General features: G+C 74.7%; 55 protein-coding genes, 2 tRNA genes and 1 pseudogene. 27 read left to right on the forward strand and 31 right to left on the reverse strand.

Annotated features, from left to right (window positions below):
* Positions 1 to 31 precede the first annotated feature (31 nt).
* Entirely contained in the window at positions 32 to 187 is a 156-nt protein-coding gene (locus ACI79W_RS19260; RefSeq protein WP_456563693.1) for a hypothetical protein, read from the reverse strand.
* 268 nt (positions 188 to 455) lie between these two features.
* On the opposite strand from ACI79W_RS19260, the gene ACI79W_RS19265 reads away from it, so the two are divergent.
* The 3 genes from ACI79W_RS19265 (at position 456) to ACI79W_RS19275 (ending at position 3,688) form a co-directional block, all read left to right on the forward strand.
* Entirely contained in the window at positions 456 to 1,652 is a 1,197-nt protein-coding gene (locus ACI79W_RS19265) for an AI-2E family transporter (RefSeq protein WP_456563694.1), read from the forward strand.
* 90 nt (positions 1,653 to 1,742) lie between these two features.
* A complete protein-coding gene (locus tag ACI79W_RS19270; protein ID WP_456563695.1) occupies positions 1,743 to 2,180 on the forward strand; it encodes a universal stress protein in 438 nt (145 codons plus the stop codon).
* Positions 2,180 to 3,688, forward strand: a complete 1,509-nt coding sequence (locus ACI79W_RS19275; RefSeq protein WP_456563696.1) for an alanine/glycine:cation symporter family protein — start codon at positions 2,180 to 2,182, stop codon at positions 3,686 to 3,688. The genes ACI79W_RS19270 and ACI79W_RS19275 overlap by 1 nt, the downstream gene beginning before the upstream one ends.
* Before the next feature lie 48 nt (positions 3,689 to 3,736).
* On the opposite strand, the gene ACI79W_RS19280 is transcribed toward ACI79W_RS19275, so the two are convergent.
* The 5 genes from ACI79W_RS19280 to ACI79W_RS19300 all read right to left on the reverse strand — a co-directional run bounded on the left by ACI79W_RS19280 (position 3,737) and on the right by ACI79W_RS19300 (position 9,742).
* Positions 3,737 to 4,372, reverse strand: coding sequence for a trimeric intracellular cation channel family protein (locus ACI79W_RS19280; protein ID WP_456563697.1), 636 nt, complete (start codon positions 4,370 to 4,372; stop codon positions 3,737 to 3,739).
* Positions 4,373 to 4,405: 33 nt separating this feature from the next.
* Positions 4,406 to 5,065: a TetR/AcrR family transcriptional regulator gene (locus ACI79W_RS19285; protein ID WP_456563698.1), complete on the reverse strand. Its 660-nt coding sequence runs from the start codon at positions 5,063 to 5,065 to the stop codon at positions 4,406 to 4,408.
* Between the two features lie 74 nt (positions 5,066 to 5,139).
* Complete coding sequence (locus ACI79W_RS19290) at positions 5,140 to 7,287, reverse strand: 3-hydroxyacyl-CoA dehydrogenase NAD-binding domain-containing protein (RefSeq protein WP_456563699.1); 2,148 nt, start codon at positions 7,285 to 7,287, stop codon at positions 5,140 to 5,142.
* Between the two features lie 9 nt (positions 7,288 to 7,296).
* The gene (locus tag ACI79W_RS19295; protein WP_456563700.1) at positions 7,297 to 8,511 is read right to left on the reverse strand and encodes an acetyl-CoA C-acetyltransferase; all 1,215 of its coding nucleotides are present in this window, start codon (positions 8,509 to 8,511) and stop codon (positions 7,297 to 7,299) included.
* 31 nt (positions 8,512 to 8,542) lie between these two features.
* On the reverse strand, positions 8,543 to 9,742 hold the full coding sequence (locus tag ACI79W_RS19300; protein WP_456563701.1) for an acyl-CoA dehydrogenase family protein: 1,200 nt from the start codon (positions 9,740 to 9,742) through the stop codon (positions 8,543 to 8,545).
* A gap of 69 nt (positions 9,743 to 9,811) precedes the next feature.
* On the opposite strand from ACI79W_RS19300, the gene ACI79W_RS19305 reads away from it, so the two are divergent.
* Complete coding sequence (locus ACI79W_RS19305) at positions 9,812 to 11,605, forward strand: AMP-dependent synthetase/ligase (RefSeq protein ID WP_456563702.1); 1,794 nt, start codon at positions 9,812 to 9,814, stop codon at positions 11,603 to 11,605.
* A 171-nt stretch (positions 11,606 to 11,776) separates the two neighbouring features.
* Positions 11,777 to 12,019: a hypothetical protein gene (locus tag ACI79W_RS19310; protein WP_456563703.1), complete on the forward strand. Its 243-nt coding sequence runs from the start codon at positions 11,777 to 11,779 to the stop codon at positions 12,017 to 12,019.
* 99 nt (positions 12,020 to 12,118) lie between these two features.
* Here the strand turns inward: ACI79W_RS19310 and ACI79W_RS19315 are convergent, their stop codons facing one another.
* The 4 genes from ACI79W_RS19315 to ACI79W_RS19330 form a co-directional block, all read right to left on the reverse strand.
* Positions 12,119 to 12,400, reverse strand: a complete 282-nt coding sequence (locus ACI79W_RS19315; RefSeq protein ID WP_456563704.1) for a ubiquitin-like small modifier protein 1 — start codon at positions 12,398 to 12,400, stop codon at positions 12,119 to 12,121.
* A gap of 11 nt (positions 12,401 to 12,411) precedes the next feature.
* Complete coding sequence (locus ACI79W_RS19320) at positions 12,412 to 13,491, reverse strand: exo-alpha-sialidase (RefSeq protein ID WP_456563705.1); 1,080 nt, start codon at positions 13,489 to 13,491, stop codon at positions 12,412 to 12,414.
* A 69-nt stretch (positions 13,492 to 13,560) separates the two neighbouring features.
* On the reverse strand, positions 13,561 to 13,962 hold the full coding sequence (locus ACI79W_RS19325) for a hypothetical protein (RefSeq protein WP_456563706.1): 402 nt from the start codon (positions 13,960 to 13,962) through the stop codon (positions 13,561 to 13,563).
* 62 nt (positions 13,963 to 14,024) lie between these two features.
* Positions 14,025 to 15,215, reverse strand: coding sequence for a L,D-transpeptidase (locus ACI79W_RS19330; RefSeq protein WP_456563707.1), 1,191 nt, complete (start codon positions 15,213 to 15,215; stop codon positions 14,025 to 14,027).
* 207 nt (positions 15,216 to 15,422) lie between these two features.
* Here ACI79W_RS19330 and ACI79W_RS19335 point away from each other — a divergent pair.
* Positions 15,423 to 15,498: transfer RNA gene (locus tag ACI79W_RS19335), tRNA-Lys, on the forward strand.
* Positions 15,499 to 15,649: 151 nt separating this feature from the next.
* The gene (locus ACI79W_RS19340; protein WP_456563708.1) at positions 15,650 to 16,807 is read left to right on the forward strand and encodes an MFS transporter; all 1,158 of its coding nucleotides are present in this window, start codon (positions 15,650 to 15,652) and stop codon (positions 16,805 to 16,807) included.
* Positions 16,808 to 16,864: 57 nt separating this feature from the next.
* Here ACI79W_RS19340 and ACI79W_RS19345 read toward each other — a convergent pair whose 3' ends face one another.
* Both ACI79W_RS19345 and ACI79W_RS19350 read right to left on the reverse strand, forming a co-directional pair.
* The gene (locus ACI79W_RS19345) at positions 16,865 to 17,122 is read right to left on the reverse strand and encodes a hypothetical protein (protein WP_456563709.1); all 258 of its coding nucleotides are present in this window, start codon (positions 17,120 to 17,122) and stop codon (positions 16,865 to 16,867) included.
* The gene (locus ACI79W_RS19350) at positions 17,058 to 18,431 is read right to left on the reverse strand and encodes an ATP-grasp domain-containing protein (RefSeq protein ID WP_456563710.1); all 1,374 of its coding nucleotides are present in this window, start codon (positions 18,429 to 18,431) and stop codon (positions 17,058 to 17,060) included. Before ACI79W_RS19350 ends, ACI79W_RS19345 begins: the two co-directional genes overlap by 65 nt.
* A 134-nt stretch (positions 18,432 to 18,565) precedes the next feature.
* On the opposite strand from ACI79W_RS19350, the gene ACI79W_RS19355 reads away from it, so the two are divergent.
* The 4 genes from ACI79W_RS19355 (at position 18,566) to ACI79W_RS19370 (ending at position 21,926) form a co-directional block, all read left to right on the forward strand.
* A complete protein-coding gene (locus ACI79W_RS19355; RefSeq protein ID WP_456563711.1) occupies positions 18,566 to 19,660 on the forward strand; it encodes an NAD(P)-binding domain-containing protein in 1,095 nt (364 codons plus the stop codon).
* Between the two features lie 110 nt (positions 19,661 to 19,770).
* Positions 19,771 to 20,697: an ABC transporter ATP-binding protein gene (locus ACI79W_RS19360; RefSeq protein ID WP_456563712.1), complete on the forward strand. Its 927-nt coding sequence runs from the start codon at positions 19,771 to 19,773 to the stop codon at positions 20,695 to 20,697.
* On the forward strand, positions 20,694 to 21,536 hold the full coding sequence (locus tag ACI79W_RS19365) for an ABC transporter permease (RefSeq protein ID WP_456563713.1): 843 nt from the start codon (positions 20,694 to 20,696) through the stop codon (positions 21,534 to 21,536). Before ACI79W_RS19360 ends, ACI79W_RS19365 begins: the two co-directional genes overlap by 4 nt.
* Positions 21,537 to 21,587: 51 nt before the next feature.
* Positions 21,588 to 21,926 carry a hypothetical protein gene (locus ACI79W_RS19370; protein ID WP_456563714.1) on the forward strand — a complete coding sequence of 113 codons (339 nt, stop codon included), beginning with the start codon at positions 21,588 to 21,590 and terminating at the stop codon, positions 21,924 to 21,926.
* A 2-nt stretch (positions 21,927 to 21,928) separates the two neighbouring features.
* Here the strand turns inward: ACI79W_RS19370 and ACI79W_RS19375 are convergent, their stop codons facing one another.
* Positions 21,929 to 23,101, reverse strand: a complete 1,173-nt coding sequence (locus tag ACI79W_RS19375) for an MFS transporter (RefSeq protein WP_456563715.1) — start codon at positions 23,099 to 23,101, stop codon at positions 21,929 to 21,931.
* Positions 23,102 to 23,176: 75 nt separating this feature from the next.
* Here ACI79W_RS19375 and ACI79W_RS19380 point away from each other — a divergent pair, with 75 nt between their 5' ends.
* Positions 23,177 to 23,713 carry a DUF488 domain-containing protein gene (locus ACI79W_RS19380; RefSeq protein ID WP_456563716.1) on the forward strand — a complete coding sequence of 179 codons (537 nt, stop codon included), beginning with the start codon at positions 23,177 to 23,179 and terminating at the stop codon, positions 23,711 to 23,713.
* A 95-nt stretch (positions 23,714 to 23,808) separates the two neighbouring features.
* Here ACI79W_RS19380 and pruA read toward each other — a convergent pair whose 3' ends face one another.
* Positions 23,809 to 25,434: an L-glutamate gamma-semialdehyde dehydrogenase gene (gene pruA / locus ACI79W_RS19385; RefSeq protein WP_456563717.1), complete on the reverse strand. Its 1,626-nt coding sequence runs from the start codon at positions 25,432 to 25,434 to the stop codon at positions 23,809 to 23,811.
* A 17-nt stretch (positions 25,435 to 25,451) separates the two neighbouring features.
* Positions 25,452 to 26,378: a proline dehydrogenase family protein gene (locus tag ACI79W_RS19390; RefSeq protein ID WP_456563746.1), complete on the reverse strand. Its 927-nt coding sequence runs from the start codon at positions 26,376 to 26,378 to the stop codon at positions 25,452 to 25,454.
* Positions 26,379 to 26,522: 144 nt separating this feature from the next.
* Here ACI79W_RS19390 and ACI79W_RS19395 point away from each other — a divergent pair, with 144 nt between their 5' ends.
* From ACI79W_RS19395 to ACI79W_RS19410, 4 genes are read left to right on the forward strand one after another with little or no spacing between them, the layout of a single operon-like run.
* Positions 26,523 to 27,653, forward strand: coding sequence for a helix-turn-helix domain-containing protein (locus tag ACI79W_RS19395; RefSeq protein WP_456563718.1), 1,131 nt, complete (start codon positions 26,523 to 26,525; stop codon positions 27,651 to 27,653).
* A 29-nt stretch (positions 27,654 to 27,682) separates the two neighbouring features.
* Positions 27,683 to 28,318, forward strand: coding sequence for a biliverdin-producing heme oxygenase (locus ACI79W_RS19400; protein ID WP_456563719.1), 636 nt, complete (start codon positions 27,683 to 27,685; stop codon positions 28,316 to 28,318).
* Complete coding sequence (locus ACI79W_RS19405) at positions 28,315 to 28,770, forward strand: hypothetical protein (protein ID WP_456563720.1); 456 nt, start codon at positions 28,315 to 28,317, stop codon at positions 28,768 to 28,770. The genes ACI79W_RS19400 and ACI79W_RS19405 overlap by 4 nt, the downstream gene beginning before the upstream one ends.
* Positions 28,695 to 30,029, forward strand: a complete 1,335-nt coding sequence (locus ACI79W_RS19410; RefSeq protein WP_456563721.1) for a PP2C family protein-serine/threonine phosphatase — start codon at positions 28,695 to 28,697, stop codon at positions 30,027 to 30,029. Before ACI79W_RS19405 ends, ACI79W_RS19410 begins: the two co-directional genes overlap by 76 nt.
* 9 nt (positions 30,030 to 30,038) lie before the next feature.
* Here the strand turns inward: ACI79W_RS19410 and ACI79W_RS19415 are convergent, their stop codons facing one another.
* The 4 genes from ACI79W_RS19415 to idi form a co-directional block, all read right to left on the reverse strand.
* Entirely contained in the window at positions 30,039 to 30,314 is a 276-nt protein-coding gene (locus ACI79W_RS19415) for a hypothetical protein (protein ID WP_456563722.1), read from the reverse strand.
* A gap of 21 nt (positions 30,315 to 30,335) precedes the next feature.
* On the reverse strand, positions 30,336 to 31,109 hold the full coding sequence (locus tag ACI79W_RS19420) for an SDR family NAD(P)-dependent oxidoreductase (RefSeq protein WP_456563723.1): 774 nt from the start codon (positions 31,107 to 31,109) through the stop codon (positions 30,336 to 30,338).
* Between the two features lie 76 nt (positions 31,110 to 31,185).
* Positions 31,186 to 31,998, reverse strand: coding sequence for a polysaccharide deacetylase family protein (locus ACI79W_RS19425; RefSeq protein WP_456563724.1), 813 nt, complete (start codon positions 31,996 to 31,998; stop codon positions 31,186 to 31,188).
* 108 nt (positions 31,999 to 32,106) lie between these two features.
* On the reverse strand, positions 32,107 to 32,646 hold the full coding sequence (idi, locus tag ACI79W_RS19430; RefSeq protein WP_456563725.1) for an isopentenyl-diphosphate Delta-isomerase: 540 nt from the start codon (positions 32,644 to 32,646) through the stop codon (positions 32,107 to 32,109).
* Positions 32,647 to 32,722: 76 nt separating this feature from the next.
* On the opposite strand from idi, the gene ACI79W_RS19435 reads away from it, so the two are divergent.
* Genes ACI79W_RS19435 through ACI79W_RS19445 form a run of 3 tightly spaced genes read left to right on the forward strand, consistent with a single transcriptional unit; the run spans position 32,723 to position 36,108 of the window.
* Positions 32,723 to 33,550: an alpha/beta fold hydrolase gene (locus tag ACI79W_RS19435; protein WP_456563726.1), complete on the forward strand. Its 828-nt coding sequence runs from the start codon at positions 32,723 to 32,725 to the stop codon at positions 33,548 to 33,550.
* Between the two features lie 26 nt (positions 33,551 to 33,576).
* Positions 33,577 to 34,941, forward strand: a complete 1,365-nt coding sequence (locus ACI79W_RS19440) for an MFS transporter (RefSeq protein ID WP_456563727.1) — start codon at positions 33,577 to 33,579, stop codon at positions 34,939 to 34,941.
* A 48-nt stretch (positions 34,942 to 34,989) separates the two neighbouring features.
* Positions 34,990 to 36,108 (forward strand): NAD-dependent epimerase/dehydratase family protein, encoded by a 1,119-nt coding sequence (locus tag ACI79W_RS19445; protein ID WP_456563728.1) that lies wholly within the window; start codon positions 34,990 to 34,992, stop codon positions 36,106 to 36,108.
* 429 nt (positions 36,109 to 36,537) lie between these two features.
* On the opposite strand, the gene ACI79W_RS19450 is transcribed toward ACI79W_RS19445, so the two are convergent.
* Both ACI79W_RS19450 and ACI79W_RS19455 read right to left on the reverse strand, forming a co-directional pair.
* A complete protein-coding gene (locus ACI79W_RS19450; RefSeq protein WP_456563729.1) occupies positions 36,538 to 37,206 on the reverse strand; it encodes a PaaI family thioesterase in 669 nt (222 codons plus the stop codon).
* Positions 37,199 to 38,353, reverse strand: a complete 1,155-nt coding sequence (locus ACI79W_RS19455) for an acyl-CoA dehydrogenase family protein (protein ID WP_456563730.1) — start codon at positions 38,351 to 38,353, stop codon at positions 37,199 to 37,201. Before ACI79W_RS19455 ends, ACI79W_RS19450 begins: the two co-directional genes overlap by 8 nt.
* Positions 38,354 to 38,520: 167 nt before the next feature.
* Between ACI79W_RS19455 and ACI79W_RS19460 the strand changes: the two genes are divergently transcribed.
* Entirely contained in the window at positions 38,521 to 39,393 is an 873-nt protein-coding gene (locus ACI79W_RS19460; protein WP_456563731.1) for a DUF559 domain-containing protein, read from the forward strand.
* 83 nt (positions 39,394 to 39,476) lie between these two features.
* On the opposite strand, the gene ACI79W_RS19465 is transcribed toward ACI79W_RS19460, so the two are convergent.
* Positions 39,477 to 40,331, reverse strand: a complete 855-nt coding sequence (locus ACI79W_RS19465) for an aldo/keto reductase (RefSeq protein WP_456563732.1) — start codon at positions 40,329 to 40,331, stop codon at positions 39,477 to 39,479.
* Positions 40,332 to 40,392: 61 nt separating this feature from the next.
* Here ACI79W_RS19465 and ACI79W_RS19470 point away from each other — a divergent pair, with 61 nt between their 5' ends.
* Positions 40,393 to 40,998 (forward strand): histidine phosphatase family protein, encoded by a 606-nt coding sequence (locus ACI79W_RS19470; RefSeq protein ID WP_456563733.1) that lies wholly within the window; start codon positions 40,393 to 40,395, stop codon positions 40,996 to 40,998.
* A gap of 7 nt (positions 40,999 to 41,005) precedes the next feature.
* Here ACI79W_RS19470 and ACI79W_RS19475 read toward each other — a convergent pair whose 3' ends face one another.
* Positions 41,006 to 42,115 (reverse strand): EAL domain-containing protein, encoded by a 1,110-nt coding sequence (locus ACI79W_RS19475; RefSeq protein WP_456563734.1) that lies wholly within the window; start codon positions 42,113 to 42,115, stop codon positions 41,006 to 41,008.
* A 126-nt stretch (positions 42,116 to 42,241) separates the two neighbouring features.
* Here ACI79W_RS19475 and ACI79W_RS19480 point away from each other — a divergent pair, with 126 nt between their 5' ends.
* Positions 42,242 to 42,856 carry a TetR/AcrR family transcriptional regulator gene (locus ACI79W_RS19480; RefSeq protein WP_456563735.1) on the forward strand — a complete coding sequence of 205 codons (615 nt, stop codon included), beginning with the start codon at positions 42,242 to 42,244 and terminating at the stop codon, positions 42,854 to 42,856.
* Between the two features lie 194 nt (positions 42,857 to 43,050).
* On the opposite strand, the pseudogene ACI79W_RS19485 reads toward ACI79W_RS19480, so the two are convergent.
* Together ACI79W_RS19485 and ACI79W_RS19490 are read right to left on the reverse strand one after the other, a co-directional pair.
* Positions 43,051 to 43,281, reverse strand: a pseudogene (locus tag ACI79W_RS19485) (DUF427 domain-containing protein); the annotation flags it as partial.
* A gap of 75 nt (positions 43,282 to 43,356) precedes the next feature.
* A complete protein-coding gene (locus ACI79W_RS19490) occupies positions 43,357 to 43,647 on the reverse strand; it encodes a DUF3618 domain-containing protein (RefSeq protein ID WP_456563736.1) in 291 nt (96 codons plus the stop codon).
* An 89-nt stretch (positions 43,648 to 43,736) separates the two neighbouring features.
* On the opposite strand from ACI79W_RS19490, the gene ACI79W_RS19495 reads away from it, so the two are divergent.
* Positions 43,737 to 43,817, forward strand: a tRNA-Leu gene (locus ACI79W_RS19495).
* A gap of 467 nt (positions 43,818 to 44,284) precedes the next feature.
* Here ACI79W_RS19495 and ACI79W_RS19500 read toward each other — a convergent pair.
* The gene (locus ACI79W_RS19500) at positions 44,285 to 45,025 is read right to left on the reverse strand and encodes a GAF and ANTAR domain-containing protein (protein ID WP_456563737.1); all 741 of its coding nucleotides are present in this window, start codon (positions 45,023 to 45,025) and stop codon (positions 44,285 to 44,287) included.
* A gap of 189 nt (positions 45,026 to 45,214) precedes the next feature.
* On the opposite strand from ACI79W_RS19500, the gene ACI79W_RS19505 reads away from it, so the two are divergent.
* Positions 45,215 to 45,604, forward strand: coding sequence for a hypothetical protein (locus ACI79W_RS19505; protein WP_456563738.1), 390 nt, complete (start codon positions 45,215 to 45,217; stop codon positions 45,602 to 45,604).
* Positions 45,605 to 45,610: 6 nt separating this feature from the next.
* Here ACI79W_RS19505 and ACI79W_RS19510 read toward each other — a convergent pair whose 3' ends face one another.
* Together ACI79W_RS19510 and ACI79W_RS19515 are read right to left on the reverse strand one after the other, a co-directional pair.
* On the reverse strand, positions 45,611 to 46,531 hold the full coding sequence (locus ACI79W_RS19510; protein ID WP_456563739.1) for a DUF6910 family protein: 921 nt from the start codon (positions 46,529 to 46,531) through the stop codon (positions 45,611 to 45,613).
* Between the two features lie 36 nt (positions 46,532 to 46,567).
* Entirely contained in the window at positions 46,568 to 47,047 is a 480-nt protein-coding gene (locus tag ACI79W_RS19515) for a DinB family protein (RefSeq protein WP_456563740.1), read from the reverse strand.
* Positions 47,048 to 47,209: 162 nt separating this feature from the next.
* Between ACI79W_RS19515 and ACI79W_RS19520 the strand changes: the two genes are divergently transcribed.
* The gene (locus ACI79W_RS19520; protein ID WP_456563741.1) at positions 47,210 to 47,437 is read left to right on the forward strand and encodes a hypothetical protein; all 228 of its coding nucleotides are present in this window, start codon (positions 47,210 to 47,212) and stop codon (positions 47,435 to 47,437) included.
* 13 nt (positions 47,438 to 47,450) lie between these two features.
* Here ACI79W_RS19520 and rdgB read toward each other — a convergent pair whose 3' ends face one another.
* Both rdgB and rph read right to left on the reverse strand, forming a co-directional pair.
* Complete coding sequence (gene rdgB, locus ACI79W_RS19525; protein WP_456563742.1) at positions 47,451 to 48,062, reverse strand: RdgB/HAM1 family non-canonical purine NTP pyrophosphatase; 612 nt, start codon at positions 48,060 to 48,062, stop codon at positions 47,451 to 47,453.
* Positions 48,059 to 48,814, reverse strand: coding sequence for a ribonuclease PH (gene rph, locus ACI79W_RS19530; RefSeq protein WP_456563743.1), 756 nt, complete (start codon positions 48,812 to 48,814; stop codon positions 48,059 to 48,061). The genes rdgB and rph overlap by 4 nt, the downstream gene beginning before the upstream one ends.
* A 61-nt stretch (positions 48,815 to 48,875) precedes the next feature.
* Between rph and ACI79W_RS19535 the strand changes: the two genes are divergently transcribed.
* Positions 48,876 to 49,280 (forward strand): YjbQ family protein, encoded by a 405-nt coding sequence (locus tag ACI79W_RS19535; protein ID WP_456563744.1) that lies wholly within the window; start codon positions 48,876 to 48,878, stop codon positions 49,278 to 49,280.
* Between the two features lie 53 nt (positions 49,281 to 49,333).
* Positions 49,334 to 49,822, forward strand: a complete 489-nt coding sequence (gene bcp, locus ACI79W_RS19540) for a thioredoxin-dependent thiol peroxidase (RefSeq protein ID WP_456563745.1) — start codon at positions 49,334 to 49,336, stop codon at positions 49,820 to 49,822.
* 41 nt (positions 49,823 to 49,863) lie between these two features.
* Here the strand turns inward: bcp and ACI79W_RS19545 are convergent.
* Positions 49,864 to 49,972 (reverse strand): integrase core domain-containing protein (locus ACI79W_RS19545; RefSeq protein ID WP_456561255.1); only part of this gene is annotated, 109 nt, incomplete at its 5' end.

The following is a 49,972-nucleotide window of genomic DNA, read 5'->3' on the forward strand; positions in this document are numbered from 1 at the left end:
GGCCGGTCCCGCGGACCGGCCGCCCCGGCGGTCAGACCCTGGTGTTGCGCTTGGTCCAGCCCCAGGCGGCGGTGGCCAGGAACAGCACCACACCGATGATCAGGAGCCAGAACAGCCCCTCCACGACCGCACCGACGACAGCGAGCGCCAGCCACACGACCAGAAGCAGTCCGATCAGCCCGAGCACGGCATCCTCCTCCCACTCGGCGCGGGCCCTCGGCGACCGCGCGCACGTCCGACGTGGTGGTTACCCCCGGACGGCTACCCGGGGGGCACGTCATCATGCGGGCATGCGCGCAGGGCGGGCGGAGGCGCGAGGATGGGCGCGCCACGAGGTGCCCCCTCCGGGACGCACCTGCGCTCGGTCGGACGGAGGTGGCGGCATGACGGGACAGGCACCGTCCCCTCTCGGGGACCCGTCCGCGGCACGACCCCGGCGCACCCCCGGTACCGCGGTGGGTGCGCACCCCGCGACGCCCCCACCACCGGCCGGCCGCACGGGCTTCCTGCAGCGGGAGGCGATGATCGCGGGACGGGCTCTGGTGATCGGGCTCGCCGCGCTCGGGCTGGTCTGGCTGGTGCTCCAGGTCCAGTTCGTCGCCGCTGCCGCCATGCTCGGCATCGCCCAGGTCGCCATGCTGTGGCCCATCGCCAGCTGGCTGCGGCGGCACGGCGTCCCGGCCGTCCTCGCGGCGATCCTCTGCGTCGTGGGCTACCTGGCCTTCTTCGTCAGCGTGCTGACCTTCCTGGTCCTCCAGCTCATCGAGGCCTGGCCCGGCCTGGTCGCCGCCAGCGTCGACGCCGTCAACTCCACCACCGAGTGGGTGCAGGCTCGGACCGAGGACCTGGACAACGCGGGGCTCGACCAGGTGCTCCAGCAGCTCGAGTCCTCGGTGGGGTCGGCGGCCACCGGGCTCGGGGGCGCGGCGGCGCAGGGGCTGAACGCCGTCGGGAACATCACCACCGTCCTGCTCATCGCGCTCTTCTTCACGCTCTTCGCCCTCACCAGCGGTGACCGGCTGTGGCGGCAGTTCGTGCGGGCGCTGCCGGTCGAGTACCGGTCGCCGACCGACGCCGCCTTCCGCGCCGGCCTGCGCACGGCCGGGGCGTGGTTCTACGCCTCGACGGCCACGGGTCTGGTCGACGGCGTCCTCATCGGCTTCGGGCTGTGGCTGCTGGACGTCCCGCTCGCGCTCCCCATCGGTGCGCTGACGTTCCTGCTCGGCTACGTACCCCTGGTGGGAGCGACCATCGCGGGCGCGGTGGCGGTGGCCGTCGCCGGGGTGACCAACGGCTGGAGCACGGCGCTGTGGGCGCTGCTCATCGTCGCCGTGGTGCAGCAGGTCGAGGGGAACGTGCTCGCGCCGCTGCTGCTGTCCCGGGCGATCAGCTTCCACCCCCTGGTCGTGCTGCTGCTCACCACCGGGGCGGCCTCCGCGTTCGGCCTGCTGGGTTTGTTCGTCGCGGTGCCGGTGGCCGGGGTGCTCGCCGCCGCCGTGCAGGGCTGGCGGCGGCAGGTCGGCCGGCAGGCGCCGCGACCACCGGAGGACGGGGAGGCGGCTGCCGACGAGGCACCTGCCCACCCGCCCACCGAGGAGCGCGGCGACGGCCCCGGTCGAGAACACGCTCGGCCCGGGACACCGGCGCCCTGACCCGGCCGGGCGGGCGATCCGCTCGACCTGCCGATCGGCGCGATCACCGCTACCGTTCGCCGGATCATCGTCTCCGCCGGAGGTGGGCGCGTGCCCGAATCCATCCTGGTAGGCCTGGACGGCAGCGAGGCGAGCGGTCGCGCCGCGGACGCGGCCGCCGACGCGGCCCGCCGGCACGCTCTGCAGCTGGTCCTCGCCTGCGTCGTCCCCTGGTCGCCGTACTCCTTCACCACCGCCGAGGAGAACGAACGCCGGCACGTGGAGAAGGAACGGGAGGCGACGTCGGCCCGCGAGCGCGTCCTCGAGCCGGTGATCACCCGGCTCTCCGAGCCCGGCGACCTCGCGATCGAGGGGGTCGTCCGGCACGGGCACCCCGCCGAGACGCTGGTGCGCCTGGCCCGCGAGCACGACGCCGCCTGGATCACCGTCGGCCGCGTGGGGCAGAGCCGGGTGCGCACCCTGCTGTTCGGCTCGACGCCGAGCAGCCTCATCCAGCTCTCCCCCGTCCCCGTCCTGGTGGTGCCGTGATGACCTCGCCGTCCGACCCGCTGCTGGCCGCCACCTTCGACGAGCGGGTCGACGGCTTCTTCGCCCCGGTCTCCGAGGTGATCACCACGATCGTCTTCTTCGCCGTCCCGCTGGACTTCATCGACGAGGGCGTGGAGCTCCCGCTGATCGTCGTCTGGCTGGTCATCGCAGGCCTGTTCTTCACGATCTACCTGCGCGGCTTCCAGTTCCGTGCGTTCAAGCACGCGATCGAGCTCGTCCGCGGCCGCTACGACGACCCGCGGGACGCCGGGGAGGTCACCCACTTCCAGGCCCTGGCGACGGCGGTGTCGGGCACCGTCGGCCTCGGCAACATCGCCGGCGTGGCGGTGGCGATCTCGCTGGGTGGGCCGGGCGCCACGCTCTGGATGATCATCGCGGGCCTGCTCGGCATGTGCACCAAGGGCGTCGAGTGCACGCTCGGGGTGAAGTACCGCAACGTCTACCCCGACGGCCGGGTCTCCGGCGGGCCGATGTACTACCTGACCAAGGGGCTGCGGGAGAAGAGCCCGGGGTTGGGGACGTTCGGCAAGGTGCTCGCCGTCCTGTTCTGCATCTTCACCCTCGGCGGGGCCGTCGGTGGCGGCAACATGTTCCAGGCCAACCAGGCGTTCAACCAGGCGCAGTCGGTCACCGGCGGCGAGGACGGCCCGCTCGGGTTCGGCGCCGCGGGTGCGGTGTTCGGTTTGGTCCTGGCCCTGCTGGTGGGGGCGGTCATCATCGGCGGCATCCGCAGCATCGCCCGGGTCACCGACAAGCTGGTGCCGTTCATGGCGGTCTTCTACGTCATCGCCTGCCTGACGGTGCTGTTCGCCAACCTGTCGCAGATCCCCGAGGCGCTCTGGGCGATCGTCTCCCAGGCCTTCACACCCGAGGCCGGGTACGGCGGCATCGTCGGGGTCCTCATCCAGGGCTTCCGCCGGGCGGCGTTCAGCAACGAGGCGGGCCTGGGCTCGGCGGCCATCGCGCACTCCGCGGTGAAGACGGACGAGCCGGCCACCGAGGGCCACGTCGCCGTCCTCGAGCCGTTCATCGACACCGTCGTCATCTGCACGATGACCGCGCTGGCGATCGTCATCACCGGCACCTACGCCGACGAGGCGAGCGACCCGGGAGTGGAGACGACGTCGGCGGCCTTCGAGACCGTGGTCGACTGGTTCCCGATCGTCCTGGCGGTCGCGGTCATCCTGTTCGCCTACTCGACGATGCTCGCCTGGAGCTACTACGGGCTGAAGGCCGCCACCTACCTGTTCGGCGAGTCGATGCTCGTCGACCGGACGTGGAAGCTGGTCTTCTGCCTCTTCGTGGTCATCGGGGCGTCCTCGACGCTGGACGCGGTGATCGGCTTCTCCGACAGCATGATCTTCCTCATGTCGCTGCCGAACATCATCGGCCTCTACATCCTGGCCCGGGTGGTGAAGCGGGAGATCAACGGCTACCGCGCCCGGATCGACAGCGGCGAGATCGTGCCCGTGGCCGAGCGCACCTGATCCGTCCCCGCAGCAGCTCCGGCGGTCGGTGGGCGACTTCGCCTCTCCTCATTCCCGGTCGCGGCGGGCGCGCACCGGCGGGAACGGCGCGTGGACGTCGAAGTGCACCCCGACCATCCTGATCGTGAAGCACAGCGCGGCGGCGCTGATCGAGGCGGCCGGGCCGCGGGTGCCCAGCAGCTCCGCCACCACCACCGCCGTCGCGCCGACCAGCGCGGGGACGGCGTAGAGACCGCTGGTGAGCACCGAGGGGACCTGCCGGATCAGCACGTCCCGGAGCGTGCCGCCACCGACGCCGGTGATCGCACCGACGATCACCGCCTGCGCGGGGCCGAAGCCCAGATCCAGCGCCTTGAGGGCACCGGTGACGGCGAAGAGGCCCAGGCCGGCCGCATCCAGCACGTTGATCGCCCCGTTGAGCCGCTCCAGGTAGGGACCGGCGAAGAAGGCGATGAGGCCCCCACCCGCGGCCACGGCGAGGTAGCGCCAGTCGAGGAACGTCGCCGGGGGCAGGCTGTCCAGGAAGACGTCCCGGATGGTGCCACCCCCGAGCGCGGTGATCATGCCCAGGGTGACCACGCCGACGATGTCGAGCCGGGTGGTGCGCAGCGCCGTCAGGGCCCCGTTGAGCGCGAAGGCGAAGGTCCCGACGAGGTCGAGCACGAGCAGGGCCGTCGTGGCCACGGATCCGCCCCCTCCGAAGGACTCCGGGAGGCATCAGCTTCCCAGGCGGTCCCCGCGGCCGGTGAAGGCCTCCACGATCGACTGCCAGTGCTCCACGTGCGGGCCGGTGCGGGGGGCGTCGGGCTGCAGCGCGTAGGTGAGCGCCTGACCCCGCATGGAGGTGAGCAGCACCTGGTACACCGCCTCGGCCTGCGGGTGCCGCGCCACCTGCTCGCCGAACACCTCCATCGCCAGGGCACGCAGCTGCACCCCCAGCCGGCGCTCGTGCGGGAGCAGCGCCGCACGGAGCTCGGGGTCGGTGCGGGCGGCGCCCCACAGCTCCATCGCCGCGACGAACAGCTCGCCGTGGAAGCGTTCCCAGATCAGCCGGACGCCGAGCCGCACGCGGGCGACCGCGTCCGCCGGCAGGTCGGCCGCGGCCTGGCGCACGCTGGCGCTGAACTCCTCGTAGAGGTGGTCGACGGCAGCCAGCACCAGGTCGGCCTTGGTCGTGAACTGGTGGGTCAGCGCACCCCGGGAGACACCGGCCCGGCGCTGCACCTCCTGGGTGGTGGTGCGCGCGTAGCCGAGCTCCACCAGCGATCCGACGGTGGCGCGCACGAGCGCCTCGCGGGTGCTGGCGCGCCGCTCCGCCTGCGTCCGGCGCACCGTCGGGGCGGCGGTGCTCCCACCGTCCCCGCTCCCCCGTGGCATGCACTGGATCGTAGGGAGGGGCGCGGGAGCGGGACGCCGGGAACCGGCGGCGCCCCGCTCCCCCGCCGTCGCGGTCAGACCGCCACGGCAGCGCGCAGGCTGCCGGCCGGCACGGCGCGCTCCAGCAGGATCGCCGGCGGGCGGAAACGCTCGCCGTAGCGGTCGGCCAGCTCGTCGGCCCGGGCGACGAACCCCGCCACCCCGCCGGCGTACTGGTCGACGTACTGCAGGACGCCCCCGTAGAGGGGTGGGAAGCCGATCCCCATCATGGAGCCGATGTTCGCGTCCTCGACGGTGCGCAGCACCTGCTCCTCCAGGCAGCGCGCCGTCTCGACGGCCATGGCGAACAGCAGCCGCTCCTGCGCGTCGGTGAAGGGCACCGCGTCGGTGGTCGGGAAGAGCTCGGAGAGACCGGACCAGACCCGCTTCTCCGGCTCCCAGTCGAAGAAGCCCTTGCCGGCCGACCTGCCGGTGCGGCCCCGCTCGACCAGCGCCCGCAGCACCGCGACCCCGGGGTGGTCGTCGGCGGCCCCGGCCTCGGCGGCCTCGTCGCGGATCTTCAGCGGCAGGGTCAGCGTCACCTCGTCGAGCAGGGTCAGCGGGCCGGCCGGGAAGCCTGCCTGCAGCGCGGCGCGCTCCACGCTCATCGGCGCCAGCCCCTCGGCCAGCAGCGCGGCACCCTCCATCACGAGGGTGCCGAACACGCGGCTGGTGAAGAAGCCCCGGCTGTCGGAGACGACGATCGGGGTCTTGCCGATCTGCCGGACGACGTCGTAGGCGCGGGCGAGCGCTTGGTCCGACGTCCGCTCCCCCACGATCAGCTCGACCAGCGGCATCTTGTCCACGGGCGAGAAGAAGTGCATGCCGACGACGTCGGCCTGCCGCTGGACGCTCTCGGCGAGACCCGTGATCGGCAGCGTGCTCGTGTTCGAGGCCAGCAGCGCATCCGGCGCCGCGTTCGCCTCCGCCTCGCTGAGCACCCGGTGCTTGAGCGCGGTGTCCTCCAACACCGCCTCGACGACGACGTCGCAGCCGGCCAGGTCCGCGGCGTCGCCGGTGGGGGTCATGCGGGCGAGGAAGGCGTCGGCCTCGTCCTGGCTCATCCGCCCTCGGGAGACCTGCTTGCCGACCAGCCCCGAGACGTGCGCCCTGCCCCTCTCCGCGGCCGCGACGTCGACGTCCTTGAGCACCACCTCGACTCCGACCCCGGCGAAGGCGTGCGCGATGCCCGCACCCATCATCCCGGCGCCGAGCACGCCGACCTTGCGTGCCGCGTAGTCGTCCTCGACCGCCGGGCGGGAGCCGCCGCCGTTGATCCGGTTCAGGTCGAACCACAGCGCCTGGATCATGTTGGTCGGCACCTGCCCGACGACGAGGTCGACGAAGTACCGGCCCTCGACGGTGAACGCGGTGTCCACGTCCACCTGCAGGCTCTCGACCGCGGCGGACAGGATCGCGTACGGCGCGGGGTAGGGCGCGCCCTTGAGCTGCTTGGTCAGGTTGGCCGGGAAGGCCGGCAGGCTGCTCGCCAGCGACGGCGTCGACGGGGTGCCGCCGGGCACCTCGTACCCCTCGGTGTCCCACGGCTGGGCGGCGTCGGGGTTCGCCAGCACCCAGGCGCGGGCCTTCGCCACCAGGTCGTCGGGGCCCGCCAGCTCGTGCACCAGCCCCAGCGCCAGCGCCTCGTCCGGTCGCACCTGCTGGCCTCGGAGCAGCAGCTCGAGCAGCGCCGTCGTCAGGCCGAGCAGCCGCACCGACCGCACGACCCCGCCGCCGCCGGGCAGCAGCCCGAGGGTGACCTCGGGGAAGCCGAGCTTGACCTTCGGGTCGTCGAGGACGACGCGGTGGTGGGTGGCCAGCGCGATCTCCAGGCCGCCGCCGAGGGCGGCGCCGTTGACGGCGGCGGCGACCGGTAGGCCGAGGGTCTCCAGCCGGCGCAGCTGGCGCTTCACCAGCGTCACCTGGGCGAGGACCTGGTCACGGGTCTCCGGCGTGGCCCGGATCAGGCTGCCGAGATCCCCGCCCGCGAAGAAGGTCTTCTTCGCGCTGGTGAGGACGACGCCGCGGATCGAGCCCTTCTCCCGCTCCAGCCGGTCGATCGTCTCGCCCATCGACCGCACGTAGGCGTCGTTCACGGTGTTCGCCGACGACGAGGGGTCGTCGAGGGTGAGCGTGACGACGCCGTCGGCGTCCTGCTCCCAGCGGATGGTGCTGTCAGGCACGAGAGCTCCTCAGATCCGCTCGACGACGGTGGCGATGCCCATCCCGCCGCCGACGCACAGGGTGGCCAGGCCGTAGCGCAGGTCGCGCCGCTCGAGCTCGTCGACGAGCGAGCCCAGGATCATCGCGCCGGTGGCGCCCAGCGGGTGCCCCATCGAGATCGCCCCGCCGTTGACGTTGACCTGCTCGTGGTGGAAGCCGGTGTCGGCCATGAACCGCAGGACGACGGCGGCGAACGCCTCGTTCATCTCGACCAGGTCGATCTCGCCGACGGTGAGCCCGGCCTTCGCCAGCGCCTTGTGCGTGGCCGGCGCCGGACCGGTCAGCATGATCACCGGGTCGGAGCCGGAGACGGCGGCGCTCACGATGCGGGCGCGCGGGGTGAGCCCGTTGCGGCTGCCCGCCTCCTCGGTGCCGACGACCACCAGCGCGGCGCCGTCGACGATGCCGCTGGAGTTGCCGGCGGTGTGCACGTGCTCGATGCGCTCCACCCAGTGGTACCTGTCCAGCGCGACGGCGTCGAAGCCGCCCATGTCGCCGATGCCCGCGAAGGCCGAGGGCAGGCCGGCCAGCGACTCCACCGTGGTGCCGGGCCGGACCAGCTCGTCGGTGTCGAGGACGACCGTGCCGTTCCTGTCGACCACGGGGACGACGGACCGCTCGAAGTACCCGTTGGACCAGGCCTTGGCCGCGCGGGCGTGCGACTCGGCGGCGTAGGCGTCGACGTCCTCCCGGCTCCAGTCGGCCAGGGTGGCGATCAGGTCGGCCCCGATGCCCTGCGGCACGAACCCCGTGCGCGCGGCGGTCTCGGGGTCCATCGGCCAGGCCCCGCCGTCGGAGCCCATGGGCACGCGGGACATCGACTCCACGCCGCCGGCGAGCACCAGGTCCTCGAAGCCGGAGCGGACCTTCTGCGCGGCCAGGTTGACCGCCTCCAGGCCCGAGGCGCAGAAGCGGTTGATCTGCACGCCGGCCACGGTGTCGGGCAGGCCGGCGGCCAGCGCCGCCGTGCGCGCGATGACCGCGCCCTGCTCCCCCACCGGCGAGACGACACCCAGGACGATGTCGTCGACCAGTGCCGGGTCCAACTGCGGGTTGCGCCTGCGCACCTCGTCGATCAGGCCGGTGGTCAGGCTGATCGGCTTGACCGAGTGCAGCCCACCGGTCGTCCTGCCCTTGCCGCGCGGGGTGCGCACGGCGTCGTAGATGAACGCCTCGGCGGTCATGGGTGGTCCTCTCGCCTGGCTTCGGGTGGGGTCAGACGCCGAGGGATCGACCGACGATCTCCTTCATGATCTCGGTCGTCCCGCCGTAGATGGTCTGGATGCGCGAGTCGAGGAAGGCCTTCGCGACCGGGTACTCGAGCATGTAGCCGTAGCCGCCGTGCAGTTGCAGGCACCGGTCGACGACGCGCTTCTGCAGCTCCGTCGTCCACCACTTGGCCATCGCCGCGTCCTCGGCGGTGAACCGGCCGGCGTTGTGCTCGAGGATCGCCTTCTCCAGGTAGATCTCGGCGATCGACACCTCGGTGTGCATCTCGGCGAGCTCGAACCGGGTGTTCTGGAAGGTCCCGATCGGCTTGCCGAACGCGGTGCGCTCCTTGCAGTACCCGACGGTCAGGTCCAGCACGATGCGGGCCGAGGCGACGGCGCCCGCGGCGATGGAGAGGCGCTCCTGCGGGAGGTTCTCCATGAGGTGGAAGAAGCCGTGGCCCTCGGTGCCGAGCAGGTTGGCCGCGGGCACCCGCACGTCCTCGAAGAAGAGCTCGGCGGTGTCCTGCGCCTTGAGTCCGATCTTGTCGAGGTTGCGCCCGCGCTCGAACCCCGGCATGCCCCGCTCGACGACGAGCAGCGAGAAACCCCGGGCGCCGGCCTCGGGGGCGGTGCGGGCCACGACGATGACCAGGTCGGCGTTGATGCCGTTGGTGATGAAGGTCTTCGAGCCGTTGAGCACCCACCCGTCCCCGTCGCGGCGGGCCGTGGTTCGCAGCCCCTGCAGGTCCGAGCCCGCGCCCGGTTCCGTCATGGCGATCGCGGTGATGATCTCGCCGCTGACCAGCCCGGGCAGCCAGCGCCGCTTCTGCTCGTCGGTGGTGAGCCCGGTCAGGTAGGGGGCGACGACGTCGTTCTGCAGCGTGAACCCGAGGCCGCTGGCCCCGGCCCGGCTGACCTCGGCGGAGAGGATGGCGTTGTAGCGGAAGTCCTTGACCCCGCCGCCGCCGTACTCCTCGGGCACGTCCATGCCCAGCAGGCCCTGCTCGCCGGCCCGGAGCCAGACCGCGCGGTCGACGACGCCTGCCTTCTCCCACTCGTCGTGGTGCGGCGTGACCTCCTTGGCGAGGAAGTCCCGCAGCATCGCGCGGAACGACTCGTGCTCGGCCTCGTAGAGCGCTGACTGCACACCGACCTCCGGGACGTCCTGGATCCCCGGCGGTTCCCGCGCCGGGAACCCGAACATACAGACCGCTCGTTCTGTATCTTCGCGAGCCACGTCACATCGTCGTGTCGTCACCCGAGGAGCCCACCCGTGCAGGAGTACTCCAGCCCCGCCACCTTCGAGATCCCCTCCACCGCGGCCCTGCCGGACGCCGTGACCACCCACGCCCGCGAGAACCCCGACCGGGTCGCGCTCAGCCGCGGCGTCGGGGGCAGCTGGGTCCCGGTCACGAGCCGGGAGTTCGCCGACCAGGTCGCGGCGCTCGCGCGCGGCATGATCGCGGCCGGTGTGGGGCCGGGTGACCGGGTCGGGATCCTCGCCCGCACCAGCTACGAGTGGACCCTGGCCGATTACGCCGTCTGGACCGCCGGCGCCGTCGGCGTCCCGATCTACGAGACCTCCTCGGCCGAGCAGGCCCAGTGGATCCTGTCCGACTCGGGCGCGGTCGCCGTCGTCGTCGAGAGCGCCGCCCACCGGGCCCTGGTGGAGTCGGTGCGCACCGACCTACCCGACCTGCGCGAGGTCTGGACGATCGCGGCCGGCGACCTCGACGCCGTGGCTGCGCGGGCCGGCGAGGTGCCGGAGGAGGTGCTGGCCGAGCGGCGCGCGGAGCTCTCGACCGACAGCCTCGCGACGATCATCTACACGTCCGGCACGACCGGGCGCCCGAAGGGCTGCGAGCTCACCCACGGCAACCTGCTCTACGTCGCCGAGCTCGCCCCCCGGGTGATCCCGGCGATGGTGGCCGAGGGCGCCAGCTCGCTGCTCTTCCTGCCGCTGGCGCACGTCTTCGCGCGCATCATCGAGGTCGGCTGCATCCAGAACGGCGCCCGGCTCGGCCACACCGCCGACCTGACCTCGCTGCTGGCCGACCTCGGCACCTTCCGGCCGACGTTCCTCGTCGCGGTGCCCCGAGTGTTCGAAAAGGTCTACAACGGTGCGCGGCAGAAGGCCCACGCCGGCGGCAAGGGTGCGATCTTCGACCGCGCCGAGCGGGTCGCCGTCGCCTGGTCGAAGGGCCAGGACGCCGGCGGCCCCTCGCTCGGGGTGAAGCTGCAGCACGCACTGTTCGACCGGCTGGTCTACGGCAAGCTGCGGGCGGCGATGGGCGGCCAGGTGGAGTACGCCCTCTCGGGCGGCGCCCCGCTCGGCGAGCGGCTCGGCCACTTCTTCCGCGGCATCGGCGTCACCATCCTCGAGGGCTACGGGCTCACCGAGACCGCCGGGCCGAGCACCGTCAGCGGCCCGGACGCCATGAAGGTGGGCACCGTGGGCCGCCCCGCTCCCGGCTCGGCGGTGCGCATCGACGAGCACGGCGAGATCCTCGTGCGCGGGCCCCAGGTGTTCCGCGGCTACTGGCACAACCCCGAGGCGACGGCGGAGTGCATGCGCGACGGCTGGTTCCGCACCGGCGACATCGGGGTGCTCGACGCCGAGGGCTACGTGACGATCACCGGCCGGATCAAGGAGCTGATCGTCACCTCGGCCGGCAAGAACGTCTCCCCCGCGGTGCTCGAGGACCGCATCCGCGCCCACCCGCTGGTCAGCCAGTGCATCGTCGTCGGCGACAACCGCCCGTTCATCGGCGCCCTGATCACGCTGGACGCCGAGGCGCTGCCCGGGTGGCTGGAGGCGAAGGGCCGTCCCGCCGGCACGCCGCTGACCGACCTGGTCGACGACCCCGAGGTGCTCGCCGAGATCCAGGCGGCCGTGGACGCGGCGAACGAGCAGGTGTCCAAGGCGGAGTCGATCCGCTCCTTCGCCGTCCTGCCGGTGGAGTGGACGGTGGAGGGCGGGCAGCTGACCCCCTCGCTGAAGCTCAAGCGCTCGGTGGTCATGAAGGAGTTCGCGACGGAGGTCGAGAGGATCTACGGCTCCTCCTGAGAAGGACCCCCGTCCCACCCATCGCTCGCGAGCTCGCGGCGAGCCTCGGGACGGGGCCACCCCCGCCCGAGTCGCACACCACGCGGGTCGCGTGGGGGTGGTGTGACGGGTGCGGCCGACACGTGCCCGCCGGTGGTGGCGCAACCGGCCGCGGACTCGGACTCTGGGCGCATGACGAGCGTCTACGCGTACGGCACGGCACACGCGGTCGTCATGGTCGGCTCCTTCGGCGCCGAAGGCCTCACTCCCCGCCAGATCGGCCCGGCGCACGCGACGATCGGCCGGGTGAGCGGGCAGAGCCGCAAGGCGCTCTGCGGGGCCTACGTCGCCGTCGACGACCAGCTGCCGTGGCCGCCGGAGGGCTACGACGAGACGCAGCTCTGCCCCAACTGCGCCACCCTCGCCGCCCTCTGAGGCCCCGGAGCACAGGACCGCCCTCTGCGCTCCTGGGGCATAGGAAGCTTCACGTGCGCATCGGGGGCCCAGACGCAGGTATAGCTCCCTATGCTCCCGTCAGCCGCCGGCGACCGACGGCAGCACCTGCACCACCGCGCCGTCGCGGACCGCCGTCGCCAGGCCGGCCTGCCAGCGCACGTCCTCCCCGTCGACGTAGACGTTGACGAACCGCCGCACCGCGCCCGCCTCGTCGCGGATGCGCCGGCCGAGCACCGGATGACGGGCGGCCACCGCGTCGAGCACGGCGCCGAGCGTGGCGCCGTCCGGGTCGACCCGCAGGTGCCGCGTCCCCCCGGCGAGGTCGGCCAGCGACCCGGGCAGCACCACCTCCACGGTCATGCCGGCTCCGCTCACGGCAGCCGGGCCGCCCGCACGACGAGCACGTCGGGCAGGTGGTCGGCGACCAGGGTGAACGTCTCGCCCTCGTCGACGCTGGCGTAGACGCAGCCGTCGCGCGTGCCGAGGTAGAGGCCGGTGGTCTCGTGGTCGTCGGTGCAGAAGGCGTCGCGCAGCACCGCGGTCCAGGCACCGTCCGGGAGCCCCGCACCGACCTCGGTCCAGCTGCCCCCGGCGTCGCGGGTGCGGTGCACCCGGAGCCGGCCGTCCGGCGGCACGCGTTGCACGTCAGCGACCAGCGGGACGACCCAGGCGGTGCCGGGCACGGTCGGCGAGGCGGCGATCGGGAAGCCGAAGTCGGCGGGGAGCCCGTCGGCGATCGACGTCCAGGACCCGCCGCCGTCGTCGGTGCGGAAGACGCCGAAGTGGTTCTGCGCGTACATCCGCGCGGGATCGCCGGCGTCGACCGCGACCTTGTGCACGCACTGCCCGTACTCCGGCGGCTCGGGCAGGAAGACGGCGCTGATGCCCCTGTTGCGCGGCGCCCACCCGGTGGCGCCGTCATCGCTGACGTAGACCCCGCCGGTGCTCATCGCGACGGTCACCCGGTCGGTGGCCGGGTCGGGCAGCACGGTGTGCACCGCCCCGCCACCGGCCCCGGGCTCCCAGGTGGGCCGGTGCGGGTGGTCCCACAGCCCGCGGACGAGGGTGAAGCTGCAGCCGCCGTCGGTGCTGCGCCACAGGGACTGCGGCTCGCACCCGGCCCACACCAGGTCGGGGCGGTCGGCGGTGTCGGGCCGCAGCTGCCACACCCGGCCGAGCGCGGCGCCGGTGTCCTCCGGGAAGCGGATGGCCCCGTGGTCGGTCTCCTGCCAGCTGCGGCCGAGGTCGTCGGACCAGGTGACCGACGGCCCCCAGTGCCCGTACTGGACGCCGGCCAGCACCCGGGGTGTCGGGCGGCGGGTGTCCACGGAGACCGCCGCCACCTCCTGGGCCAGCAGGTGCGGCCCGTCCAGGGACCACGTGCGGCGGTCGTCGTCGCTGCGGGCCAGCCACAGCCCCTTGCGCGTCCCGATGGCCAGCAGATCGGTCATGGCACCCCTCCGGTTCGACGGTCCTCGGGATGAGGACCGCCGCCGGGGCGGGAACTGAGCGGTGGCGGCTCAGATGCGCGTGGCGCCACCCTCGGGGTGCGGCTGCCGGCCGTCGGGGGCGACGTCGGGGGCGAGGCGCTGCGCCTCCGCGCGCAGCTTCTCGGCGGCGGTGCGGTCCTCGTCCGCGCGGGCGGCGCGCTGGCGGGCCTCCTGCTCGGCGAGCGCGGCGCGCTCCTGCACCTCGGCGAGCTCGCGGCGGGCGCGGGCCGCCTGCTCCTCGGCGAGGGCCTGCTCCTTCTCGGCGCGGGCGCCGCGGATCTCGGCCTCGCGCAGGTGGTCGCGGGCCTCCTCACGCTGCTGCGCCCGCTTGCGGGCCCCCGAGGTCCGCGAGCGCCTGGTGAGCGCGAACGCCACCAACGCCAGCAGCACCAGCGCGACCACGATCAGCACGACGATCAACCACGGCTCCACGACGATCCCCTCCTCGGATGCGCCGTCGTGGTGCCCTCTGGGGGTGTCGCGGAAACGCCGGGCTACGCCAGCGCACTGCCGGCGACCCACTCCTCCCACGGGATCGCCCAGTCGTAGATGGCGCCGTCGGCGGCCGAGAGCGTCGGGCCGATCGAGTTCTCGATCTCGACGACGTCACCGGGCTGCGAGAAGTCGAAGAACCATGCGGCGCGCTCGGTGGAGAGGTTGATGCAGCCGTGGGAGACGTTCTCGTTTCCCTGCTGGGCGACCGACCACGGGGCCGCGTGCACGAACTCGCCGTTGTCGTTGAGCCGGACCGCGTACTCCACCGGCGTGCGGTAGCCGTTGGGGCTGTCGACCGGTGTGCCGTAGGTGCTGGAGTCCATGACCCGGTTGCGGTTGAGCTCGGTGACCACGTGCGGGCCGTTGCGACTGGGGAACTCGGGGCCGCCCGCGCTCATCGGGAAGGTCTGCACCAGCTCGTCGCCGTCGTAGACCTGCATGGTGTGCGTCGCGGCGTCGGCGATGGACACGTGGCGCTCCCCGATCGAGAAGGAGATCGAGCGGTCCTTCTCCCCCCACACGCCGTCGCCGAAGTCGACGCCGTAGAGGTTGGCGTCCACGGTGACGTCGGTGTGGGCGGGCCAGTACGTGGAGGGGCGGAAGTGCACCTCGGTGTCGCTGAACCAGCTCCAGACGCCGTCGGTGGGCGTCGAGCTCGTCACCACGAGGTTGCTCTCGACCGCGGCCTTGTCGACCACCGGCTCGGAGAAGTAGACGCGGATCGGCATCCCGACGCCCACGGTCTGGCCGTCGAGCGGGCCGATGCCCGGAGTCACGACCGCCACCGGGTCCACCGTCGTGAAGGACGAGGTCGCCGTGGCCGGCTCCGCCGCGTCGCCCGAGGCGGTCGCGGTCAGCGTGTAGCCGGCGCCGTACGCCAGCGGCGTCTCGGGCACCCAGACCGCGGTGCCGTCGTCGTCGGCGTCGTCCCCGAGGGCACCGGGGACGGCGGCCCCGGCCGCGTCGGTGAGGGTGACCTCGTCGAGCTCACCGCCGGTGACCGTGACCTCCAGCGGGACCACGGGTGAGACGTCCACCGCCCCGTCGGCGACCGCCAGCTCGACCGTCGCCGGCTCGGCCACGGCGGTCGGCTCGGCCGACCGCCCGGCCGCCTCCTCGGCCTCCGACCCGCTGCAGCCGGCCAGCAGGACCAGCGCCCCAGCGGCGAGCATGGTGGCTGTGCGTCGCACCTCGTCCGACTCCTCTCCCCTGTTCCCGCCCGGACCCCGGCAGGAGCACTCCTGACAGTGTCCACGGCGGGACGACACCGGGGGTGGGACGCGCTTCACCGGCGCGGGGGCGAGCGCCGGTACGTGGCGAAGAGCACCCGCCCCCGGCTCGGGCGGCGCCGCGGTCGCTGGTATGGTTCTCTCTCGTGCCCGGCCGCCGGGCGCACCGCGCCATTAGCTCAATTGGCAGAGCAGCTGACTCTTAATCAGCGGGTTCGGGGTTCGAGTCCCTGATGGCGCACCACGCAGCGAGCTGACCAGCGGCGATGCCCTCGGCCATCGCCGCTGACCGCTTCCCGGGCCGCCCCTCCGGTCGCGCTCGCTCCGCAGCCACCGGCCGCGCCCGAGGACTCAGCCGCGGCCGCACGGACGGCCCACCACCGTAGGGTGCGCCGGTGAGCTGGAAGCGCGCCGTGTTCGCGCTGTTCGCCGTCGCGGCGGGCACCAACGTCCCCACCCCGCTGCTGCTGGTCTACCAGGAGCGGCTGGACCTGTCCGCCGAGGTCCTGACGGCGCTGTTCGGCTGCTACGCGGCCGGGCTGGTCCCGGCCCTCATGCTCGCCGGCCCGCTGTCGGACCGGCTGGGCCGCCGGCGGGTGGCGATCCCGGGCATCGTGCTGTCCGGCCTGGCGTCGCTGGCCTTCGCCGCGGCCGGGGACTCCCTGCTCCTGCTGTTCGCCGCCCGTTTCGCGCAGGGCGTGGTCAGCGGGGTCGTCTTCAGCGTCGGCAGCGCGTGGGTCGGCGAGCTGTCCAAGGCCTCCGGGGAGGGCGCCGGCGGGCGGCGCGCCGCCGTCGCCATGACCGCCGGGTTCTCGCTCGGTCCGCTGACCAGCGGCCTGCTCGGCCAGTACGCCCCAGCACCCACCGTGCTGCCCTACCTCGTGCACACCGTGCTCGTCGCGGCGGGCCTGGCCTTCGCGCTCCGGCTGCCCGAGACGGTCGACCTGGTGCCCGGCCGGCGCGGCGGCACGGAGGTGACGCCGGCCGCCCCGCTGGTCCGTCCGGGCGACGGGTTGCTGGTGCTCAGCGTGCTGGCCCCGGTGGCGGTCTGCGTCTACGCGTTCCCGTCGACCGTCATCAGCGCCGTCCCGCTGCTCGTGGAGCTGCCCTCCGCGGGTGTCGCGGTCACCGGGGTGCTGGCCGGGGTGACGCTCGGCGCGGGGACGGTCGTCGCCGGGCTGCAGCGCCGCCTGGGCTCGTGGACGGCCGTCGTCGGCACCGCGGCGGGGACGGCAGGGTTCGCGTGCGCCGCCGCCTTCGCCGCCACCGGCGCGCTGCCGTGGCTCGCCCTGGCCGCACCGCTGCTCGGCGCGGGCGGCGGCCTGTGCCTGGCCGCCGGCCTGACCCTGACCGCGCGGCTCGCCGCCCCGGGCCGCCTCGGCGCGCTGACGTCGCTGTTCCTCTCCTTCGCCTACCTCGGCTTCGCCGCGCCGTTCGCGATGGCCGTGGCCGCCCGGGCGACGACGGCGACCCTGCCCCTGGCCACGGCCGCCGGGCTCAGCGCGCTCCTGGCGCTCCGGCTGACCCCGGTGGCGCGCGCCCGGCGGCTGTAGGCGGGACGCGACGGCGCCCCCTCCCCGCGCGGGGCAGGGGGCGCCGGGTAGCACAGCTCAGCCGGCGATGGCCTCGGCGAACTCGCCCTCGAACGCCTCCTCCAGCACGGTCACGCCACCGGGGACGTCGGCCGGCTGCAGGATGGAGCTCTCCAGGCTCGGCGAGGCGCCGAGCTGGAAGCCGCGGATCGGGACGACCAGGCCGCCGGTCTCGAGCTCCTCGAGCCCGTCACGGCTGCGCCGGTGCCGGTCAGGAGGTCCGCGGTCCGCGCGCCCGGCGGCGACCCACGACGGCGGGCCCGTCCTCGCAGGCACGGACGCCCGGCCGCGGGGCGGAGGGCACGGCATCGGGTCCGTCGATGACCACATGGATGCCGTCGAGCGCGGCCGCGGCTCGCCGCCGCGACTGCTCGGGGGTCTCGCCGACGGTCACGACGTGCCCCAGGCGCCCCGGCAGGCCGGTGGCGGGCCCGGTCGCGGAGCCCACGTCCGTGAAGATCTCGGCCACGACCAGACCCGGGATCGCGCCGACGTCGCGCACCCCGGCCACCGCGCGCACCCGGCCCGCCGCGTGGGCGGTCAGGTGCAGCTGCGTGCACGCACCCGCCATGCCTCCCTGCGCGGGGCCGGCCGCGGGCTCACCCAGCAGCCGGGCCACCACGAGGTCGGCGGTGTCCACCCCGCTCACCTGCTCGACGCAGGCGTGCGCGCCGTCGCCGGCGAGGCCGGTCGCCACCTCGACCAGCCGCGGTCCGGTGGGACCGACGACGAACTCCAGGGAGAACGGCCCGGCGTCGTGGCCGGCCGCCGCGAGCCAGCCCCGGACCCAGCCGGTGGCGTGCGGTACCGGCGGACGCCTCGTCACGGTGCGGAGCAGGTGGTCCAGCAGCGGTGGAGGGGCCGTGACGATCTCCGACCAGCCGAGGACGACGTGGTTCCCGCCGTCGGAGAACCCGTCGGCCCCGAACCGCGGGCCGGGGACGTGCTCCTCCACGACCAGCCGCCGGCGTGGCGCCCGCCCGTGGTCGACCCCCGCCAGGTGCCGGGTCGCCAGCTCGCGCAGCTCCCGCTCGTCGGAGACCAGACCCGCCCGTCCCGCGTCACCGCCGGCCGGCCGCACCACGCAGGGGTAGCCGACCGGGGAGGTCAGGTCCTCGGCGTCCGCGGCCACCTCGGCCCAGCGCACGCCGGCCAGTCCGGCCGCGGCGAGCGCCCGGTGCAGGCCGCCGCGGTCACCGGTCACCGCCGGTGAACCGGGCGTCGGGCCGCGCAGCCCCAGGGCACGCGCGGCGACGGCCGCGGGGCCGGCGGACCCGGGCGCGGCCCCGCACACGGCCGCGGTTCCCCCGAGCGCGAGCACGGCGCCGACGATCCCGTCGGCCTCGTGGGTGTCGCAGTCGATCCAGCGGTCCACCACCCAGTCGAGGTCCTCGCCGTAGACGTCGCGGTCCCGCGTCAGCACCGCCGTCCGAAGACCCCGGGCGCGCGCCCGCTCGAGCACCGCAGCGCCCGCGGCGTCCAGCCGCTCACCGGCCGCGAACTCAGGTCGCGCGGCCGTTCCGCGCACCTGGACCTCGACGGAGGCGAACCACGGGTCCGCCGACCGGTCACCGGGCACGGTCATGCCGCCCTCCCCCCGTCGGCCAGTCGTTGCCCGGCGCACCGTACCGGCCGGTCGGTTGCTACGGAACCGGATCTGCCGTGTCCCGTCGCCCGGAGGGTGGGAAGCAGCGGCTCCGGCGGCCGGTTGTCGGTGGGGTGACGTCTGCCGAGCCCGTCCACGACGTCGAGGTCGTCGTGATCGGCGCCGGGCAGGCCGGGCTCTCCACGGCCTGGGCCCTGGCCCGCCAGGGGTTCGAGCGGGGCACCGGGTTCGTGGTGCTCGACGGCGAGGAGGCCCCCGGCGGCGCCTGGCGGCACCGCTGGCCCTCGCTCACGCTCGGCACGACCCACCGGGTGCACGACCTCCCGGGCCTGCCCTTCCGACCCGAGGACGACGGCGCACCCGCGGTGGAGTCCGTCCCCGCCTACTTCGCCCAGTACGAGCGGCGCTTCGAGCTGCCGGTGCTGCGGCCGGTGCGGGTCACCGCCGTGGACCGGGCGGGCGACGACCGGTTCTCCGTCGCCACCGACCGGGACACCTGGACCACCCGCGCCGTCGTGAACGCCACGGGCACCCGGACCCGGCCGTTCGTCCCGCGCTACCCCGGGCAGGAGCTGTTCCGCGGGCGCCAGCTGCACACCGTGGACTACCGCTCCGCGGACGAGTTCCGCGGCCAGCACGTCGTCGTGGTCGGTGGCGGCGCCTCGGCCACCCAGCTGCTGGCCGACATCTCCCGGGTGACCTCGACGACGTGGGTCACCCGCCGGCCACCCGTCTGGCGCGAGGGCCCTTTCGACGAGGACGCCGGCCGCGCCGTCGTCGCCGAGGTCGAGCGGGCCGTCCGCGAGGGCCGCCGGCCGGGCAGCGTGGTGGGCCTCACCGGCCTGCTGACCTCCACGCCCTACATCCGGGAGGGGCTCGACCGCGGGGTGCTGGACCGGCTGCCGGTGTTCGACCGGATCACCGCCGACGGGGTCGCCTGGGACGACGGCCGGTTCGTCCGGGCCGACGTCATCCTGTGGGCCACCGGCTTCCGCGCGGCGGTCGGCCACCTGGCCCCGTTGCGGTTGCGCGCGCCGGGCGGGGGTTTCCGCGTGGAGGGCACGCAGGTCGTCGGCGAGCCGCGCATCCACCTGGTCGGGTACGGACCCTCGGCGAGCACGATCGGCGCCAACCGGGCCGGTCAGGCCGCCGCGCGCGCCCTGCGCCGGGAGCTGCACCCCGGGATGCCCCTGCCCCGGACCGCCTGAGCTCCCAGGGAGATCTCAGGGTCCGATCAGGGCGCTCCCCGATGGTCCCGGGCCGCTGCGGCCGAGAGGCTCCAGGGCATGACTTCCCGACCGCTCTCCGGAGGCCCGCGATGATCGAGGCGCGGGGCCTGACCAAGAAGTACGGCGAACGCACCGCCGTCGACGGCATCTCCTTCACCGTGCACCCGGGCCGGGTCACCGGCTTCCTCGGCCCCAACGGCGCCGGCAAGTCCACGACGATGCGCATGCTCCTGGGCCTGGACCGGCCCACCGCCGGCACCATCACCGTGCGCGGGCGCAGCTACGCCGACTTCCCCGCGCCGCTGAGGCAGGTCGGCGCACTGCTGGAGGCCCGCGCCCTGCACCCCGGGCGCTCGGCCCGCGACCACCTGCGCTGGATGGCGGCGAGCAACGGGCTGCCGGTGCACCGCGTGGACGAGGTGCTGGAGCTGGTCGGGCTGACCGACGTCGCCGGGCAGCGGGTGGGCCGGTTCTCCCTCGGGATGGGCCAGCGGCTCGGCATCGCCGTCGCCCTGCTGGGCGACCCGCCGGTCGTCGTGCTCGACGAGCCGGTCAACGGCCTGGACCCCGAGGGCATCCGGTGGGTGCGCACCCTGACCCGGCAGCTGGCCGCCGAGGGCCGCACCGTCTTCCTGTCCAGCCACCTGATGAGCGAGATGGCGCTCACCGCCGACCACCTCGTGGTGATCGGACGGGGCCGGGTGCTGGCCGACTGCTCCATGCCCGACTTCATCGCCGAGCACGCCGCCTCCTACGTGCGGGTGCGCAGCCCGCAGCGGTCCGAGGTGGCCGAGTTGCTGCGCCGCGACGGCCTGGAGGTCACCGCCGTCGGCGACGAGCTGCGGGTGCAGGGTCGCGACGCCGCCGCGATCGGCGAGCTGGTCGGCCGGCAGGGGCACCTCCTGCACGAGCTCACCCTCGTCAGCTCCTCCCTCGAGGACGCCTTCATGACACTCACCGCCGCGAGCGTCGAGTACACCGCGCGCGACCGGACCCCCGCAGGAGCCACCCGATGACCGGAACCCTGAGCACATCGGTGCCCGACACCGTCGCGCTGGACCCCGACCGGCACGTCCCCGGTGTCCGCGGCCCCGGCTTCGCGCACACCCTCCGCGCGGAGTGGATCAAGTTCTGGTCGGTGCGCTCGACGCCGTGGTCCATCGGCGCGCTGGTCACCCTGGGGGCCGGCCTGACCGTGCTGGTCTGCGCGGTCAGCGCCGCCGACCTCGCGCAGGGCACCACCGGGGAGGCCGCCGGCTCGTTCATCACCTGGGGCATGACGGTCGCGCAGATCACCGCCATCGTGCTCGGCGCCCTCGTGGTCACCAGCGAGTACGGCACCGGGATGATCCGGGCGACCCTGACGGCGACCCCGCACCGCGGCCGCGTGCTGGGGGCCAAGGCGCTGGTCCTCACCGGGACGCTGTTCGTCGCCGGCACGGTCACGGCCGTCCTCGGCTACCTGGGCGGCAACTGGTTCCTGGAGCGGGAGGGCGTCGGCCTGGCGCTCGGCGACGACGGCGTCCTGCGGTCACTCCTGGGCAGCGGGCTGTACATGGCCGGCATCGGGCTGTTCGCCGCCGCCGTCGGGCTGCTCGTGCGGCACACCGCCGCCGCGCTGTCGATCGTCCTGGCCCTGCTGCTGGTGGTCGGCAACATGGTGATGCTGCTGCCGGGCGCCTGGGGCGAGTGGGCCACCAAGCTGATGCCGGGGAACGCGGGCTCCGTCGTCGCCACGCCGGTGTCGTTCAACCCGGACCTGCTCGAGCCCTGGACCGGTTTCGCGGTGTTCTGCGCCGAGGTGGCCGCCGTCCTCCTCGCCGGCTACCTGGTGCTGCGCCGCCGCGACGCCTGACCCGGCGCCCCCGCCGTGCCCCGGCCCCCGCGGCCGGGGCACAGTGGTGCCGTGACCACGCCCGACCCGGCCGCCGAGGGCCGCCGCCGCGCCGACGAACTCCTGACCGCCCTGACCGCGGGCGACGACGCCGCCGCCGAGCGGCTGCTCGCGGGCCTGGACGAGATCCGCGACCTCGTGTTCGTGGGCGCGGGGCTCACCGCGATCGCCCGCGCCGAGGGCCGGGCGCTGCCCACGGCGCAGCGCGCGCAGGCCAGCACCCGCCAGCTCAAGCTGGGGCAGGTCCGCGACGCCAACCGCGACGACCCGGACGGGCTGCGCACCTGGCTGCGGCGCTCCGCCGAGGAGATCCTCTTCCTCCGCTCGCTGCACGCCGCCCGGCAGGGCTGAGCTCACGCACGGGTGAGCGGGGCGCGGGCCGACACCCGCGCCAGCGGCAGCACCACGGCCAGCGCGGCGGCCGACACGACCAGCGTCCAGGGCAGGCCGGCGGCGCCGTAGGCGAACCCGAGCAGGAGCGCCCCGGCCGCCGTGCCCGCGTCGAAGGAGGCGTTCCACAGCGCGCTGGCCGCCGTCGTGCCCCGTTCCCCGGCCCGGGCGAAGGCCCGCAGCAGCGTCAGGTTCTGCACCCCGCCGAAGCCGGCGCCGAACAGCGCGGCTCCCAGCAGGACCCAGCCCGTGCCCCACCACAGCCCCGCACCGGTCACCGCCAGCCCCACCGCTGCGGTCAGCACCGACAGCGGCAGCAGCAGCGCGGTGCCCAGGCGGTCGGCCAGCACACCCGCCCGCCAGCGGCTGAGCGCGCCGGTCAGGCCCCACAGGAGCAGGGCGGCGGTGGCGAGCTGCCCATCGGGGCGGTCGATGGGCAGGAAGGTCACGAAGCCGCCGCCGGCCGTCGTCACGACGAACAGCACCACCGACGGCGCCAGCGCCGCCCGCACCGCGGCCCGCGCGTTGCCGGCCGGCGCGGGTTCCTCGCCGCCGCCCGCCGCCCGCAGCAGCGCGGGCAGGAACAGCAGGCCCAGCACCGGTGAGGCCGCCAGCCAGGACAGCAGCCCGACGTGCCCACCGAGCACGAGGGCCACACCCACGGGGACGGCGGCCATGTTGGGCAGCGCGATGGCGAGCCCGTACAGGCCGATGGACTCCCCGCGCCGCTCCGGGGGCGCCACCCGTGCTGCCAGGGTCGCGCCGAGGACGGTGATGACCGCGAAGCCGGCGCCGCGCACCGCCGACAGCGCCGAGATCCAGCCGACGCCGTCGTCCAGCACGTAGAAGGGGGAGGGCACACCGAGCGCAAGCAGCCCCGCCACGAACACCGGGCCGGTGCCGAAGCGGCCGACGAACGCAGGGACGACCGACTGCACCGCGATGGTGACGACGAGGAAGACCGCGGTCACCACCCCTGCCGTGCTCTCCGCCGCGCCGCCGGCCACCGCGTACGCCGGGAGCGAGGCGAGGGTGAGGAAGTAGCTGACGAACCCCAGCGCCGTGACGCCGACCAGCGACTGCACCCCGCCGGACCGCCACAGAGGGGCCTGCACCTCCACCGTTCCCCCGCTCACCCGCCGTCGTCCACCCGGTACCTGCCGATCATGACCGCCCGGGCGTCGCCGGCCACGCGCGGGTAGGGAGGAGCCGTGGGGTTGCTGACCGTGGGCCACGGGTCCGACGACCGCGCCGCCCTGGGCGCCCGGCTGACCGCGGCCGGTGTGGACCTGCTGGTGGACGTGCGGCGCTTCCCCGGGAGCCGCGCCAACCCGGACGTGCGACGGGAGGCGCTCGCCGCGTGGCTGCCCGAGGCGGGGATCGGCTACCGCTGGGAGGAGCGCCTCGGCGGCCGCCGCCGGCTGCCCGCGGGTGAGCCGGTCGCCGACGGCTGGTGGACCGTCGCCCAGTTCGCCGCGTACGCGGCGCACACCCGGACAGCGGAGTTCACCGGAGCGCTCGACGAGGTGCTGGCCGCGGCGGCCGACGGCACGGTCGCGGTGCTGTGCAGCGAGTACGTGTGGTGGCGCTGCCACCGCAGGCTGATCGCCGACGTCGCCGTCCTGGGCCGGGACGTGCCCGTCGGGCACCTCATGCCCGACGGCCGGGTGACCCCGCACCGCCCGGCCGACGGCGCGACGCTCGGCGCGGACGGCCTCGTCCGCTGGCCGGTCGTCGCGGCGCCCTGACCACCTCCCTCACCGTGGCGCGTCCTCCCTCACCGCGCACCGTGCGGGAGGACGCGCCACGATCGGGATGCTCCTGAGCATCGCGGCGGCGGCCCTCAGCCCATGTAGGGGTAGCGGTGGTCGGTCGGGGGCGCGAACGTCTCCTTGATCGACCGCGTCGACGTCCACCGCATGAGGTTCTGCTTCGCGCCGGCCTTGTCGTTCGTGCCCGAGGCCCGCCCCCCGCCGAAGGGCTGCTGCCCGACGACGGCCCCGGTCGGCTTGTCGTTGACGTAGAAGTTGCCCGCCGCGTGCCGCAGGAAATCCTGCGCGTGCGCGATCGCCACCCGGTCCTGCGCGATCACCGCACCGGTGAGCGCGTAGGGCGCCACCGACTCCATCTGGGTCAGCACCGCGTCGTAGTCGGCGTCGTCGTAGACGTGCACCGCGAGCACCGGCCCGAAGTACTCGGTGGTGAAGACCTCGTGCCCGGGGTCGGTGCCCTCGATGATCGTCGGCCGCACGAAGAAGCCCTCGCTGTCGTCGGCCTGACCGCCGGCCACGATGGAGAGCGCCGGGTCGTCCTCCACCCGGTCGAGGACGCCGGAGAGCTTCGAGAACGACTTCCGGTCGATGACCGCCCCCATGAAGTTGGAGAAGTCGGTGACGTCGCCCATCGGCAGCGACTCGGTCACCGCCACCAGGTCGTCGCGGAGCCGTCCCCACACCGACCGCGGCACGTACGCCCGGGACGCCGCCGAGCACTTCTGCCCCTGGTACTCGAAGGCGCCGCGGACCAGCGCCGTCCGCAGCACGTCGACGTCGGCCGACGGGTGGGCGACGACGAAGTCCTTGCCGCCGGTCTCGCCGACGATCCGCGGGTAGCCGCGGTAGGAGGCGATGTTCTCGCCCACGGTGCGCCACAGGTGCTGGAAGACCGGGGTGGACCCGGTGAAGTGGATGCCGGCGAGGTCGCGGTCGGCGAGGGCGACCTCGGAGACGGCGACGCCGTCGCCGGGCAGCATGTTGATCACGCCCGGCGGCAGGCCCGCCTCCTCGAGCAGCCGCATCAGGAAGTGGGCGGCGAACTGCTGGGTCGGCGCGGGCTTCCACACGACGGTGTTGCCCATGAGCGCCGGCGCCGTCGGCAGGTTGCCCGCGATCGCGGTGAAGTTGAACGGCGTGATCGCGTAGACGAAGCCCTCGAGCGGGCGGTGGTCGGTGCGGTTCCACGCGCCGGCGGAGGACTCCGGCTGCTCTGCGAGGATCTGCCGGGCGAAGTGCACGTTGAAGCGCCAGAAGTCGATCAGCTCGCACGCGCTGTCGATCTCCGCCTGCTGCGCGGTCTTGCTCTGGCCGAGCATCGTGGCGGCGTTGAGCGTCTGCCGCCACGGCCCGGCGAGCAGGTCGGCGGCCTTGAGGAACACCGCCGCGCGGTCGTCGAAGGACAGGTCCTGCCACGCGGGCGCGGCCTCCTTCGCGCAGCGGACGGCGTCCTGCGCGTCGGCGTGCGTGCTGTGCGCGGAGGTGCCCAGGACGGCGGCGTGCCGGTGCGGCTGGACGACGTCGAACCGCTCGCCGCCGGCCATCCGCTGCCGGGCGCCGATCGTGGCGGTGAGCTCCACCGGCGCGGCGGCCAGCTCGGCGAGCCGCTGCTGCAGCTCGTCGCGCTCGGGGGTGCCGGGGGCGTAGGTGAGCACCGGCTCGTTGGCCGGGGCCGGGACTCGGGTGACGGCGTCCATGGGAAGACCTCTCGGGTTCAGGAGCGGGTGGTCAGGGAGCGGAGGAAGAAGGCGACGTTGGCCGGGCGCTCGGCCAGCCGGCGCATGAAGTAGCCGTACCAGTCGGCGCCGTAGGGGACGTAGGCCCGCACACGGGTGCCGGCGGCGGCCAGCCGGCGCTGCTCGTCGGGGCGGATGCCGTAGAGCATCTGCACCTCCCAGGAGTCGGCGGCCCGCGAGTGCTGCGCCGCCAGCTCGTGCGCCCGCTGCAGCATCGCCGGGTCGTGCGAGCCGACCATGGGGTACCCGGGACCGCTCATGAGGATCTCCAGGCACCGGCGGTAGGCGGCGTCGACGTCGCGCCTGCGCTGGTGGGCGACCTGCTCGGGCTCGTCGTAGGCGCCCTTCACCAGGCGCACCCGGGAGCCGCTCACCGCCAGCGCCTTGGCGTCGTCCACGCTGCGGTGCAGCATCGACTGCAGGACGGCGCCGGTCGACGGGTGCTCCTTGCGCAGCTCGGCGACGGCGGCCAGCGTGGAGTCGACGGTGCGATGGTCCTCCATGTCGAGGGTGACCGTCGTCCCCGCGGCCGAGGCGGCCTCCACGACCGGGCGGACCAGCTCCAGGGCGAGGTCGTGCCCGCCGTCGGGCAGCGCCTGGCCGAACGCCGAGAGCTTCACCGAGACCTCGGCCGCCGGCCCCAGCCGCAGCGGGGCGAGCGCCTCCAGGGCGGCGAGGTAGGCGTCGCGCGTGCGGCGCGCCAGAGCCCGGTCGGTCACGTCCTCGCCCAGGTGGTCCAGGGTGACAGCGATGCCGTCGGCGGCGAGCGCGCGCACCGCGGCGATCGCGTCGTCGAGCGACTCCCCCGCGACGAAGCGGTCGACCACCCGGCGGGTGGACGGCGTGCCGGTGACCGCCCGGCGCAGCGCCGGCCGGCGGGAGGCGGCCAGCAAGGCCTTCTGCATCACCACGGGTCCTCCTCGGGCCGACGCCAGGTGCCCCTCGAACGCTAGGTACCCACCACCTCTCCGGACCAGCGACAGATGTCGGTATTCCGCACCTCTGCTCTCATACAGCTGTACGAGGACCCGGCGGGAGGAGGGACGGCGGTGCGCGACGAGCTGCAGGAGCTGGTCGACGAGGTGTCGCGGGTGCTCGGCGCCCCGGCGACGCTGGAGGACGCCGGCTTCACGCTGCTGGCCTTCTGCGCCCACGACGACAGCGGGGCCGACCCGATGGACGCCGTCCGCACCCGGTCCATCCTCACCCGCGGCTCGACCCCCGGGACCCGGCGCTGGTTCGAGGACTTCGGCATCGCCTCGGCGACCCGCCCGATGCGGACCCCGGCCGACCCCGCCGCCGGCGTGCTCACCCGGCTGGTGCTGCCCGTCCGCCACGGGGACCGCACCCGTGGCTACCTCTGGCTGCTCGACGACGGGCGCATCGACCCCGACGACGACGCCGACCCGGCGCTGCGCCGCGCGCTGGACCTGGCCGCCGACGCCGGCCGCGCGCTGGCCGGCCGCCCGGCCGACGACCTGGAACAGGTGCTCGCCGACGCACTGGCCGGTCGCCCGGCGGCACGGGCGCAGGCCGCTCTGCGCCTCGGCGACCGGCTGCCCCCCGAAGGCGCCCAGGTGCTGGTCGCGCTCTGCCCCGCCGACGGCTCCCCGGCGTCGAGCCGGCCGCTGCCCGCCGCCGGGGCGGTGGCCACCGTCGTCGACGACGGGGTGGCCGTGCTCGTCCCGCTGCCGGCGGTCGCCGACCTGCGCCCTGCGGGCGCGCTCGCCGCGGCGTCGCTGGCCGCCCTACCGGCCGGCAGCACGGCCGGCGTCTCCTCGGCCCGCCGCGGCACCGGCGACCTGGCCGGCCAGTGGGAGGAGGCGCGGGCGGCGGCACGGGTGGCCGCGGCGGTGGACCGGTTCTTCCCCGTCGCCCGGTGGGGCGAGCTGGGCGGGTGGCGGGCTGCCACGGCGCTGCCCGGCCCCGACCCGGTGCTGGCCCCGTTGCTCGCCGACCCACTGCTGACCGCGACGGCGGAGACCTTCCTCGACTGCGCCGGCAGCGCCGCGCGGACGGCGGGGGCGCTGCACATCCACCGGCAGACCCTGTACTACCGGCTGGGCCGCATCGCCGCGCTGACCGGCCTGGACCTCGCCGACGGCGACGCCCGCCTGCTCCTGCACTCCGGGCTGCGCGCCGCCCGGCTCTCCGGAGGATCCGGGTTCCATCGCCCGTGATCACCTGCCGTCACATAGTCTCCGTCTCGATGGCTGCGGGAGACATGGCTGCGCAGGCGCACCCCCGCAGCGACGACGACGTCCTGCACGCCCTGCGCACCGGGACCGCCGGGGAGCACCAGCTCGTCGAGGACACCCTGGACCTGCTCGACCCCGCACTCGACCGGCAACGGTTGGCGCACGTGCTCGGTCTGCTGCACGGCTTCTGGACGGCGGCCGAGCGCGGCCTGGACGAGTGGGCCACCCGCCACCCCGCCGACGCCGCGACCGTGGACTGGGACCGCCGCCGCCGGGCCGGGCTCTTCGCCGTGGACCTCGCGACGCTCGGGGCGACGGTGCCTGGCGCCGCGCCGGAGCTGCCGGCGGTCACCGGCACCGACGAGGCGCTGGGCCGGCTCTACGTGCTGGAGGGCTCCACCCTCGGCGGCACGTTCATCGACCGGCACCTCGCCACCCTCCCCCGCCTGGCCGGCGTCCACCTCCGGGCGTTCTCGCCCTACGGCGCCGACACCGGCGCGATGTGGGCCGCCTACCGCCGGGTCGCCCGGGCGCACGTGGCCGCGGGCGGGGACGCCGGGCGCGTGGTCTCCGCGGCGCGCGAGGTGTTCGGCGCACTCGCCGAGTGGTGCCGGCCCGCTGCGCGGGCGCAGGCGGTCGGGGCGTGACCGGGGTCCAGCGCGAGGTCGGTTTCCTGGCACCGGGCGAACCGGTGGACCTGACCAACTGCGAGCGCGAGCCGATCCACGTCCCCGGCACCATCCAGCCGCGCGGCGTGCTGATCGCCGTCCGCGACCCCGACTGGATCGTCCAGCAGGTGTCGGAGAACCTCGCCGACCTCACCGGTGTCCACCGGCGGCACGCGCTGGGCCGGCCGCTCGCCGAAGTCATCGGCGTCGCGCCGGCCGACGCGGTGATCCGCTCGGCGAGCTGCTGCGCGGCGACAAGCTGTGGGGGCTCAGCGCCTGCCACCACTACGACGGCCCCCACGCGCCGCCCTACGCCACCCGTGCCGCGGCCGAGTTCCTCGGGTCCACGCTGTCGGTGCGGCTGGTCGACCGGGCGCAGGAGGAGGAGTTCGACCGGGCGCTGCGCGCGCGGCCCACGCTGGCGTGGCTGACCGCCGCCGCCCTGGACGAGGACCGGCCGATCACCGAGACGCTGCTCGGCTCCCCGAGCCTGCTGGACCTGCTCGACGCCGACGGGGTCGTGATGTGCCTCCAGGGCACCCGCGGTGCAGCCGGGGCCGGGATTCCTCCCGCCCTGGCAGACGGGATCGCCGCCTGGGCCGCGGGCCGCGGGGAGGACGTGGTCGCCACCGATGCGCTGGCCGAGGCCGCGCCCGGGGTCGGTGCGGTCGGCCCGGCGTGCGGCGTGCTGGTGCTGCCGCTGCCGGAGGGCCAGTACGTGCTCTGGTTCCGGGGCGAGGCCGTGCGGCACATCGACTGGGGCGGGGACCCGCACAACAAGGCGATCGCCGAGCGCGAGGGCGCGCATGTCCGGCTCAGCCCGCGCAAGTCCTTCGAGCGCTGGCGGGAGACCGTCCGCGGCCGGTCCGAGCCGTGGACGGCGCAGGAGACCGGTGAGGCGGCCGAGCTGCGGACGCACCTGCTGGAGGCCCTGTACGCGCGGTCCCGCAGCATCGTCCGGGCCGCCGAGACCCTGCAGCGCAGCCTGCTCTCCGACCCCCCGCAGCCCGACCACCTGGAGGTGGCGGTGCGCTACGTGCCGGCGGCGCGGGAGGCGCAGGTGGGGGGCGACTGGTACGACGTCTTCGAGCAGCCCGAGGGCTCCACGGTGCTCGTCATCGGTGACGTCGTCGGCCACGACACCCAGGCCGCGGCGACCATGGCCCAGCTGCGCGGCCTGCTGCGCGGCATCGCCTGGGACAGCACGGCCGGCCCCGCCGACGTGCTCTCCCGGCTCGACGCCGCGATCGAGGGGTTGGGCCTGGGCGCCCTGGCGACCGTGCTGGTCGGCCGCCTGGACCGCCCGGCGGGCCAGGCCGGCGACGGCACCCGCCTGCGCTGGGCCACCGCGGGGCACCTGCCGCCGGTGCTCGTCGCCCCCGACGGCTCCCAGCAGCTGCTGGTGCCCGACCGCCCCGGCCTGCTGCTCGGCGTGGACCCGTCGCTGCCCCGCACCGAGCACGAGGTGACGGTCTCCGACGGCTCGACGGTGCTGCTCTACACCGACGGGCTGGTCGAGCGCGACCAGGTGTTCGACGACGGCGTCGACCTGCTCGGCCGGGCTCTCGCCGAGCTGCGCCACCTGCCGGTGACCGGCATGTCCGACGCGCTCATCGACCGGCTGCTGCCCGAGGGCGGCGAGGACGACGTCGCGCTCGTCGCCGTCCGGCTCCGGCCGCCGGGCGGCTGAACCGGTCGCTCAGCCGGCGCCCGGGGCGGTGAACCGGGGGGTGAGCCCGTCGTCGGGCGGGCCACCCCGGTCGGGCAGCGGGCGCTCGTCCTCGGCCGCGCGGACCACGGCGATGGTGTCCAGCGGGTCCACCGGTCCGGCGGAGCGCCCGTCCCGCTCGAGCGCGGCCAGCAGCCGCTCCTCGTCGGGCGCGAGGTCACCGGGGCCCAGCCGCCCACCGGGGCTGCCCGCGTCGGAGCCCGAGGCCATGGCGGTGTCGGGCGTCGGGTCGTCCGGGGCGCTCATGCGGCAGTTCCTCATGGTCGGTCAGCGGGGGAAGTTCGGCTCGAGCCGGGGGACGATCTGCATCTCGGGGACGAACGCCGACGGGTGCAGGAGCAGTAGCGTGCGGATCGCTTCGGCGACCGCCGACGGCGGCATCATGAGGTGCCCGGGGATCCCCCACTGCTCCATCATCGGGGTGTCCATGGCGGCGGGGATGACGCTCTGCACCCGGCAGGGGAACGGCCGCTCGCTGCCGTCGTCGAGCCGCACGGCCTTCTCCCGCAGCTCGCGCTGGATGCACCGGGTGGCGTTGAGGAAGCCTGCCTTGGAACCGTTGTAGGCGATCGCCCCGCTGCCCGAGGTGATCGCCGAGAGCGAGACCACGTGCACGACGTCGGCGGTGCGCCCCTCGGGCAGGTGCTGCACCCGCTTCACGAACTCGCTGGTCAGGAAGACCGGCCCCTCGAAGTTGACCGCCTGCACCCGCTGGTAGTCGGCGAGGTCGATGTCGGTGATGTAGCCAGGCCGGTCGATGCCGGCGACGTTGACCAGCACGTCGAACGCGTCGCCGTGCCGGTCGAACAGGTCGGCGACGACGGCGCGCCGGCTCTCGTCCTGGGTGACGTCCAGCGCGGCGACCTCCGCGGAGCCACCCGCGCCGGTCACCCGGGACAGCGTCTCCTGGCTGCCCGCCTCGTCGATGTCGGCGATCACCACGTGGGCACCGTCCTCGGCCAGGGCCAGCGCGGTGGCCCGGCCGAGCCCGCTGGCCCCGCCCGTCACGAGTGCGACCCGGCCTTTCAGCGACGCCTCCACAGGTGCTCCTCCGTCGTCCGTGCGTGCCCGTCGCGCACAGCCTCGCCGAAACCCGCCGGGCCCGCAGGTCGGGTCGCTACGGCCGGGCCGACCAGACGTCGCCGAGGGTGACCGTGGTCAGCCCGCGCTCGGCGATCAGGTCCAGCAGCTGGCCGTAGACGCTGGTGACGGTGGCGTGGTTGGCGTGGCCGACGACGATCGTCCGGGGGTTGAACCAGCGGCGGGCGGCGGCCAGGAGCTCCTCGGCGCTGAGGACCCGGTAGTCCTCGAAGGTGCCGTTCCACATGGCGACGGTCGGGTGCCCGAGGTCGGCGGCGATCCGGTCGGTGCGCTCGTCGTGGGCGCCGTAGGGCGGGCGGAAGAAGGGGGTGTCCACCCCGAAGGTCGCGCGCAGGAAGTCGCGGTTGCGCCGGATCTCCTCGGCCACCTCGTGGTCGCCGAGCGTGGTGAGGTCGGGGTGGGACCACGTGTGGTTGCCCAGCGCCACCTGCCCGGAGTCGACGAGCGGGCGCAGCAGCGCCGCGTTCTCCTCCCAGGCCCGGTACCGGCCGTTGGGGAAGAAGGTCATGCGGGTCCCGCTGTCGGCGGCGAACCGCGCGAACGCCGCGACCACCTCGCTGCTGGTGCCGTCGTCGATGGTCAGCGCCAGCAGGTCCTCCTCCCCCGGGAGCGCGTCGACCACGCCGGTGGGCGGCGCCTGCGGCTCCACCCCGGGGACGCCGCGGTGCACCTGCCTCCAGCGCGCGGCAGGCTCGCCGGCCGGCTGCGGCGGCGCGGCCGTGGGCCCGCCGAACGCAGCCCCGGGCGCCCCGAGCCCGCGCGCGCCGTGCGCCACCGCCGTGCCCGCCACCCCGGCGGCGAGGGCGAGCAGGAACCGTCGACGGTCCATGCCCGGGACGCTATCCGGGCCGACGCAGACGCCCCCGGAGCCCGGTGGACGGCGCGCCGGACCCCGCGTCACCACACCCGGGGCGCCGCGTGCCGTCACGCTGTGTGCTCAGAGGCGGTGCAGCCCTGCGTCCTCGATGAGCCGCGCCTGCTCGCGGCACCACGGCGACCACGCGTCCCCCTCGGTCTGCTGCCGGCGGCGGAACGCGGCCCAGTCCAGCAGCTCCCACTCGCCGACCTCGGTGGGCTCGGGCGCGGGCGAGCCCGTGAACCGCCCGACGTAGACCGGGCACACCTCGTTCTCGACGACGCCGCGGAACTCGGCCCGGTAGCGGTACCCCGGCAGCGCGGGGCGGACGTCGGAGACGCCGAGCCCCAGCTCGAAGCCGGCGCGGCGGGCGATCGCGTCGCCGTCGTCCTCCCCGGGGCCGGGGTGGCCGCAGACGGTGTTGGTCCACATGCCGGGGAAGGTCGCCTTCCCCTCGGCCCGGCGGGTGACCAGGAGCCGGCCGTCCTCGGCGAAGAGGTAGGCCGAGAACGCGCGGTGCAGCGGCGTCTCGCCGTGGTGCACCTCCGGCTTCGGCATCGTGCCGATCGCCCGCCCGTCGTCGTCGACCAGCACGATGAGCTCGACAGGTGAGGCGGTCACCGCACCATCGTCCCCGATCGGGAGCGGAGCCGCCCGCCCCCGTGCGCACGGGCGGCGCGCGGGGCACAGTTCCGGGGTGGACAGCTTCCGGCGCAACGGCCTGACCTTCGACGTCCGGGATGCCGGGCCGGCCGACGGCGAACCCGTCGTCCTGCTGCACGGGTTCCCCCAGGACTCCACCGCCTGGGACCGCGTCGCCCCGGCCCTGCACCAGCACGGCCTGCGAACCCTCGCACCGGACCAGCGGGGCTACTCCCCCGCGGCCCGCCCGCGCGGGCGCGTGCACTACCGGCTGCGGGAGACCGCGGACGACGTCGTCGCGCTGCTGGACGCGGCCGGGCTCGGGTCCGCGCACGTGGTCGGTCACGACTGGGGCGGCCTCGTCGGCTGGGCGCTCGGCGCGTGGCACCCGGAGCGCGTCCGCACCCTCACGGCGCTCTCCGTGCCGCACCCGGGGGCGATGGCGCGCGCGATGGTGCGCAGCGACCAGGCGCTGCGGTCGTACTACGTGGGGCTGTTCCAGCTGCCCGTGCTCCCCGAGCGGCTGCTGCTCGCCGGGGACGGGGCCGCGCTGCGCCGGGTGCTGCGGCACGGCGGGCTGCCCGACGACGCCGTCGACCACTACGTCCGGCGGATGCGCGAGCCGGGCGCGCTGACCGCGGCGCTGGACTGGTACCGCGCCGTGCCGTGGAGCGGGCGCGACCCGGTCGGGAAGGTGCGCGTGCCCACCCTGCACGTGTGGAGCACCGGCGACGCATTCCTCGGGCGCGCCGCGACCGAGGACACCGCCCGCTTCGTGGACGCGCCCTACCGGCTGGAGGTGCTGGACGACGTGCCGCACTGGATCCCCGAGCTCGCCGCGGAGCGGACCGCCGAGCTGGTCACCGCCCACGTCCGCGGCTGAGCCCGGGCATTGCGAGACTGCACGCCATGAGCGAGACGACGTCGCCGCTGACCCGCGCCGAGCGGCTCGACCGGCTGCCCGTCAACCGGGAGCACCACCGGCTGGTGGTCGGCTCGGGCATCGGGTGGGCGCTGGACGCGATGGACGTCGGGCTCATCTCGTTCGTGATGACGGCGCTGGTCGCCCAGTGGGGGCTGTCGAACGGCGAGGTGTCGTGGATCGGGTCGATCGGCTTCGTCGGGATGGCGCTGGGCGCGACGCTCGGCGGGCTGCTCGCCGACCGGGTCGGCCGCCGCCAGGTGTTCGCGCTGACCCTCCTCGTGTTCGGGCTGGCGACCGGGGCGGCGGCGCTGTCCTGGTCGGTCGGCGCGCTGCTGGCGTTCCGGTTCCTCATCGGCCTGGGGCTGGGCGCGGAGCTGCCGGTCGCCTCCACGCTGGTCAGCGAGTTCGCCCCCGCGCGGGTGCGCGGTCGGGTGGTCGTGCTGCTCGAGGCGTTCTGGGCGGTGGGCTGGACGCTGGCGGCGCTGATCGGCTACTTCGTGGTGCCCGCCGGCGACGACGGGTGGCGCTGGGCGCTGGCCCTGGGCGCGGTGCCGGCGCTCTACGCGGTGGTCGTGCGGCGCGGGCTGCCCGAGTCGGTGCGCTTCCTGGAGCTGCGCGGCCGCACCGACGAGGCGGAGGCCACGGTGCGCCGCTTCGAGCGGGCCGCCGGCGTCTCACCCGCCCCCTCCCCCGCGACGGCGCCACCGTCCACGCCGCCGGGCGCCCGTGCGCTGTGGACCGGCGGCACCGCGCGGCGGACGGCTGCGCTCTGGACCGTCTGGTTCAGCATCAACTTCGCCTACTACGGCGCCTTCATCTGGCTGCCGACGCTGTTGTTCAACGACGGCTTCTCGCTGGTGAAGTCGTTCCAGTACACGCTGATCATCACCCTGGCCCAGCTGCCCGGGTACGCGGTGGCGGCCTACCTGATCGAGAAGTGGGGGCGGCGCCCCACCCTGGCCACCTTCCTGCTGGGCTCGGCTCTGGGGGCCGGGCTCTTCGCGGCCGCCGACGCCGACACCGCCGTCCTGGTGACCGGCATGGTGCTGTCGTTCTTCAACCTGGGCGCTTGGGGTGCGCTCTACGCGGTCACCCCGGAGATCTACCCGACCGCGCTGCGGGCCACCGGCGCCGGCGCCGCCGCCGGCTTCGGCCGGCTCGCGTCCATCGCCGCCCCGCTGTGCGTGCCGTTGCTGGTCGACGCCGGGGGCACCGGCCTGGTCTTCGCCACGTTCGCCGCCTTCTTCCTGCTGGCCGCGCTCGCCGCGCTGGCGCTGCCCGAGCTGCGGGGGCGGTCGCTGGACGAGGACGCCCCGCGCACGGCGACCCCGTCGGCGCTGCGCGGCTGACCCGCACCGTGCCGGTTGGCCGGAGGAGGGGCGGGTAGCGGCAGGGGCATGCCGAACCTCACCCCCGGCCAGCTGCGCGGCCGCACGATCGCCGTCACCGGAGCCAGCGGCAACCTCGGCACCGCTCTCCTGCGCCGGCTGACCGCGCCGTCGGCCGGCGTCGCCGAGGTCCGCGGGCTGGCCCGCCGGCGCCCGCCGTCGACCGCGCCCTACGACGGCGTCCGCTGGCACCTGGCCGACCTCGGCGAGGCCGCGAGCGAGCGAGAGGTCGCCGAGTTCGTCGAGGGCGCCGACGCCGTCGTCCACCTGGCCTGGGCGCTGCAGCCGGGCCGGCAGCCCGACCGGCTGCGCCAGGTGAACGTCGAGGGCACCCGGCGGGTGGCCCGCGCCGCGGCCGCCGCCGGCGTCGACCAGTTCGTGCACCTGAGCTCCATCGGCGCCTACGCCGCCGGCGCGCGCGGCACCCGGGTGACGGAGGACTGGCCGACCACGGGCATCCCCAGCGCCCAGTACAGCCGAGACAAGTCGCAGGCCGAGAGCGTGGTCCGCGACGTGTTCGGCCGGCACCGCGGCACCACGCTCACCGTCGTCCGCCCCACCCTGGTGCTGCAGCCGCAGGCCGGCAGCGAGATCGGCCGCTACTTCCTGGGCCCGCTGCTCTTCGGGGCGGCCCGCGTGCTGCCCGGCGCGGTGGCCCGGCTGCTGCCGCTGCCCCTGCCGGCCCTCGCCGTCGCCTTCGTGCACGCCGACGACGTCGCCGACGCCATCGAGCGGATGCTCGACCGCCGGGCGCCCGGCCCCTTCAACCTGGCGGCCGAGCCGTTGCTGGACGCCGACGCGCTGGCGAAGGCCCTCGGCTCGCGGCGGGTGCCCACCCCCGCGTTCGCGCTGCGCGCCGGGCTGCAGGCCGCCTTCGCCGCGCACCTGGTGCCCACCGAGCCCGGGTGGCTCGACATCGGCACGCAGGTGCCCGCGCTGGACACCTCCCGGGCGCGCAAGCTGCTCGACTGGGCCCCGTTCCACGCCGGGGACGACGTGCTCCGCCAGTTCGTCGCCGCCCTGGGCAGCGGTGCGGGCGGGCCCGGGGCGCTGCTCCAGCCGGCGGGTGGTCCCGTGCTGGACCCCGGGGGCGACCCGGCCAACGCCCCCGGTCCGCGAGCCAACTGACCCTAAGTCGGGGAGGCTGCCGAGCAGCGTGCGGGTCGTCGCGTCGCGGGTGTCGAGCAGCTCGTCCAGGGCCCCCGCCGCCGACCCCAGCAGGTCAGGTCGACGCGGGCCTGGACGTCGACGCGCTCGTAGCCGGGCCGGGGTCTCCTCGAGCACGTCCAGCCCCTCGGCGGCGTCGCCGAGGGGCGCGGCCAGCACCTGGGACAGCTGCGGCCGCTCCCCCGCCCGCGCCGCGCCCCCCAGCCCCCGCACACCGCGGCGGGCCGGCCGGCCGACGTCGGCCAGCTCCCGTCGCAGGCCGTCGGGTACCGCGGCCGACGTCGCGGTGAGCGGCTGGTACGAGCCGCTGGAGCTCATCCGGGTCCGTCGCACGGGCCCTCCTGGCGCCTGGGTGGGGGCCGGACGCTACCGGGGGTTCCCGAACCCGTTTCAGCTGCGGCTGGTCCAGGCGCCGACGTCGCGGCCGGTCCGCGCGAACACCTCCGAGGCCCGCTCCGCGCGGAGGGCGACCAGCAGCGCCTCGCCCTCGGCGAGGGTGGTTCCCGGGTCGTCCTCGGCGACCAGCCGGGCGGTGGCGGTGGCCCGCCGGCCCTCGACCGAGACCAGCTGCCCGGTCACCACGAGCGGGACACCCAGGTGCACCGGCCGCCGGTAGGTGACGCTCAGCGTCGCGGTCAGGCCGCCGTGCCCGGCACCGCGGGCGGAGCGGGCGAGCACGTGGTCCAGGAGCGTGGCCACGACCCCGCCGTGGACCAGCCCCGGCGGCCCCTCGAGCTTCTTGCCGACGACCACGCGGCCCACGCACCGGCCCTCCTCCGGGAAGTCGTCGACCTCCATCGGCGGGGCCACCGGGCTGCCCGGCCCGTACACCGGGCTGTACCAGCGCTGCCCGCTGTCCGGGTCGTCCACCGAGGCGATCTCGTGGACCTCGCGCAGATCGGCCGAGAGCAGCGCGGTCAGCTCCCGCGCCGCGCTCGTCGCCTCGGCCAGCCGGTCCAGCGGCACCTCGGTGCGGACGGCGGCGTCGACCAGCGCGCGCAGCGCCTCCCCCAGCTCGCCGACGGCAGCGCGGCGGATCTCCCGCTCGTCGTCAGCCACGGGGCATGCCGGCCTCGCGGAGCAGCGCGCCACCGACGATGACCCGCTGCACCTCGCTGGTGCCCTCGTAGAGCCGGAACAGCCGGGCGTCGCGGTAGAAGCGCTCCACCGGCGTCGTCCGCAGGTATCCCATGCCGCCGTGCACCTGCACCGCCTTGTCGACGGCGCGCCCCACCATCTCGGTGCAGAACAACTTGGCCGACGACGGGCCGACGGAGGTGTCCTCGCCGGAGTCGTAGCGGGCCGCGACGTCGCGCACCATGCTGCGGCCGGCGAGCAGCTCGGCGTGCATGTCGGCGAGCATCGCCTGCACCAGCTGGAAGCGGCCGATCGGCGCCCCGCCCTGCTTGGCGGTGGCGGCGTACGCGACCGACTCGTCGAGCACCCGCTGCGCCATGCCCACGCACAGCGCCGCGATGTGCAGCCGCCCGCGGGAGAGCACGGTGAGCGCCTTGGAGTAGCCGCGGCCCTCCTCGCCGATCAGGGCGTCGGCGGGCACCCGCACGTCGTCGAAGAAGACCTCGGAGGTCCAGGCGCCGGCCTGCCCCATCTTCTTGTCCTTGGGCCCGACGGTGACGCCCGGCGTCGTCGTCTCGACCACGAAGCTGGAGATGCCGCGGCCGCCCTTCTCCGCGGGGTCGGTGCGGGCGAAGACGACGAACAGGTCGGCGATCGGCGCGTTCGTGATGTAGCGCTTGCTGCCGTTGATGACCCATCCGTCGCCGTCCCGGCGGGCGCTGGTGCGCAGCGCGGAGGGGTCGGAGCCGGCCTCGGCCTCGGTGAGCGCGAAGGAGCCGATCAGCTCACCCGCGGAGAGGCGCGGCAGGTACCTCTCCTTCTGCTCGTCGCTGCCGAACTTCGCGATCACCTGGCCGGAGATGCCGTTGTTGGTGCCGAACAGCGAGCGGAAGGCCGGCGTCGTGTAGCCGAACTCCATGGCCAGCTCGACGTCCTCGGTCATGGTGACGCCCAGCCCGCCGTAGTCCTCGGGGAGCGCGTAGCCGAAGAGGCCCATCTCGGCGGCCTGCGCGCGCAGGTCGTCGGGGATGCGGTCCTCGTCCTCGATCTGCTCCTCACGGGGCACCACCGATTCGCGGATGAGCTGGCGAACGGCGTCCTTGACCTGGCGGAAGTCCTCGGCGTCCACGCCGCCATGGTGACGCGTGCCGCATCCGGCCGTCGAGGCGGGGGTCCCGCCGCGCCGAGTCATGCGAACTCGTGGTCATCAGCCATCGATGGCCACGACTTCGCATGACTCGGACCCCTGTGGACGGCGCCGGCCGGCCGGCCCGCTGTTCCGGCAGGCTGCCCGGCATGCCGACGCCGCTTGTACCGCCGCGGGTCCGTGGTCCCCTGGACCGACGCGGCGCCCGCGCCGACGGCATCTCCGACTGGCACCTGCGTCACCGGGACGTGCTCCGCTCCTCGCGGGACACGTACCTCCCCCGCGCCTCCGACGAGCTGCAACGGATACGCGCCGTCCTGCTCGGCCCTCCGCAGGGTGCGGTGATCAGTCACCTGACCGCGGCGCGGCTGTGGGGATTGCAGGTGCCGCTCGTGCCGGAGGACCAACCGGTGCACCTGACCGTGGCGCGGAACGTCCGCCGTCGCCATCGCCGCGACCGCCGCCTCCACTTCTCCGACGTGCCCGGAGCCCAGACGCGTCGCCGGCACGGGGTGGTCCTGACCTCGCCCAGCCGGACGTGGATCGACCTGGCCGCCGTCGTCCCACCGGCCGCGCTGCTGGCCGTCACCGACCAGATGCTGGCCCGTGGCTTCCCCCGGGACGAGTTCCCCGCGATCCTGCGGCGCTCGGCGGGTCGGCGTGGAGTGACGACCGCCCGGCGCGCCGCCGCGTGCGCCGACCCGTTGGCCGGCTCGCCGATGGAGTCGGTGCTCCGCTGGTCGATCCTCGAGGCCGGTCTGCCACGGCCGGTCCTGCAGCACGTCGTACGGGACGCCGGGCGGTTCCTCGGCCGGGTCGACCTGGCGTGGCCCGACCGGCGGGTGATCGTGGAGTTCGACGGCGACGTGCACCGCGACCGGCGGGTCTTCGTGGAGGACGTCCGTCGGCAGAACGGCCTGGTCCTCGCGGGATGGATCGTGCTCCGTTTCACCTCCGCGGACCTGCTCGGCCACCCGGATCGGGTGCTGGGGGCGATCCGGGCGGCGCTCGGCCTGGGCTGAGGTGCAGCCGGCCGCGCCGAGTCATGCGAACTCGTGGCCATCAGCGCTCGATGGCCACGAGTTCGCATGGTTCGCAGGGAGGCTCAGGCGAGGGCGTCCAGGCGGGCCATGTCCTCGTCCGAGAGGGTCAGCCGCGCTGCACCCAGGTTCTCGGTCAGGTGGTCGACCGACTTGGTGCCGGGGATCGGCAGCACCACCGGAGACTTCTGCAGCAGCCAGGCCAGCGCGACCTGCGCGGGCGTGGCGTCCAGCTCGCGGGCGATGTCGGCGACCGGGCTGTCGGGCGCGGCCAGGTCCCCCGTGGCGATCGGGAACCACGGGATGAAGGCGATGCCGTGCTCGGTGGTGTAGTCCAGGACGTCCTGGCTCTGCCGGGTCGTGAGGTTGTACAGGTTCTGCACGCTGACGATCTCGGTGATCTCGCGGGCGGCCCGCAGCTCCTCGACCGACACTTCCGAGACGCCGATGTGGCGCACCTTGCCCTGCTCCTTGAGCTCGACGAAGGCGCCCAGCTGGTCGGCCAGGGGCACCTCGGAGTCGATGCGGTGCAGCTGGATGAGGTCGATGCGCTCGACCTTCAGGTGCCGCAGCGAGAGCTCGACCTGCTGCTTGAGGTAGGCGGGCCGCCCGACCGGCGTCCAGACGCCCGGGCCCTGCCGCGTGAGCCCGGCCTTGGTCGCGATGACCAGGTGCCCCGGGTAGGGGTGCAGCGCCTCCGCGATGATCTGCTCGCTGATCTCGGGCCCGTAGGAGTCGGCGGTGTCGATGAAGTCGACACCCTGCTCGACGGCGGCCTGCACGACCCGGACGGCAGCGCCGCGGTCGGCCGGCTCGCCCCACACGCCGGGGCCGGGCAGCTGCATGGCGCCGTAGCCGAGGCGGTGGACGGGGAGGTCGCCGCCGATGGGGAAGGTGTCGCTGAGCTGTGCAGTGGTCATGCCCGTGGCCAGCACGGCGGCGGGCGAGCGTGTTCCCGCGCCGGCGTGTTCGATGGGCTGCGTGGGCGAGGTGGCCGGTGGGCGTGCGGGCGAGGTGGTCGTGCTGCGGCACGGGCAGACGGAGTGGAGCCGCACCGGCCAGCACACCGGGGCCACCGACCTGCCGCTGCTGCCCGAGGGCGAGGACCAGGCGCGCGCGCTGCGTGGGGGGCTGGGCCGCCGGCGGTTCGCCGAGGTGCGGGTGAGCCCGCTGCAGCGCGCCCGGCGCACCGCCGAGCTGGCAGGGCTCACCCCCACGGCCGTCGACGGGGACCTGGTCGAGCTGGACTACGGGGGGTACGAGGGCCGCACGACCGCCGAGATCAGCGAGGAGCTGGGCCGGGAGTGGTCGATCTGGCGGGACGGCACGGTGGACGCCGAGGCCCCCGGGGAGTCGCTGGCGGACGTCGGTGCGCGGGTCGACCGGGTGCTCGACCGGGTGCGCGGCCGGCTCCCCGACGGCGACGTGGCCCTCGTCGCCCACGGGCACGTCTTGCGGGTGCTGACGGCCCGGTGGCTCGGGCTGGCCCCCGAGGCCGGTGCCCTGTTCGCGCTGCCCGCCGGCCGCTACGGCGTGCTGGGGCACGAGCACGGCCGCCCCGTGCTCACCGGCTGGGCCCTGGGCTGAGCCCGCCTCAGCGCGCGCGGGCCACCGGCTGCCAGCGGCCCTCGGGCTCCTCCGCCGGGGCCTCGCGGCGCACCGGCCGGCCGAACAACCACCCCTGGCCCATGTCGGCCCCCAGGACGGTGACCTCCTCGGCCAGCTGCTCGGTCTCGACACCCTCGGCCACCACGACCGCGCCCAGCTGGTGGGCCAGGTCGGTCACCGCCTTCAGCACCGTGCGGGCGCCGTCGTCGGGCAGCTCCTGCACCAGCCCCTTGTCGAGCTTGACCACCTCGGGCCGGACCGCGGCCAGCAGCGACAGGCTCGACCAGCCGGCGCCGACGTCGACCAGCGCGACCCGCCAGCCCAGCGAGCGGTAGTGCTCGAGCACCGAGACCAGGTGCCCGCGGTCGGCGATCGCGTGCGACTCCACCACCTCGAACACGAGCTGGCGGGGGTCGATCCCGGCGTCGTGCGCGACCCGCTCGGTGCTGGCCAGGCAGACCTGCGGCCGGTAGATCGAGGACGGGTTGGAGTTGACGAACAGGTCGTCGCCGCCCAGCCACGGCCGCGCGCCGGTGATGGCGGACTCCCGGCCGATGCGGTCCAGCCGGTCCAGCCAGCCCGCCGACTCGGCGACGAAGAACAGGTCCCCGCCCCCGACCTCCCGGCCGTCCACCAGCCCGCGCAGCAGCGCCTCGTGGGCGACGACCGACCGGTCGGCCAGCGAGACGATCGGCTGGTACACCGACCAGAACTCGGCCTCGGCCAGGACGCCGACCTCGACTGTCACCCCGCGCCGGGCCAGCTCGACGGCGAGCGTGGGGGCGGTCAGCATGCGGACGGTGAGCGCGGCACCGCCGTCGGGCGGGTCCGTCACCACCCGCACCGCCTCGGTCTCCGCACCGGTCAGCTCCCGCGCGAGCTTCTGGAACAGCCGCTCCAGCCCGCGCCCGCCCCGGTCGTCGACGACGTCGACCACCTGGGGCGCGGAGTCCACGGTGAGACCCAGCGCCTTGGCGGTGCGGGCGACGTGCGGCAGCACGTGCCCGATCGAGGTGGCCAGCAGGGCGCGGTCCGCCCGGCCGGGCAGCTCCCAGTTCTGGCGGCACCCGCAGACCCCGCCGCAGATGGTTCCCACGCCGGACAGGGTGACCCACCGGGCGGGGTGCGCGGGACAGGCGCGCGGCGGTATCAGAACGCTCTTCCGGGGTACTCGCGGGGGACTTCCAGCACTTGCACAACTTGAATGTCTAAGGTTTGCCCCATGGCCGCTCTCCCCACCGCAGAAGCCGCCCGTCCGAGTCGCGGCGGCCGTCCCCGCGACCCGAGCCGGGACGGCGTCATCCGCGCCGCGATCCTGCGGCTGCTCGCAGACGTGGGCTACGGCGCGCTGACCATGGACGCGGTCGCCGCGGAGGCCGGCGTCGGCAAGGCCACGATCTACCGCCGCTGGCGCACCAAGCAGGACCTGGTCGTCGACACCATCTCCGACCTCAACCGCGACGAGGCGCACACCCCGGACACCGGCTCCCTCGAGGGCGACCTGCGCGAGATCATGCGCACGCTCGTCGGCGTCGTCAACGGGCCGACCGGCGCGGCGACGCTCTCGCTGCTCTCCACCGTGCCCCGCCACCCGGCACTCGCCGAGGCGTTCGAGAAGGGCCCGCTCGCGGTCTGGCGGCAGTCCTTCGAGCAGGTGTGGGAGAACGCCGAGGCGCGCGGCGAGATCGGCCCGGACTTCCGCAGCTCGGTCGCCGCCGAGACCATCAGCGCGCTCCTCGTGCAGCGCTGGCTGCTCACCCACCGGCCGGTCGACGAGGCCTTCGCCGACGAGGTGCTGGAGACCGTGGTCATGCCCCTGGTGCGCAGCCAGGCCTGAAGCCGCTCACCGGCCGAGCGAGCCGGGCCCGCCCTTGACGGGCCCGGCGACCTCGTCGGTGACCCACCCGCCGTAGAAGCCACCGGGCTGCGGCGCGTCTGCTCGCCGTCGACCAGCGCCCGGTCGACCCTGCCGGGGGAGAACGCGATCGCCGAGCGCAGGTGCTCGTGGCCCGGGGCGGGGTCCTCGTAGGACCACCCGATCTCCGGGATGCGACGGCCGTCGACGACGGCGTCCCAGTAGGTCGCCGTCCCCTTCCACTCGCACACCGAGCGGCCCGGCGCCCGCTCCAGCAGGTCGACGGCGGCGTCCTCGCGCGGCACGCAGTACACCGGCGGGTGGCTGGTCTGGCAGACCCGCACCGCGCGCCGGGTGTCGGCCAGCACCCGGCCGGCCACCTCGACGACGACGTGGCGCTCGCTCACCCGCGCCGACGGCGGGCGCGGGTAGTCCCAGACCGACTCCTGCCGGGGCCGACCGGGTCGCGGCGCACCGGCGGGTCAGCCCTTGCGGTGGCCCTTGTCGACCACGACCATGCGGCGGCCGAGCAACTGGACCTCGTCCTTGCGCCGGTGGCGGACCTTCTGGACGACGACCAGCGTGACCAGCAGGCCGACGGCGCCGACCGTGGCCTGGCCCGCCGGCGTGCGCAGGAAGCGCTGGACGGCGTCCCGGCCCTGCGCCTTCAGGCGGGTCGGGCTGCTCCGGTAGGCGATCTGGTCCAGGGTGGCGGCCAGCGACTCGCGGGCCGCATCGATCTCGAGCTGGATCTGTCGTGGGTCGCGGGGCACGGGCGACAGCCTGCCAGACGTACCGCAGGTCAGCGCGGCGACGGCACTCCCCGGCCACCCGCCCGGGTGCTCATAGACTCCTGGGCCACGCGGGAGTGGTGTAACGGCAGCCACGCCAGACTTAGGATCTGGTGCCTTCGGGCGTGGGGGTTCGACTCCCCCCTCCCGCACAAGTGCGTCTCCCTTGGCCGGAGCCCGAATGGCCCGTCGAGGCATGTGGATCACAGCGGCGTGAGTCGATCCGCGAGCCAACGCGCGACCCAACATCGGGGTCGCAGACGGGCGCTCGGGTGCGCTCCGTCCCGCTCTGTCCATCCCCGCAGGGTGCTTGCCCGAGCACCGTGAACCGCCCCGGGATTGACGGAGGCACTGGGATGCCCCGGGTCTGGCGGGTCGCACAGCCGGAGGCTGGGACACCACTCCATCGCCTTCACGGCCGACGTGTACGCGGACGTCGCCAAGGAGCCCAACTACTCCACCGACATGGAGCGGACGGAGAGGGCGCTCGGTATGTAGGGCGGCCAGCCGGTCGCAGGCCTCAGGAGGCCGACGCTCTCATCGTGTGCAACGGTCCGAGCTTGCGGCGGGGGCCCTGGCGTCGAAGAACGGCGGGTGAGCCCCCGCCCGCCAAGCCGGCTCAGTCCCGGCGACGATCGCTGCCCGGCACCGCTCCCGTGTCGGTGAGCTCGCGCGCGATGTCGACCAGCTTGCGGTTCATCTCCTGGGAGACGCGGGCGAGAACGCCGAATGCCTGGTCGGCGGTGAGCTTGTGCCGCTCCATGAGGATGCCCTTGGCCTGGCCGATGACGTCCCGATTCGTCAGTCCGGTGCGCAGGTTCTCCTCTTGTTCGGCACCGGCGAGCGCCACGGCAGCATGGCTGGCGAACATCTGCCCGATTTCCTGGCACTCGTCGTCGAAAGCACCCGGCGTCCGGGAGTACAGGTTCAGCGCCCCGAGCCGGTCACCAGCGACGAAGAGCTGGAAGCACATCATGCTGCCTGCACCCAAACCGGAAGCCTCCCGCGCGAACTCCGGCCAGCGGTCGTCGGAGCCGACGTCGTCCACCCGGACGACCTCCTGTTCCCAGACCGCATCCAGACACGGTCCTTGGCCGATTCGCCCTTGGAGCGCGTCGATCTGCCGGGGCAGCTCGCTAGTCGAGGCCCGCGGTTCGACCTTCTTGCGACTGATCACGTAGCTGATGCTGCACTCTTCCGCGTTCGGCACCACCGTCACGGCTGAGGTCGTGATGGCCTGCAACGTGGCCTCGACGTCGCCGTGCTCCTCCTGGAGGTGGCGCGCCACACGGCTCATGGCGTCGCCGAGGTTCTGCGACGACGCGGTCGGGTTGTCCGCGTCTCCCTGGGTCGCCGTCATGCGGAACGAAGTTACTGGAAGCGCGGGCTGCGTCCGAAGCGGCCTGCGCCGCGTTCCACCTCGGCCCCGTCCACCCCACGTAGTCACCGAGCTGACGCCGATGGGTTGGCATCGACACGACGAGTGGACGCCGCCGACTCGAAATGTCGATGGTTCGTCATACCTCCGCGAATGCCACCCGGTGAGCAGATGCAGGTTCTCGTGACGGTGAAGGCGTACCCGCAGCCGTCCAAGAGCTACGGCGAGACCGTGTGCGTAGCTGGCGTCCTCATGGGCGTCGGCATCGCGGTCGTCTGCGCCCCTGTGCTCGGCTTCGTCACCGCGAGCACCGTGCGCGACTCGAGGGCGGCCGTCGAGGAGCTGCCCGAGCACCAGCGTGCCGTGGTGGAGCGGGCGGCCCCCCGGGGCCCGGTGCCGGAGGACGACGCCCTGCGCGAGGCCGCGCCGCACCCCGTCGAGGACCGGCTGCTCACCGTCCGGGCGACGCGGACCCGCGCACTGGCCCTGCCCGCCGTCGTGGCGCTGGTCGCCCCGGCCCGGCTCGAGCGGCGCGCCGAACTGCTCCGCCGGGCCGGCTGACGGGGGTCAGCCCAGGACGACGCGCAGGTCCAGCTCGACCGACGGGGTGTCCGGGTCGTCGTCGTCCACGACGGCCAGCAGGCGCACCTCCCCGTCCGAGACCCCGCGGAGCGCCAGGCCCTCCACCTTGTGCACGTGGCCGTGCAGCTCGGGGATGGGCGCGACCTCCTGGACGGTGTCGCCGTCCAGCAGCGCGATCGCGGTGCCGACCACCGGCCCGTCGTCGACCGCGTTCGGGGTGTCTTCCGCCGCCGCGCTCAGCAGCACCCGGCCGTCGGGGAGGGCGACCGCGTCGGTGATCGCCAGGCCGACGCCCTCGACCTCGCCCAACTCGTACCGCCGGGGCCGGTCCACGGGGACGGCGGCGGGCTCGGCCTGTCCGAGGACGGCGGCGACGAGGTCGTGCAGCGGCACGTCGACGCTCGCCGAGCGGACGCCGGCCACCAGGTTGCCCCGGTTGAACCACCGCACCACGTCGCCGTGCCGGCTGGCCCCCTCGAGGTTCACCTGGTCCATCGGCAGGTCCAGGAGCTCGGCCACCCGTCGGTACACCGGGCCGAGCTCCGCCGAGCGCACCACCGGCCGCCCGTCCTCGAGCCGCACCACCACCGCCCGCATGCGGCGGGGTGAGGAGCCCGACCCCAGGAGGAGCACTGCCGGCTCCCCGTCCACCTCTGCCGGGCACGCCACCTCCAGGTCCGGCTTGAGGTGCTTGGTGCCCTCGGCCTCGCGGAACGTGCGCAGGCCCTCGACCGGCGGGAGCACCTCCACCGTGACCACCTCGTCCGGCCGGCGCCAGGCGGCGATCGTCGAGTCGTCCTGCACGACCAGCCAGCCGTCCCCCAACGGGGCCACGCCCGAGGCTGCGGTCACCGGGGTGCCGCCGGTGAAGCGCAGCGTCCGGGCGGCATCCACGAAGACCTGCATCGGCCCGGGATGCCCCGCGCGGCGGCGGATCACGCGTCAGTGGTGACCGGTCCGCCCGTCGAGCATCTCCCGCAGCAGGTCGAGGTGGCCCACGTGCCGGGCCACCTCCTCCACGATGTGCCCGAGGATCCAGCGCGGCGAGAGCGTCGTCCCGCCGTACTCGTCGTCGCGCCCCCGGTCGACCAGGGACGCGGCGTCGACGATCTCCACCGAGACGGCGCACTGGCGGGAGTACTCCGCCAGCAGCCGGGCCAGCGGCACGGCGGGGACCCGCCAGTCCGCGCCCGGGTCGTCGCCGAACTGCGGGTCGCCCTCCTTCGGCCGGCCGAGGAAGAGCACCTCGAACCAGCAGTGCTCCACCCAGCGGAGGTGGGAGACCAGGCCGGCGACCGTCATCAGCGGAGAGGTCGGCAGGAGGATGCGGTGCGCGTCGTCGTCGCCCAGGCCCGCGCACTCCGTAGTGCACGAGCGAGCGCTGCAGGTGCAGCCAGCCGGCGAGCTGCGCCCGCTCGTCACCCGTCCCGGGTGGGCGGGCGCACGCCGGCAGGCTCACGCCGTCGGACGCCAGCGGTCACCTCACGGCCGGTCACGCGGGTTCCCGTCCGGGGTCGGTCACCCGGCCGGGTGGCGTGGGGATACGACCCCTGCGCCGCGGCGGTGCGGCAGCCGATGGGTGGCATGACCTCCAGCGCCACCCCGACCGCGACCTGGCTCCCGGCCGCCCTGGTGCGCGCCGCCGTCGTCCACCCCGCCGCCGCGCCCGCACGCGGCCGGCACCGGGCCCCGGAGCCCAGCGCCCCCGTCCCGGCCGGCGACGGGGAGCAGCGCGCGTCCCCGGCCCGGCACGCCGACCCCGAGGAGCAGGACTCCCTCGCGTGGCTCGGCACCGCCCTGCCTCGGGGCTGACCGGACGCCGGGGTCAGCGGGGCGCCAGCACCTCGGCCAGCACCGGCAGCAGCGCCGCGAATGCCTGCCCCCGGTGGCTGCGCGCGTCCTTCTCCGCCGGCTCCAGCTCCGCGGAGGTCACGTCCAGCCCCTCCGGGACGAACACCGGGTCGTAGCCGAAGCCGTTGCTGCCCCGCTTCTCCCGCACCACGTGCCCGCGCCACTGCCGCTCCAGCACCCGCTCGGTGCCGTCGGGGGTCACCAGGGCGGCGGCGCACACGAAGGCCGCGCCCCGCCGCTCGTCGGGCACGTCGGCGAGCTGCCCCAGCAGCAGCGCGGTGTTGGCGTCGTCGTCGCCGTGCCGGCCCGACCATCGCGCCGAGAGCACACCGGGCATGCCGTTCAGCGCGTCGACCGCGAGCCCGGAGTCGTCGGCCACCGCGGGCAGGCCGGTGTACCGCACCGCCTCCCGCGCCTTGAGCAGTGCGTTGTCGGCGAACGTCGCCCCGGTCTCCGGCGCCTCCGGGTACTCCTCGACGTCGCGCAGGCCGACCACCTCCACCCCGGGAACCGCGCTCGCGAGCAGCCGCCGCAGCTCGGCGAGCTTGCCGGCGTTGCGGGTGGCCAGCAGCAGCCGGGTGCTCATCGGGCGACCGGCTCGCGTGACAGCGCCTCGGCCTGGAGGCGGGTGAGCTCGGCGCAGCCGGCGACCGCCAGGTCGAGCAGCGCGTCGAGGGTCGGCCGGTCGAAGACGGCGCCCTCCGCGGTGCCCTGCACCTCGACGAAGCCGCCGTCCCCGGTGCAGACCACGTTCATGTCGGTGCCGGCGCGCACGTCCTCCTCGTAGGCGAGGTCCAGCCGCGGCTCGCCGTCGATGACCCCGACGCTGACCGCGGCCACCGACTGCACGAGCGGTTCCTTCTTCGCCAGCTTCTTGCGCTCGCCGAGCCAGGTGACGGCGTCGGCCAGCGCGACGTAGGCGCCGGTGATGGCGGCGGTCCGGGTGCCGCCGTCGGCCTGGAGGACGTCGCAGTCGATCGCGATGCTGTTCTCCCCCAGCGCGCCCAGGTCGATCGAGGCGCGCAGCGAGCGGCCGATGAGCCGGCTGATCTCGTGCGTACGGCCGCCGATCCGCCCCTTCACCGACTCCCGGTCGCTGCGGGTGTGGGTCGCTCGCGGCAGCATCGAGTACTCGGCGGTGACCCAGCCCAGGCCCGACCCCTTGCGCCAGCGCGGCACGCCCTCGGTCACGCTCGCCGCGCACAGCACGCGGGTGCGGCCGAACTCGACGAGCACCGACCCCTCGGCGTGGTCGAGCCAGTTGCGGGTGATCGTCACCGGGCGGAGCTGGTCGGCCGATCGGCCGTCGGCACGGGGGGTGGGTCGAGGCTGCGTCACGGGTGCCGACAGTAGTGCGCGCCCGCGGCGGCCCGCCCCCGTCTCCGGCAGGATCGGGCCCATGAGATCGGAGCTGCGTTCCGTCCGGACCGGTGGCGTGCCCGTCGTCGTCGACCTGACCGACGACTGCGCCGAGTTCGTGCAGCAGGAGGGCGACGGGCTGCTGCACGTCTTCGTCCCGCACGCCACCGCCGGCCTGGCGATCCTGGAGACCGGCTCGGGCAGCGACGACGACCTGCTGGCCCAGCTCGACGACCTGCTGCCCCGCGACGACCGGTGGCGCCACCGGCACGGCAGCCCCGGGCACGGCCGGGACCACGTGCTGCCGGCGTTCGTCCCGCCGCACGCGAGCGTGCCCGTGCTGGAGGGCAGGCTGATGCTGGGCACGTGGCAGCGCATCTGCCTGGTGGACACCAACGCGGACAACCACCAGCGGCAGGTGCGCTTCTCGTTCCTGGCCGGCTGACCGCCCGGCGCCCCCTTGCGAGCCGCGCCCCGGGACACGGCAGGATGCCCGGCATGACCGAGACCGACGCCGCCCCCGTCCGCCTGGCCCCCGGCGACCCGGCGCCGGACTTCACGCTGCCCGACGCCGACGGCAACCCGGTGTCGCTGTCGTCCTACCGCGGCCGTCGCGTCATCGTCTACTGCTACCCGGCGGCCTTGACCCCCGGCTGCACCACCCAGGCCGTCGACTTCACCGCCGCGGCCGGCGATCTCGCCGAGGCGGGGCTGGAGATCATCGGCATCTCCCCCGACCCGGTCGAGAAGCTCGCCCGCTTCCGCGAGAAGGAGGACCTGCGCATCACCCTGGTCTCCGACCCCGGCAAGCAGGTGATGCAGGCCTACGGCGCGTACGGCACGAAGAAGCTGTACGGCAAGGAGGTGGTCGGGGTGATCCGGTCGACGTTCGTCATCGACGCCGAGGGGCGGGTCGAGCGCGCCTCCTACAACGTCAAGGCCACCGGGCACGTGGCCAAGCTCCGCCGCGACCTCGGGCTCGACTGAGGAAGTACCACCAGGACGTTCCACCTAGGTGTACCGAGCCATCACGTTGGTGCCAGTCGGCTGATCGGGGGCTCCCCGCCGAGGGCGCTGTGGCGGCGTTGAGTGTTGTAGTGCTCCAGCCAGGGAGCAAGCGCGGCTGAGCGCTGGTCG

It is taken from the genome of Blastococcus sp. SYSU DS0533 (genome assembly GCF_054050775.1).

Coding starts and splice junctions, on each gene's coding strand:
- ACI79W_RS19275 (WP_456563696.1), top strand. CDS start 2,180: ATGACCTCGCCGTCCGACCCGCTGCTGGCCGCCACCTTCGACGAGCGG.
- ACI79W_RS19285 (WP_456563698.1), bottom strand. CDS start 5,065: ATGCCACGGGGGAGCGGGGACGGTGGGAGCACCGCCGCCCCGACGGTG.
- ACI79W_RS19295 (WP_456563700.1), bottom strand. CDS start 8,511: ATGACCGCCGAGGCGTTCATCTACGACGCCGTGCGCACCCCGCGCGGC.
- ACI79W_RS19300 (WP_456563701.1), bottom strand. CDS start 9,742: ATGTTCGGGTTCCCGGCGCGGGAACCGCCGGGGATCCAGGACGTCCCG.
- ACI79W_RS19310 (WP_456563703.1), top strand. CDS start 11,777: ATGACGAGCGTCTACGCGTACGGCACGGCACACGCGGTCGTCATGGTC.
- ACI79W_RS19315 (WP_456563704.1), bottom strand. CDS start 12,400: ATGACCGTGGAGGTGGTGCTGCCCGGGTCGCTGGCCGACCTCGCCGGG.
- ACI79W_RS19320 (WP_456563705.1), bottom strand. CDS start 13,491: ATGACCGATCTGCTGGCCATCGGGACGCGCAAGGGGCTGTGGCTGGCC.
- ACI79W_RS19350 (WP_456563710.1), bottom strand. CDS start 18,431: ATGACCGTGCCCGGTGACCGGTCGGCGGACCCGTGGTTCGCCTCCGTC.
- ACI79W_RS19360 (WP_456563712.1), top strand. CDS start 19,771: ATGATCGAGGCGCGGGGCCTGACCAAGAAGTACGGCGAACGCACCGCC.
- ACI79W_RS19365 (WP_456563713.1), top strand. CDS start 20,694: ATGACCGGAACCCTGAGCACATCGGTGCCCGACACCGTCGCGCTGGAC.
- pruA (WP_456563717.1), bottom strand. CDS start 25,434: ATGGACGCCGTCACCCGAGTCCCGGCCCCGGCCAACGAGCCGGTGCTC.
- ACI79W_RS19390 (WP_456563746.1), bottom strand. CDS start 26,378: ATGCAGAAGGCCTTGCTGGCCGCCTCCCGCCGGCCGGCGCTGCGCCGG.
- ACI79W_RS19400 (WP_456563719.1), top strand. CDS start 27,683: ATGGCTGCGGGAGACATGGCTGCGCAGGCGCACCCCCGCAGCGACGAC.
- ACI79W_RS19415 (WP_456563722.1), bottom strand. CDS start 30,314: ATGAGCGCCCCGGACGACCCGACGCCCGACACCGCCATGGCCTCGGGC.
- ACI79W_RS19425 (WP_456563724.1), bottom strand. CDS start 31,998: ATGGACCGTCGACGGTTCCTGCTCGCCCTCGCCGCCGGGGTGGCGGGC.
- ACI79W_RS19440 (WP_456563727.1), top strand. CDS start 33,577: ATGAGCGAGACGACGTCGCCGCTGACCCGCGCCGAGCGGCTCGACCGG.
- ACI79W_RS19445 (WP_456563728.1), top strand. CDS start 34,990: ATGCCGAACCTCACCCCCGGCCAGCTGCGCGGCCGCACGATCGCCGTC.
- ACI79W_RS19460 (WP_456563731.1), top strand. CDS start 38,521: ATGCCGACGCCGCTTGTACCGCCGCGGGTCCGTGGTCCCCTGGACCGA.
- ACI79W_RS19465 (WP_456563732.1), bottom strand. CDS start 40,331: ATGACCACTGCACAGCTCAGCGACACCTTCCCCATCGGCGGCGACCTC.
- ACI79W_RS19480 (WP_456563735.1), top strand. CDS start 42,242: ATGGCCGCTCTCCCCACCGCAGAAGCCGCCCGTCCGAGTCGCGGCGGC.
- ACI79W_RS19500 (WP_456563737.1), bottom strand. CDS start 45,025: ATGACGGCGACCCAGGGAGACGCGGACAACCCGACCGCGTCGTCGCAG.
- ACI79W_RS19505 (WP_456563738.1), top strand. CDS start 45,215: ATGCAGGTTCTCGTGACGGTGAAGGCGTACCCGCAGCCGTCCAAGAGC.
- ACI79W_RS19510 (WP_456563739.1), bottom strand. CDS start 46,531: ATGCAGGTCTTCGTGGATGCCGCCCGGACGCTGCGCTTCACCGGCGGC.
- ACI79W_RS19520 (WP_456563741.1), top strand. CDS start 47,210: ATGACCTCCAGCGCCACCCCGACCGCGACCTGGCTCCCGGCCGCCCTG.
- rdgB (WP_456563742.1), bottom strand. CDS start 48,062: ATGAGCACCCGGCTGCTGCTGGCCACCCGCAACGCCGGCAAGCTCGCC.
- ACI79W_RS19535 (WP_456563744.1), top strand. CDS start 48,876: ATGAGATCGGAGCTGCGTTCCGTCCGGACCGGTGGCGTGCCCGTCGTC.
- bcp (WP_456563745.1), top strand. CDS start 49,334: ATGACCGAGACCGACGCCGCCCCCGTCCGCCTGGCCCCCGGCGACCCG.